This is a genomic window from Halapricum desulfuricans, assembly GCF_017094465.1.
GTDB lineage: Archaea > Halobacteriota > Halobacteria > Halobacteriales > Haloarculaceae > Halapricum.
The window spans coordinates 2,627,137-2,683,127 of sequence record NZ_CP064791.1; the positions used below are offsets into that span (position 1 = coordinate 2,627,137).

Here is a 55,991-nt window from a genome sequence, read left to right on the forward strand (position 1 = left end):
TACTACAACAAGGCCAAACAGGAGGGGTATCGCGCCCGGTCGGCCTACAAGCTCAAGCAACTCGACGAGACTGCGGGGCTGCTCGGCGAGGGCAACACCGTGATCGACCTCGGTGCCGCGCCCGGCGGGTGGCTCCAGGTCGCCGCCGAGCGAGTCGGCCCCGACGGGAGCGTCGTCGGCGTCGACCGCCAGCGGATCGACGAGCTGGACGATCCGGGCGCGGCCGTCGAATACGTCCGCGGGGACATGACCGAAGACGCGACGAACGCCGAAATTCGGGAGCGACTCGGCGCCGACGACGGGACCGGTGGCCCGGCCGATCTGGTCATGTCGGACATGGCCCCGAACGTCACCGGGGAGTACGAACTCGATCACGCCCGGTCGGTCCATCTGGCGCGTCAGGCGTTCGAGGTCGCGCTCGATCTGCTCGATTCCGGCGGGGACTTCGTCGCGAAGGTCTTCGACGGACAGGATCTGGACGACTTCGAAGCCGACGTCGAGCGGGAGTTCGAGTACGCTCGCCGGGTCCGTCCGGACGCCACCCGTGACGAGTCCTCGGAGGTCTATCTCGTCGGCAAAGGACGGCTCACCGCGCCGGTTCGGGAAGGCGACACGCGAGAGGTCGAGATCGTCGACACCGGCCGCGACGGGGACGGCATCGCCAAGGTAGACGGGTTCACGGTCTTCGTCGCCGGCGTCGAGGAGGGCGAGACCGCGACCATCCGGATCGACGACGTGAAACCGCGCTACGCCTTCGCCCAGCCGGTCGAGTAGCTGTCCGCTCCGTGGTCGTTCGCTGTGCCCGAAGCAAAATATCGGTAGTTTCTTCGTGGTAATTCGGGAACGGACTAGATATGCGTTCACGGGGACTCGTGACCCCACTCGGTTTCCTGGCCGTCGTCGGTGCCGTCCCTGTCCTGACGGGCGCGTCGGCGGGCAGCACGGGGGTAACTCCGCTTGCAACCTCGAGTGCGAGCGACCTGACGATCGGCTATCTCGCCGGGCTGGCACTCGCAGACGCGGTCAATCCGTGTGCGCTGGCGGTCCTGCTCGTGTTGTTGACGACGATACTCACGCGCCACCCCGAACAGCGAGACCAGACGCTCTGGGCCGGGCTCGCGTTCGCGGCGGCAGTATTCGCCAGCTACGCCGTGCTGGGCGCGCTGTTGATTGCCGGGCTGAAGTCGACGACCGATGTCGTCAGTGCTCTCCAGTTCGAGCGACTACGGCAGGTGTTCGGACTCTTCGCGATCGTGATGGGGCTGTTGAACTTCAAGGACTGGATCAGCCACGGCGCGGGCGGGTTCGTCCTCGAGGTGCCTCGCTCGTGGCGCCCGTCGATGCAACGCTATCTGACCGACCCGCTCTGGCGGTTCCGCTCGGTCGTCATCGGGTCGTTTCTCGCCGGCGTGAGCGTCACGCTGTTCCTGTTGCCGTGTACGGCCGGCCCGTACCTCGTCGCCGGTGGGCTGCTCGCGCCCTACCCCTGGTCAACGTCACTGCCGCTGCTGGCAGCGTATAACCTCGTGTTCGTCCTGCCGATGGTCGCCATCACGCTCGTCGTCTACGGCGGGTTCGCGACCGTCGATGAAATCGGCGACTGGCGCGAGGAGAACGTCGAACGGCTGCATTTCGTCGCCGGCGTGATCCTCTTCGCCCTCGGCGTCGCGCTCGTGGCCGGGATCGTGTGACCGGAATCGGCAGATTATTCGAATAGTCGGAAATATTTGCCCCTATGGAGCGGTCAGAGGCGATACGACTGGCGATCGCGCTCGGGATGATGGGCGGTATCGTGGCCGGCACGCTCGTGTACGTCCAGAACCCGACAGCGAGCGACGACACGGACTGGGACGTGGATGTCTCAGAGCTATCGACCGAGGACAACACCAGCGTCTGTGTCGTCTTCTTTTACTCGCCGGGCTGTCCGCACTGTGGAAACGTCGAAGAATTCCTCGCTGCCGTCCCCGACGACGTGAATCTCACCGTGCAGAGATACGAGGTCCGGAAGGAACCTGCTCGTTTCGATCGGTATCTCGAAGCCTACGACGTGCCCGAATCCGATCGCGGATCCGTCCCCGCCGTGCTCGTCGGCGAGGAGTACGCCATCGGCGACCGACCCGCAATCGAACTGATCGTCAATGCGATCGAGTCGGGCAAGACTGTCCGCTGTCCAGCGGTCAACGAAACGACGAGCTGAGCAGGACAGCACTGTTGCGTGCGAAATGTTCTTTAGTTGAGAGTGCAAGAAACCGATAGATGGACCGCGCCGTCGCACCGGTCGTCTCGACGATCCTGCTGGTCGCGATCGCCGTCATCCTCGCGGCGACGATCTCGGTGTTCGTCTTCGATTTCGGCGAGGAAGTCGAGGAGACAGCGCCGGTTGTCGGCCAGTCCAGTGGAGAGTTCAGCGCACAGAGTGGGAACGACGGACGGATAGTGACCATCAGCCACGTTGCAGGCGACGATATCCCTGTCAGTGAGATGGAAGTCGCAGTAGCTGCGACGTGCAGTGGTCGAACACAGCGCGGCCGGCTAGTGAACTTGCCGCTCGAAAGCAACAAGATCGAGCAGTCGAACATCAACGGGACCGATATCTTCGATAATCGTTACGATACGGGCTATTCGTGGGATCTCGGTGCGCTAAAATCAGAATCGTTCACTGCAGGTGAGAAAATCGAATTCCGGATCCCCGACGGGGAGTGTGGCCTCACAAGGGGTGACACCGTCACCGTCCGAGTGATCCACGTCCCGACAAACGCGGTCGTGATCGAGCAAGAACTCACAGCCCGGTGATCACAGTTGCTCGGCGATCGCCGGCGCGGCGCTGACCTCGCTGACAGGGCGTTCGAGCGTGTCGGTCCCGTAGATCGCCTCGACGCCGGCGGCTGACAGCTTGAGCACGGCGTTGCGGGCCAACATCGGGTGGACGCAGGTGACGAACACGCGCGCGGCGTCGCGCTCGCCGATCGCGGCCACGGCTTCGGACATCGTCGAGCCGGTGGCGACGATGTCGTCCACGAGCACCACGTCTCGGCCGGCCACGTCGGCGTCGCGGGGTTCGATCTCGACGTCGGTACTGGAGTGGCGAGTCTTCTCGAAGTAGTCGGTCTCGCCGCCGCCGTAGGCGTCCCGGACAGTCCCGGCGAGATCGATCGCCCCCTCGTCGGGCGCGACGAAGACCGGTTCGGCCAGGTCAGCCAGCGGCTCGGCGAGTCGGCCGGCGGCGTCGACTGCGGTCGTGGGCACGTCGAAGAAGTCGGTCACGCCCCGCTCGTGGGGATTGACCGTCAGCACGCGATCGGTCCCCGTCGAGACCGCACGCGCCATCGCCCGCGCGGAGATCGGGTCGCCGGTCTCGAAGACCTTGTCCTGGCGGGCATAGCCCATGTACGGCAGGACGGTAGTGATCTCGGAGACGCCGGCCTCCCGGAGAGCGTCCTGCAGTTGCAGGAGTTCGAGATGGGCGTCGCCGGTTGGCGTCGAGGCGACGACGACCGCCTGATCAGTTGGGGGGTCCGGGACACGGACCTTCAGTTCCCCGTCGGGAAAGCGATCGTACTCGACGGTGGCGAGCGATCGGCCGGTGACGGCGGCGAGTTCGGCCGAGAGGATCTGGGAGTGCGAGCCGCTGACGATCATACGCGGTCGCAAGCGGGCCGGGATAAACCCGTTTTCGGTATTCAGACGTCGGTGACCGGGCTACTGTTCCGGAATCGCGAACCCGGCCGTCTCGTCGAGCCCGAGCGCGCGTGAGCGCCATCCGCTGGCGCCGTCTTTGGCCGCCGCGGGATCGACCAGAAACCGCCCCGCACCGGTGATCGCGACGACGCCGCCGTCGGCGATATAGCCGACATCGACGATGGGTTCGTCCGTCGGCGTCTCGCGTTCGCGCCAGCCCTCGCCCGCAGTTTCGAACAGCCCGTCGGCCGTCACGGCGTGCGCTCGCGAGTCCGCGGCGGCCACGACCGACGTGTCGGCGTCGAGTTCACGCGTCCAGCCCGGTCCGAGTCGATAGAGTCCGTCAGTCGTCCCGGCGTACGGCGTCGGCCCGCCGACCACGTCCCGGGCGTCGTCCAGTCCGACGTGCTCGAGACTCCCGTCGGCCCGGAAAACGCCGTCAGCGGTGGCGACGAGCGGCCAGTCGATCGCTCGCGGCTCCGGGACGGTGCCCAGTTCCGTCCACCCCTCGTCGGTGGCACGGGCGACAGTCCCGTCCGGCGCGGCTGCGAGGGGTGCGTCTCCGCCGCCGACCGCCACAGCCGGGCCGAAGCCCAGCGACTCGACGGTCGGCTCGTCATCGGCTGGATCGATCGCGAGCACGTCCTCGTCGGTCGCGACCAGCAGGTCCGTGCCGTAGGCAGCGATATCGCGGGCCGTACAGCGATGGTGGAGTTTGAACTGTCCGATACGGTCGTTCGAGACCGACACCTCGACGACGCCGAGCCCCGCCGCAACGTAGACGTCGGTCTTGCCGAGCGTGTCGGCGTAGATCCGGTCTTCCTCGAGTTCTCCCATACGCGTGAACGCGCGACAGAGCGTCGAAAACGTGTCGACATCGGCGCGACCGGATCGGTCACTCCGAAAGCGCGGAAACGAGGTGCTCGAACTGTTCGCGGTAGTACGCCTTGGCACGGGCTTCGGCGAGCCCGCCGGCGTCGGCGAAGGCCTGCTCGAACCCGCCCATCCGCCACAACAGCGTCGAGAGTTGATACAGGGGGCGGCGGCGATCGTAGCCGTCCTCGGTGGGGAATTCCCGATGGTCCCGATACCCCTCGTGGAACCGGTCGCGAAGCGACGCCCGCCGGTCGGGATCGCGAACGACCGAATCGACGAACAGCAACTCCGCCTGAGCGACGTTGTACTCGGGGTGACCGGCGAGGGCGTTCTGCCAGTCCAGAACGGCCCTGATCGGCTGGTCGGCATCGGGATCGAACGTCAGATTGGCCGGGCGGAAATCGTCGTGGACGAGCCGCGGCGTCGCGGTGGTCGGGATGGTCTCGATCGAGCGGTCGATCGCGCGTTCCGCAGGGTCGCGCAAGTCGTCGAACGGCGTCGATTCGAGACGATCGAGGTGTCGCCGCGTGAACGATTCGAAGAACTCCCGCCAGTCCCAGGTGAGGTTCTCGACGACGAGACGGTCGTCGTCGAGCCCGAAATAGCCGAACCCCTCGAAGGCGATCGTCGAGTTGAGTTCGCCCAGGATCTCGCCGACCTGTGTCATGATACGATCCTGTAGATCGGCGTCGAGACCGTCGAACTGATCCGAGAGACTCTCGCCTTGCATGCGCTCGGTGACGAAATACGGCGGGACGTCACGGTCCGGGTAGGGTTCGAACACGAGGATGCGCGGCACCGGCAGCGACGTCCGGTCGGCGACGTACTCGTGGAGTCGCGGCTCGAGCGCGAACGTCGCCTCGTCGTTGGGCTGAAACTTCACGACGACCTCGTAGGTCTCGCCCTGATAGCTCAGCGAGACGATGTAGACGGCGCTCTGGCTCCCGCCCGTCGGCTGCTCGTAGGTGAAGTCCTCGTAGTCCGGTCCGGATTCCTCGAGCACAGCCTCGATGTTCGCTGCGGGAGAGGACACGATAGTACGTATGCGGACCCCCTAAGTGAATGTTGCCCATATCGAATTCCATGCGGGGAGGTCACGCGTCACATCTTCAGGGTGCATCGACGGAATCGAAGGAAGCAACCTTTAAACGCGCCGGTACGAAAGGAACAGTCACCATGGCCAGTTTCGACAAAGCTGAGGGACGCATCCTCGACAAACAGATCTGCATGCGCTGTAACGCTCGCAACCCCGAGCGTGCCGACCAGTGTCGCAAGTGCGGCTACAAGAACCTCCGACCGAAGGCCAAAGAGCCGCGAACGGTATAACGCAGCTCGATTGCTTCGACAGGTCGTCACTCGGTCACAACCGATCAGCCAGTACTGGTGATCCCCGCAGTCGCTGGCTCGTGCAGGATACTGCATCACGGCCATCTCTGCCCGTTCTCGCAGTGAATCGACGTGAGCGGTCGGTCCCGGGTCCCAGACAGCTGTGCCGATTTGTTGCTTCGACTGTGGACGGTCGATGTGGAACGGACTGACAGCGGACCGTCTCAGTCTGGATATTTCGGGTCGCGTCGCTCGGCGCGTTCGAGCGCGGTCTCGACGACATCGCGGACGTCGCCGTGAAAGACCGACCCGTGCCCGGCGTACATGTGCTCGACGCTATCGGGCATTCGATCGAGGAGTCGGCGGATGCTGTCGATGAGTCGCTCGCGTGACTGGCCCGGCCGGTCGGTCCGGCCGAAGCTACCGTAGTCGAACGCACCGTCGTCGTGGACGACGACGTCGCCGCTGAACAGCGACGACGGGCCGACGAGCGAGACGTGATCGTCGGCGTGGCCGGGCGTGAAGACGACCTCGCAGGACTCGTCGCCGACGGTGACTGTCTCGCCGTCCGCGACGGCGTGAGTCCGGAGCGGGTGGTCGGCGTAGGCGTACACGTCGGGATCGAATGCCTCGACGACGGCACCCAGCTCGGCGACGTGATCGCCGTGCTGGTGGGTCAGGACGACGGCATCGAGAGCATCCGTGTGAGAGGCGACGACGTCGACAACGCCGTCCATCGCGCCCGCGTCGACCAGCGTCGTCCGGTCGCCGACGGCGAGATACGCGTTCGCGGTGAACGTCTCCGCGTCGGCCGTGACGTTGTACACATCCATAGACGATCCCACGGCCGGGTCGCGTTTCAGGCTGGCGGTCGTCCCCATCTTGATTCAGCGAGGGAATCCCGCCCTTCCCGTGAGTGACGAGTGTTCCGACGCTCAGTCGGAACCGAGGAACGAACAGGGCGGGAGGGAATCGCATAAGCTCCAGGCGACAACCGCCGGGACTGACGCCTGATTGAATACCAGACGTAAGCGTTTACTTACATGGGTACTTACATATATCTGTGCGAACCGACGTAGACATGGAGCGGGGCGGCGACCTACACGAACGAGTCAAGGAGTATGCCCGTGAGAACGGTCTTCGCCACCCGCGAGCATACCGCGAGCTAATCGAGAAGGGATTAGAAGCCACTGATGCCGACTAAGACGCTCGAAGCGACACTCGCGCCGCCGACAGCCCACAAAGAGCGAAAGCTACAGGAACTCCATGACCTGTATCACGAGGGACTACACGAAGCGTTCGAGGCTGGCGCTAATACGCAGTCGGCAGTCAACGACATTGTGACGCCCTACGACCTGCCGTATCAGGTCAAAGACGCACTCAAAAACTACGTGCCGTCGTTAGACGACGCACAGGAATTGAGTGACGACCACCCGACACGGATGGTCAACCGTGCCGCCGGCTTCGACTACTCAGAGGAGCGAACACACAGCTACGTGTGGGAAGTCCCGCAACCCGGACGTGGGACGAATTTCTGGATACCGCTTCGCATCAATCCTGAACAGGAGCAACTGTGGGCCGACCTGCTGGACGGAAATGTGTCGCCCGGTCAACTCCAACTGATACAGAATCGAACATCATGGACGCTACACATCGCTGTCGAGTATGCCGTCGAGGACGCCGACTACGATACCGAGAGCGACGACGTGACGCACATCGGTCTGGACATTGGTGAATCGTCGCTTATCATGGGCTGTGCCCTCACAGACGGTTCACCGACCCGCCCGCTTGTGTGTGACGGGGGCCGTGCCAAGCATCTCCGCAAAGAGATGCACACGACGCTGAAACGACTGCAAGAGCGTGACGCTGCCGAGTGGCGCATAGACGAGCGGTTCGACCACTATCAAAACGCCCTGACAGATATTGTCGAGAAGGCGTCTCGGCAGGCTGTCGAGTACGCCCGGCAATTCGAGAAGCCGGTGCTGGTGATGGAGGACCTGACTTACATCCGCGAATCGCTGGACTGCGGCAAATTCATGAACCGGCGACTCCACGCATGGGCGTTCGCTCGGTTGCAGGGCCGTATCGAGGACAAAGCGCGAGAGGCTGGTATCCCGGTCGAATACGTGAACGCCGCATACACGTCGCAGACGTGCCACGAGTGCGGTCACATCGGCTACCGAGACAGTGGCGGAGTGTTCCACTGTACGAACGACGAGTGCCACATCACGACGTTTGAGGGAGATATAAACGGCGCTATCAATATCGCACAGCGGGCAGACCCGTGGGGAGAGAGCGTGCCGCTGAAACCGGCAGGCAATGACTCGCCTCGGGATGGGAGTGCCTGTGACAGCACCACGACCCACACCGAGCAGAGCCAATCAGAGCAGATGACGCTCGGTGAGTTCGGGTCGAAACCCACTGCCAGTAACTAACTGGTATTCCCACGCAGGGAAGCCGCGCCGTCGTCGGGCTTTGCCCGACTGCCTGAGGGATCTTCGATACCTCTCCGTTCACGGCGCGGAGGATGTCACCTCGGGAGCCGAACGTGCACGACTGCAGGCGTATTGTTCCGACCCGATCACATAGTAATTTTCAGCGACATTTTTTGCAGGCGAACACAGACATCTAGACGAACATGGGGTTCGGGAGCTACGACGAATCCGAACAGGAGAATCAGGAGTACGACACGGACCTCGATGACGACGGCGTTTCTGCGGATGAGAACACCCACGACGGTGACGTCGAGTTCGAGTTTACCGCCTCGAACGACGAGTTGATCGACAAACTTTCCGACATCAAGGAGAACACGTGACCGAGCCGGGTAATATCGTCGCCAGATTGCCATGAAGTCGGGGGTTCGCGCCCTCGGTGTGGCCGAGTCCTACCGGGCGGACACGAGCACGCTCGCCGGTGCAGTCGTGCGTGCCGACCGCGTCGTCGACGGCTTCGTTTTCGGGCAGTGTACGGTCGGCGCCAGCGACGCGACCGCATCGGTGATCGAGATGATCGAGCGAGTGGATCGGCCGGACGTTCGGTACGTCATGCTGGCCGGGATCGCGCCCGCCTGGTACAACGTGCTCGATCTGTGGCGGATCAACGAGGCGGTCGAGCGGCCGGTGCTGTCGGTCTCCTTCGAGGACAGCGACGGGCTGGAGTCGGCTCTGCGTGCGGCCTTCGACGGCGAGGCTCTCGCGGAGCGGCTCGCGACCTATCGCGACCAGCCGGAACGACGAGCCGTCGAACTCGACGGGGAGGCCGTTTACGTCAGAGCCGTCGGCTGTTCGGACGGGGAGGCTGAGCGAGTTATTCGGGCGTTCACGCCGGAAGGCGGGCGTCCCGAACCGCTGCGGGTCGCGAGGGAAGCCGCCAGAGCGGTCGAGACGGTCCGGCGGGAATCGTGAGGGTTCATACGGTGGGGGCACGCAGGTGGTGGTATGGACGAGCAGTTGCGCGTCACCGACTGCGAACGCTGTAGTGAACTCGTCGACTCCCGGAGCCGGATCGTCGACGGCGTCGGTCCGGCGGATGCGGACCTGCTGTTCGTCGGCGAGGGGCCGGGCGCACAGGAAGATCAGGAGGGCAAGCCGTTCGTCGGCCGCAGCGGGGACGTCCTTGACGACGCCCTTCGGGATGGCGGACTCTCGCGGGCGGACGTCCGGATCACCAACTGCGTGCGCTGTCGGCCGCCCGAGAACCGCGATCCGACGAGCGAAGAACTCGAACACTGCCGGGGATACCTCGAGACCGAAATCGACCGCGTCGATCCGGACGTGATCGTCACGCTCGGGAAAGTCCCCAGCGAGCACCTGCTGGAGCGGGACGTGGCCGTCACGAGCGAGGCGGGCGAGGTGTTCGACGCGCAGGTCGCCGGCCAGCCCCGTCGCGTGCTCGTGTCGGTCCACCCGGCGGCGACGCTGTACGACCGCAGTCAGGAGGCGACCTTCGAGGCGACGATCGAGCGCGCCGCCGAGTTCACCGACGGCGGCGACCAGGCGCGGCTCGGCGAGTTCTAGTCGGGCCGGTTCGGTTGCGCGAACGGAAAGGGACTTGACGGCACTCCACTAACGACGTGTATGAGCAGCACGCGCGAGACCACGGCGTCGATCGTGGTGGTCGACTACGGGCTCGGGAACCTCCGAAGCGTCACCCGTGGACTGGAACGTGCCGGGGCGAGCGTCGAGATCAGCGACGACCCTACCGACTTCGAGGCCGCCGACGGGATCGTTCTGCCCGGTGTGGGGGCGTTCTCCGAGGGGATGGACAACGCCGGCCCGTTCCGGGAAACGCTTATCGAGCTCGCAGAGGACGGCAAGCCCTTCTTCGGGATCTGCCTGGGGATGCAGATGCTGCTGACGACCAGCGAGGAAGCCGAACACGCCGGCGAGGGCGGCGCCGAAGGGCTGGACCTGATCCCGGGGTCGAACCGTCGGTTCACCGGCGACCGCAAGATCCCGCATATGGGCTGGAACGAGCTATCTGTCGAGCGCGAGCATCCGCTCGTCGAGGGCGTCGACGGGGAATACGCCTACTTCGTCCACTCCTACTATGCCGACCCCGAGGACCCCGACGCCATCGTGACGACGACCGACTACGGCACCGAGTTCGCCAGCGTCGTCGCCAACGAGGCCGGCAACGTCTTCGGGACGCAGTTCCACCCCGAAAAGAGCGGTGAGACCGGACTGCAGATTCTACGGAACTTCGTCGACTACTGCGCGGAGCAGTGAGCGTACGCGCCGCAGGCGCGTTTCACTCGACCGAACGCAGTGAGGGCGAGGTTGTTTTTCCCCACGTTTTTGCGCGAGGGTGCCCGCAGCGAACGCAGTGAGCGAGGACACCCGACGCGGAAAAAGTGGTCGGGGAGCAGTGAGCGTACGCGCCGCAGGCGTGTTGTACCGGCTGTCGGCTTGTGTGACGAGCGTGTCACTCGGCCGGTTTCTCGGCCTCGATCCGCGCCGAGAGCAGCGATCCGCCGAGATCGTACTCGTCGTGCCACTCGTCGATGACCTCGCGACTGTCGGGATCGAGTTCGACGCTGATATCGACGAATCCAGCTGCTTCGAGCAGGGTCGTGATCGTCTCCGGTGACTCGGCACCGCTGATACAGCCCGCCAGCGATCCGGGGTCGCCCCGGACACCGTCGGGGAGCGAGTCGATCCGGACCGGATCGGTGATCGCCAGCCGGCCGCCCGGTCGGAGGACGCGGTAGGCTTCCTCGAACACCCGATCTTTCGCCGGTGAGAGGTTGACCACACAGTTAGATATGATCACGTCGACGGTCGTATCAGCGACCGGAAGGTGTTCGATTTCGCCCAGGCGAAACGAGACGTTTCCGGCATCGTTCTCTCCGGCGTTCGCGCGGGCTTTCTCGATCATCTCCGGCGTCATATCGACGCCGATGACTCGGCCCTCGGGCCCAACTTCCCGGGCGGCCAGAAAGCAGTCGAAGCCGCCCCCGGAGCCCAGATCGAGGACCGTCTCGCCCGGTTCGAGGTCGGCGATCGCCGTCGGGTTGCCACAGCCCAGTCCGAGGTTGGCCTCGCCCTCGACGGTCTCGAGCGACTCGTCGTCGTAGCCGATCTCACGGGCGATTCTGTCGGCGTCGCCGTCTGTACCACTGGCATCGGAGCCGCTGTCGCCGCCCCCACAGCAGGACGTCTCGGCTCCGCCACAGCAGCCGTCGCTCGCAGCGTCGGCGTAGCGGTCCCGAACCAGCCGTCGAACCGCACGTTCGTCGTTCGTCATCGGCGATCCCCCCGAATCGCGTCCAGCGTCGAGAGCAACTGTTCGGCCTCGTCGGTCAACCCGTAGTATCGCCAGTTGCCGTCCTTCCGCCGTGTCACCAGCCCCGCGGTGTACAGCCGTGAGAGCGCCTGGCTCACGGCACTCTGGCTGACACCGACGGCCGCTTCGAGGTCACAGACACAGGCCTCGCGGTCCGCACCGTCGATCCGCCGGAGCAACTCGTATCGCGTGTCGTTGCCCATCGCCGACAGCAACTCGACGTCCGCCGCCAGCGCCTCGGTGTCGACCGCCCCAACCGGCTCACAGCAGGCCGCTTCCTCGGTCGCCACGTCTACGTCACCACTCATATTAACTATCTCTTATATTGGTGTTCTCTAATATAGATGTTTTGATCGTCGCTCGCTCGTCAGAGGACGGCCGCATCTCATCCAGAGGACAACGGGGGCGATCAGCCGGCGTCCCGGCCGAGGACAGCCCGGACGCCGAGGACAGAGAGACAGCCGAGCACCGCCAGTATCGACAGATGGCCGACCGAGAGCATCCCGCCCTGAGCGAAGACGTTCTCACCCGCTACAGCACCCAGGTACGTCGAGAGGACGGAGGCGCCGAACGCGCCGAGCGCAATCAGGCCGACCGTCGCGACGATCGCCAGACCACCAGTGATAAGCGAGAGTCCGATCGCGATCTGTTCGACGGTGACGATCGTCCGGGCAGTGGCCTCGCTGAGGGGTTCGGTGCGGATCCGATACCAGTATGTGCCAGTGAGCGTCAACGCCGATCCGATCTCGCTGGCCCAACCGACGACGCCCAGAAACAGGACCTGAGGCGTCGCGAAAAACGGGTCGAGCGTCCCGACGTGTTCGGCGACCGCGTCCGGATAGACAGCATATAGCGGTAGAATCGTCGCCAACAGTCCGAGCAACGCGGCCTGATAGGTCAGGACCCGACCGACGGGGACAGTGATAATGCCCTCAGTATAGCGGAGACGCTCGTAGACCGACTCCGAGAGGATCGCGTCGGTGATCGGATCCGCTCCTCTCGGATCGTCCGACATCGGGCCACCGGGCATGTTACGTGGTAACGTTACTAGTAAACTGTACAGAATAACCGTTTCGGCCGATATTTGCAGCAGGAAAGGTCATGACGACAGGTCACACAGACACCGCCGCACCGTAGATCACACTGACGAGAAACACGGTGGCGGCGAGGGCCTTCCCGGTGATGAGCGCCGCCTGCCGGATGTCCTGTGAGTGGGCGTCGCTGTCCTCGACGGCCCCCTCGGCGTCGTCGAAGCCGTAGTGGCCGGCCACCGCGTAGCCGGCACAGAACTGGCGTCGCGCCTGGAGGAGACCGAGAACCCCGCCGTACAGAAAGATGAAACTCCCCAGGATGTACGTCTCGGGGTAGCCAGCAATCAGGACAGCCACGATGTAGACGAACGCGAGCGCGAAACTGGCATAGCCCAGGAGGCGACGCCGTCGCTGCTCGGCACTGCCGATGTTGCACGCACCGGGTTGGTATTCGGAATTAGCCATACCAGGGATACGAGCGGCGTCAGCAAAAGTCTAGGACTGCTGGGTCGCCAGCGCGTGCTGGAGTGCGCCGCCGAAAGCACCAGCAAGAGCGGGCAACAGGAGGTTGCCGAACAGGAGCGCGACGTAGCGCAGCGGGATGGGAGTGTCCGACGCCGGCGTCGACGGAAGCAGATAGACAGTCAGCGCCGCGAGCGTCGCCAGACAGACGCCGACACCGACGGCCGCGCCCGCTTTCGTCGCCGCCCAGCCGTTGCCGAGTTGCTCGGCCCGAACCGGGACGATTGCACCGCCGGCGACGGCGACGAGCAGGCCGACCAGCCCCGGGAGTGCCAGCGACGGCGGGTACGACCCGCCGAACAGCAACAGCAGCGCGAAGACGCTACCGAAGACGTAGAGCATACCGGCAGCGCCGGGAGCCGAAAAGACGTCGAGAAGCTGTGGCGGCCGCACGATGGCGACGAAGACCAGCGAGAAGAGATACCCGGCGACCCAGACCCCGATCCCGACGGCGACGCCGGTCAAAAACGGGGACCGCTTGCGACGGTAGGACATGTCGGTGTCACGAGTTGGCGGGGACAAATAGCTACCGGCAGGAACCGTGGTGTCAGTCGAACGTAGGTATATGACGCTGGCGGGCGATGCTGCGGGTATGGACCGCGAGGACCTCACGGACCGGATACCGACCGATCGAATACCGCTTGGCCGAGTGCCGGGACTCGGCGGCGAGTCCGAGCCCGAACCGACAGACACGTTCGACGGGTCGACAGGGGCGTCGGACGCGACGGGGAGCGAACAAAAGCGAGGCGACGCGGAAACAGAAGCGGTCGGTGACGGCGAAGATGAGCTCACAGACGAAGAGGGGCCGTCCCGGCGCGAACGGGCCAGGAAAGCGCTGCTCGGCGTCTCGATCGGTGGCGCCGTGCTGGCGGTGCTGGCCGCCGTCTTGCGTCGACTGCTCGGTGAGGACGAATCGGAAGGGGCAAGCGAAGAAGACGAGGGGGCCGTCCGCATCGAGCTGGAGGACGAAGGGGCCGAACCGGCACCCGACGCCGAGGCGGTCGCGGCAGTGATCGGGCTGGCCTTCCAGCTGCTGGTGCGTCGGCTGGTCGGCGAGGACGATCCGGACGCGTAGACAGCGATCGGCGCCACAGACTCACAGACAGCAACTCCCAGGTTCGACAGTCTAAAGCGACTAGCCCCGGATCCAACAGGCATGGACTATCACGAGGCGGCGAACTTCTGTCTGGAACTCCGCCGGTTCCCGCCCGGACGCGAGACCGACGCTACCGAGGCGTTGCTGTCGGAGCTGGGCGACCCCCACGAGGCGGTGCGGGCGATCCAGATCGCCGGATCGAACGGCAAGGGCTCGACGGCCAGAATGCTCGAATCCACGCTTCGGGAGGCGGGGCTATCGGTGGGATTGTACACCTCGCCGCATCTGGACGACGTCCGGGAGCGGATCACGGTCGACGGTCGCAAGCTCCCGAAAGCGGCGCTGATCGAGTTCGCCGAGCGGATCCAGCCGTACGTGACCGAGCGGGCAGCCGAAGGGGAGGCGCCGACGTTCTTCGAGACGATGACCGTGCTGGCGCTGTGGCAGTTCGCCCGCGCCGGCGTCGACGTCGCGGTACTTGAGGTCGGGATCGGCGGCCGTTACGACGCCACGAGCGTGGTCGATCCGGTCGCCAGCGCCGTCACCAGCGTCAGCCTCGAACACACGGATCTGCTGGGTGAGACCGTCGAGGAGATTGCCCGGGACAAGGCCCACGTCGCACCTGCGGACGCGCCGATTGTCACCGGTGCGACCGGCTCCGCACGCGAAGCGATCCGCGAGGTCGCCGGCGAGGTCGTGACCGTCGACGAGGACGACGCCGACACGACGGTTTCCTACGGCGGTGTGAGAGACACGGACGGGCAGGTCGAACTCGACGGCGAGGGGTTTCACGTCGAGACGCGGCTGCCGCTGCCGGGCGCTCACCAGGCCCGCAACGCGGGCGTCGCCGCGACGCTGGCCCGACAGGTCGCCGACGTCGACGAGGAGACGCTGGGGAGGGGGCTGCGAAACGCCCACTGGCCCGGCCGGTTCGAAGTGATGGACCGGGAGCCGCTGACCGTCCTCGACGGGGCGCACAACCCCGGCGGCTGCGAGCGGGTCGCCGAGACTCTCGAGGAGTTCGAGTACGACGACCTCCATCTGGTCGTCGGCGCGATGGTCGAGAAGGACCACGAGGGTATCGCCGCCGCCCTGCCCGATCCGGCGCACGTCGTGGCCTGTCAAGCCGACGTCGACCGGGCCGAAGACGAGACAGTCGTGGCCGCCGCCTTCGGGAGTGCGTACCCCGACGCGACGGTCGAGACGCGCTCTGACGTGGCGGGCGCCCTGGAGGAGGCACTCGACGCCGCCGATCCGGACGACGCCGTCCTCGTGTCCGGATCGCTGTACACCGTTCGGGAAGCCCGCACACGCTGGACGCGGGCGGTCATCCCCAAGCGGATCGAGGAGCTAGACGACGCACGCGAGACCCTGTCGGGGGCGCACGTCACCGACGCGGGCGTCTGGCGGATGCGCGGGAAGGGCGTCCACCGCGTCCTCAAGACGCGCGTCCAGCCCCGCCAGGCCCAGTACCTCAAAGAGGAGTTGCTCTCGCTCGGCGGGGAGTGTGCGGTCTCGGGGCTGAACAACCAGGACGAGGAGCCCCTGGACGTCGTGCTGATGGCGACGATGGCGCAGTTCAAGCGGCTGGTCGGGAAACTCGAGGGGCAGCCCTACGGCCTCTCGCCGCTCGCGGATCGGCTGCGTGAGCACCTCGAAATCGGCGTCGAACCCGACCGGCGGGGTTACCCCTGGGAGGACGGCACCGCGATCATGGGGATCCTCAACGTCACGCCGGACTCGTTCCACGACGGCGGCGAGTACGACGCCGTCGAGGACGCCGTCGCCAGGGCCGAGGAGATGGTCGAAAACGGGGTCGACATCGTCGACATCGGAGGGGAGTCGACCCGACCCGGCGCGGATCCGGTCCCGGCCGAAGAAGAGATCGAGCGCGTCGTGCCGGTGATCGAGCGCGTCACCGAGCTGGACGTCGCGATCTCGATCGACACGCGCAAGGCGCCGGTCGCCGAGGCCGCACTGGCAGCGGGCGCGGACATCCTCAACGACGTGTCGGGACTCGAAGATCCCGAGATGCGTCATCTCGCGGCCGACTACGACGTGCCGGTCGTGGTGATGCACAGCATCGACACGCCGGTCGATCCCGATCGAGAGGTCCACTACGACGACGTCGTCGAGGACGCCATCGACCAGTTGAAAGAGCGGGTCCTGCTGGCCGAGAAGGCCGGGCTGGACCGGTCACAGATCCTCGTCGACCCCGGGATCGGGTTCGGGAAGACGCCCGCCGAGGACTTCGAGTTGCTCGGCCGGCTCGAGGAGTTCCGGGCGCTGGGCTGTCCGGTGCTAGTCGGCCACTCACACAAGTCGCTGTTCGGTCATATCGGGCGTGACAGCGACGAGCGATTAGCTCCGACTGTCGCCGGGACGGCGCTGGCGGCCGAACACGGCGCCGACGTGGTCCGCGTGCACGACGTCGCGGAGAACGTCGCCGCCCGGGACGTCGTGGCTGCCGCCGAGGATCCGGACGCCGCCGAATGAAAAGAGCGGCGAGCCGACTCGACGACGAGACCGAGTTTGTAGTGCAGTGATAATACACAACCACCAACACAAAATTGGTTCGGTAATTCACCCACAGCAATAAGTCTCCGTTGACGTGTTCGTGAGAGGTTCTCTTCGACCCCAAATATTTGGGGCACACCATCATAGTCAATATAATACAATACCGGCCTATGGGAGATCCCCCAGAACCCGTCATCGATCTCGGTGATGCGGGCGATCCGGACAGAACGGTCGAGGCACAGCGCGAGATCGACTACGAGATGCCGGCCGACAGGCTCGACGAACAACAGCCCCAGTGTCCGTTCGGCCAGGCCGGGAGCTGCTGTGACATCTGTTATATGGGGCCGTGTCGGGTAAGCGACGACGACCAGTACGGGGACGACCGCGGGGTCTGCGGGGCGACGCCCGGAACGGTCGTCTCGCGCAACCTCTATCGCGAGATCGGCGCCGGCGTGTCCTCTCATTCCCACCACGCCCGCGAATCGGTGGAGTTGCTCGCGGAGATCGCCGAGGAGGAGGCCGGGGACTTCGAGATCAAAGACGAGCAGAAGCTTCGATCGATCGCCGAAGACATCGGACTCGAGGCCGACGGGGACGTCAACGAGGTCGCGAAAGCCGTCGCCGACGCGGCGATGGACGACTTCGGCCCCGGCGGGGAGACGCTCAACTGGCTCGAACGGATGCCGGACAGCCAGCGCGAGGTGCTCGACGAGCAAGGGCTGCTCCCGCTGAGCAGCGTCGATCAGCAGGCCGCCCGGGCGCTCGCACAGACCCACAAGGGCAACGACTCGGACACGGGGCACATCCTGAAGAGCGCACTCGAAGCCGGGGTGGCCGACGGCTACGCCGGGTTGACGATGGCAACCGACCTCCAGGACGTCATCTTCGGGACGCCGTCGCCGACCGACGCGACGGCACACCTCGGCGTGCTCGAGGAGGACCAGGTCAACCTCGCGGTCCACGGCCACTCCCCACAGCTCAGCGAGATGGTCGTGAAAGCCGCCGAGGAACTGGAAGACGAGGCCCGCGAGGTCGGCGCGGACGGGATCAACCTCGTCGGGATCTGCTGTACCGGGAACGAACTGGCCGAACGCCACGGCATCCCGATGGCGGCACACAGCCTCCAGTCGGAGCTAGCGGTCACGACCGGGGCGCTCGACGCGATGGTCGTGGACATCCAGTGCATCTGGCCGGGCATCTCCGACCTCATCGAGTGCCACCACACGCGGCTCATCACCACCGTCGACTACGTCCGCATGGAGGAGGCGACGCACATCCCGTTCGACGAGGAGACGGCGATGGAAGACGCCAAGAAGCTGGTTCGGGAAGCGATCGAGGGCTATCAGGACCGCAAGCGCCGCCAGAAGTACGAGGTGAACATCCCCGACCGCACCCAGGAGGCGATGGTCGGGTTCTCCGACAGCGCGATCCTCGGCGTGCTCGAATCGATCGACCCCGAGAACCCCGCCCAGCCGATCGTCGACGCGATCCAGGCGGGCCAGTTGCGCGGGATCGTCGGGATCGTCGGCTGTCCCAACCCCAAGATGCGGGAGGCCAACATGACCGAGAAGCTCATCGAGAACTTGCTCGCCGCGGACGTGTTGCCGGTCGTGACGGGGTGTATCGGCCACATCATGGCCCAGGGCGGCTACCTGGACCCCGACAGGGTCGACGAACTCGCCGGCGACGGGCTCCAGGAACTGCTGTACACGCTCGGTGACGCGGCCGGGCTCGACGGGCCGCTCCCTCCTGTGTTGCACATGGGTTCCTGCGTGGACAACTCTCGGATCGGCAACGTCATCCGCGCGATCTCGGAGGGGAGCGGGATCCCGGTCCAGGACCTGCCGGTCGCCGCGAGCGCGCCCGAGCTGATCGCCGAAAAGGCAGTCAGCATCGGTACCTGGGCGCTCGCGCTCGGACTGCCGCTGCACACCGCGCCCGCTCTCCGGATCGAAGCCAGCGAGGTCGTCACCGAGACGCTCACCGAAGACCTCAAGGACATCACGGGCGGGTACCTGATCCAGGACGGAACGCCGGACGGAGCAGCGGAGCAACTCATCGACGCGCTCGACGAGCGGCGAGCGCCGCTAGTCGATGCAGACATCGAGGCGGAGGCTGGCACGGCGGACTAACGATACCATGAAAGTCGCAATCACCGGAAAAGGAGGCGTCGGCAAATCGACACTCTCGGCGGCGGTCGCACGGGAGATCGCGGACGAACGGCGGATGATCGCGATCGACGGCGATCCCGACATGAACCTCGCGAGCGCGCTCGGGATCGACCAGCCCGATCCGATCACACAGGAGACGGACCTCATCGAGGATCGAGCCGGTTCGTCCGGCGGACTGATCCAGCTCCGCCCGGAGGTCACGGACGTGCTCGAATCAAAGTCCGTCGCGTTCGGCGAGCGCGGCCGGCTCGTCACTATCGGCCCGCCGGAAGCCGGCGGGACCGGGTGCATGTGCCCGGAGAACAACTTCATCCGCTCGCTCGTCAATCAGGCGCTGGATTACGACGACGTCGTCATGGACATGGAAGCCGGGATCGAGCACCTCGGCCGGGGGACCGCCGACGACGTGGACGCGATGATCGTCGTCGTCGAGCCCTCGCAGGCGTCGATCGAGACGGCCCACCAGATACAGACGCTGGCGGATGACATCGGCATCGACGCCACCTACGCGTTCCTCAACAAGGTCCGCGACGAGAGCGAGGCCGAGCTGATCGAGGACCAACTCGCGCTGCCGATCGTCGAGACGTTCGGCTACGACGACGACATCGCCAGCGCCGGCCTGGAAGGCGTCTCGCCGGTCGAGGCGAGTCCCGCACTGCGGGCGACGGCCCGAGACGTACTCGATTCGGTCGTCGCCGACATCGAGTGAACGGGAAACGCGGGCCGGAGAACAGCGCACGGACAACGGCGGCGGGCACCCACCGCGTTTGCCGCGATCAGGGGGCGATTTACACCAGTCCGTATTCGTCCCGGACGTCCCGATACAGATCCAGATACGAGCTGATGACGGCGTCGTGGTCGTACGCGTCCCAGTCGTCGTCGACAGTCAGGTGCTCGAACTCGCCGGCGTCGGTGATCGCGTCGGCGAGCTGCTGGGGCGTCGTCACCCGGAAGCCCCGACGGTGGTTCTCAACCAGTTCGTGGGCGCTCGATTCGGCCTGGTACTCGACGATGCCGACACAGCCGGCGGCGAGCGCCCACAGGAGTTCGGTGGCGAACTGTTCCCGGTAGGCGGTCTGGACGAAGACGTGCGCGCTCCGATAGACGGCCAGCCGTTCCGAGAGTGGCCGCTCGCCGACGAACTCGACGCGGTCGTCGATGCGCAGGTCTTCGGCTTCGGATTCGTAGGCCCCGCGGGCGGGGCCGTCGCCGATAATCGTCGCCGACCAGTCCCGGTCGCGCAGCTCCGCGAGCCCCAGCAGGAGGCTCTTGACGTTCGCCGTCTCGTCGAGCGGATGGGCGAAAACGACATCGACGTCGTCGGCGGGATCGACCGCCCGGATCCGGTCCATGTCGATGCTCTCGGGCAGGGTCCGCAGACGGTCGTCCGCGACGCCGGACTCGCGAAGCTCGGTGCGGACCATCTCGGAGGGAGCGACGATCCGGGCGGGCGCCGAGAGCGCCCTGCCGGCCCAGCGCGATCCCGACGGGTCGGTGTCGCCGAAGAACTCGACGAGAAGCGGCGCACGCGAAAGCGACCCCCCGACGCTCGCGGCGACGACCTGCGAGGCGGGTGTGGGCAACGCGTGGATCACGTCAGGGTCGAACCGGGCCAGCGCCCAGGGAAGCCCAAGCGCGAACGACGTCGGCGCCGGCGAGTCGGTCACGCCGTGATAGACGACATCGGAATCGGTCACCGTCTCGCGGTCATCCTCCCAAGATCGGGCGCAGAAGACGGTCACGTCGTGGCCGCGTTCGGCAAGCAGGCGGGCGAGCCGTTCGAACCGACGGGTGCCCGGCCTGTCGTCGTGATGGGTCGTCTCCATCGAGACGAACGCGACGCGCATATCTCCGTCGTCGGTACCAACCGACAAAAAGCGGGCGGTTTCCCGTGGCGGCGGCGAGTCACTCGGGTTCGACGCCGCGGATCTCGAACCGTGCGCCGCCCTCGTCGCTCTCGGTGACGGCGATCGACCAGCCGTGGGCGGTGGCGATCTCGCTGACGATCGCCAGCCCGAACCCGGTTCCGTGTGTCGCCGTCGAGTAGCCGCTCTCGAGGACCGCCTCGCGGTCGTCTGCCGGGATTCCCCGCCCGTCGTCCTCGACGTAGAATCCCTCCGAGAGCGGACCGACCCGAACGGTGAGCGACGCGTCCGCGTCGGATCGGCCATGCTCCACGGCGTTGCGAAACAGGTTTTCGAGCAGTTGCTGGAGTCGGTCGGCGTCGGCGGCGAGCAGACGGGTCTCCTCGATTTCGAGGTCCGCATCGGGCGCATCGACCATCATCCAGGCCGACTGGGCGATCGTCGAGAGGTCCACGGTCGTCGGCTCGTCGATGGGCTGACCGTGGCGAGCCAGCGCGAGCACGTCGTCGATGAGACGTTCCATCCGTTCGAGGGCGTCAGCGGTCGTCTCCAGGTTCTCGTCGTCGCGATCGTCGCGAGCCAGTTCGAGCCGGGCCATCGCCACGCTCAGCGGGTTGCGCAGGTCGTGGCTGACCATGCTCGCGAACGACTCCAGCCGGTCGTTCTGGCGTTCGAGCTCCCGGCGATACTGCTCGCGTTCGGTGACGTCTCGCAGGACGACCAGCCGGCCGAGCTGGGGTTGATCGACGGCGAAGTCCCGCTCGGAGACGTGATAGTACTCGACGCCGCCCGGCCGGTCCAGCGCGATCGTTGGCGCGTCCGCAGCGAGCGCGTCGGCTACGTCGGGCAGCGTCGACCACAGCGGTTCGCCGAGTGCCGTACCGGCCCGCAGGCACGGGAACAGCCCCTCCGCGCCGTCGTTGTACTCGCGGATCCGGTCGCGCTGGTCGAGCAGGATCGTCGGCTCGTCGCGGTCGCCGGTCGCCTGGACGGCCTGAAACCGGTAGAAGTAGACGAACAGCAACCCGACGGCGAAAAGCGCCACGCCGATCGGTTCGTACGTGATGTCGATGAGATGTGGCGTGGCGAAGCCAACGACGTCGAGGACGACCGGTAGGATCGTCACGCTGGCGAGCGCGAACAACGGTCGGGTGTCGTAGCTGACCTGCCGGAACCGCTCGTAGAGCATGAAGTATCCGATCATCGACAGGCCGTAGGACAGTCCCATCACCAGCCAGTGAAACAGCTGGTGGCGGACAGCGATATGCGGGAACGGCTGGGCGACGAGGGCCGGTTCGTAGTAGAGGTAATGGTACGGATTGGTCACCTTCACGGCGACGATCACCAGAAAGATCGCGAGCAGTCCGGTGCGGAGCCGCCGGTCGTGATGAAGCGTGCGGCCAGTGTACGCCGACGTGAAGTACAGCCACGGTCCGACTGCGGCCAGCCCGACGATCAGACCGACGGTGTAGAACCCGAGCGAAAGCTCGACCGTCGGCGCGAGCAGGAATCCGACGTGTGCAGTTGCCCACCCGCCGGTCGTGAGCAACAGCGCCGCGAGCCCGCGGCGCGTGTCGGGGTCTTCGATCCGCGATGTCGCGGCGACGCTGGCGAAACTGGCGACCGCGGCAGCCACGAAGACGAGAACGTAGGCGACGAACAGCGGATCGAGCGTCGGCGCGAGTCCGAATACCACACCGACAGTACGCACTGAAGTAGTATATGTGTAGCCATGGCGGCCGCCGTTTTCGGATGCGGGCGGCTCGCCGCGGATCAGCCGAGCGTCTTCTCGGCCCACGTCAGCGCGTAGTCGGGACCGTGCTCGCGGTAGGCGTCGGTGTTCAGCGCGCCGAACGGCGTCGGCAGTTCGAGGTCGTGTTTGATAGCGCTGCAGGCCAGTTCGGCGCCGTCGCCGAAGGCGGTCCGGCCGCTTGCGATGTCCGAATCCAGCGAGGACAGCCGTGGCTGCAGGCGCTGTCCGGCGTCGACCCAGGCGTCGTGCAACTGCGGTCGATCGTCGGCCCAGTCGGCGAACACGGGCCGAGTGTGCAACCCGAGATACCCCTCGTAGAGCGCGGCCGAGAGCTGGTAGGTATCGACGGGATCGAGCCGGTCGGAGACGGCCGCGGCGAACGCCCGGTAGCGGTCCTCGAAGAACCCGAGGAACTGTTCGGGGACGCCGAGCCCGATCTGGACCAGCGCTTCGGCGACAAGGAATCGAACGAACGAATCGGGCGAGCCCGACAGCCGCGGCTTGACGAGCACGACGGGCGGGTCGGTCTGGCGCGTCCAGGCGACGCCGCCGTCCCCGGGTGCGCCGACGGTGAACGTGTCGCTGGCGTATTCGACGAGCAGGTCCGGGGCGTCCGCCGGGAGCCACGACCGGGGATAGCTCGCCGGCTCCAGGGCGTCGGCGACGAGCCCGAGCTGTTCGGCGCTTGCGGGCGGTAACGTCTCGAAGTCCCGTTCGACATCGAGCACGACCGCGTCCGGCGCGTGTACGGCCCGGACCTGCTCGACGGCCTCAGGCAGCGATCGTTCGGTGAACATCAGGCTGCCAGTGCCGTGTTGACGATCAGCGCGACGGCCGCGGCCGCCGACAGGCCGACCGTTGCGAGGACGATCTTCGTCGCTGTACTCATACGCCGTCCTTCCGGGCCGGGTGAGTTAAACGCACCGCAGTTTGTGGCTGTGTTCACCGGAGTCGGTGGTAGGTCTCCCTGAGTGTCGCCGGAGCGACACCGGCAACGTCGGCAGCTTCGCGCTGGGTGAGCGAACAGTCGGCCTCGATTGCCGCGGTGTACAGACAGGCGCCCGCCACGCCGGCCGGATTGCGCCCGGCGGCGATGCCCTCGTCTGTAGCGCGGGCGGCCAACTGGCGCGCCCGGCGTTCGACATCGGCCTCGAGACCGAGTTCGGTCGCGAACCGCGGGAGGTACTCCGCGGGATCGATCGGGCCGGTCTCGAGTTCGAACGCGCGGTTGAGCACCCCATAGCAGTTCTTGAGCCGGCCGCGGTCGACCCGCGAGACGGCAGCGACCTCCGCCAGCGTCCGAGAGATGCCCGCAATGCGACAGATCGCGTACACCGCGGCCGTCGCGATCCCCTCGATCGACCGTCCGCGAAGCAGGTCGTCCTCCTGGGCGCTCGTGAAGAGGACGCACGCCCGGTCCCGGATCGCATCCGGCAGGGAGAGGCGGCCGGTCATCCGCCAGATCTCGCCGAACCCTTCGCGTCGGTTGCGGGCGACTTTCGAGGGTGCGCTCGCCCGGCGGTGCTGGGTGCGCATCCGCGTGAGTCGGCGCCGTTTCCCGGCCGAGACGCCGGCGTCGTGGCCGATCTCGGTCGACAGGCCCATGTCGTGGCGTGCCGGCGTCAGCGGCGCGCCGGTCCGCTCGCGGGTCTCGTCGTCGAAGGCGCGCCACTCCGGCCCGCGGTCGAGTCGATCGGCCTCAACGACGAGGCCACACTCAGTACAGACCGTCTCCTGTTCTCCCGTCCGAAGGGTTCCCCGACACTCCGGGCACGTCCGTCTTCCGCTAGTTTGCATCACCCCACTTCGATCGAAGGGTCGACTTAAATTTCGGGGTCAGAGCCGGTCGGCAATCGACTCGGCTACGTCGTCGAGTTCGGCGTCGGAGGGGTCCGGCCGGGCGTCGAACAGCGCGTGGATCGGGCCGGCGCCGTCGTCCGCCGACCGCGGGACGACGTGGGCGTGGACGTGCGGGACCTCCTGGCCGGCGGCCTCGCCGTTGTTGACCGCGACGGTCGTGGCGGGCACGTCGAGAGCGTCCTCGACCGCGGGGACGACCTCGTGGAGCGCCCCGTAGAAGTCAGTCGCCTCCGCAGCGGGAATGTCGTCGAGACGCTCGTAGTGGTCTTTCGGGACGACCAGCGTGTGACCCATCGTCAGCGGGTTGGCGTCGAGAAACGCCAGCGCGGCGTCGTCCTCGTAGACGGTTCGGCTCGGGATCTCGCCGTCGACGATACGGCAGAAAATGCAATCGTCGCTCATGTGCGTCTCTGCGTCGGCCACCAAAATAACGTCTTGGGCGTCGGCCGAGAACGGCGGTCCCGTCCACGGAACGTCAATCCGGCCCCACCCGCGGGCGTCAATCGTAACTGACGTCCTCGATGACGATCCGGGTCGCCTCGAAGTCCTCGATGACAGCGCCCCAGCCACCGACGGCGATCGGTCCGTCGTCGGTCTCGACGGTGATCGTGGCCTGGCCGCCGAGGTACGAGAACAGGGGATCGCGGCCGACGTTTTCGAGGCTGGGGTAATCGATGTCGACAATGTCTCCTTCGAGGGTGACCTCGGTGCCCGAATCGACGTCGAGACCTTGCACGGTGGCAGCGATCGTCGCTCCGTCCTCGAGCAGCGGTGCGATGTCACGAATGCAGTTGCGGATGTTCACGTACGTCCGGGGCAACGAGTCGTCGTCGTCGGTGAACAACGGCTCCGTCGACTCCCAGAGACCGGCCATGAAGAACCAGTGGAAGACATAGGCGTGCGTCCGATCCTCGACGATGATCCCGTAGCGGTTCGTCGAGAGGTCGTGCGGGGCGAAGCAGGTCGCGGTCCGGTCGATGAGCGCGATCAGCGGCATCGGGATCGACCGGTACCGGGCTTCCGTCGCGACCTCCCGCAGTTCCGATTCCGACGGGAGCGAATGCGGCGAGTCCTCCTCGGCGTACATCGCCAGTCGCACGTGCACACCGCGCTCGCGTGCGTCCTTCAGGGCGTCCCGAAGTCGGACGTACTGACTCTGGCTGACAGCGACCAGGACCTGGTTTTCCGCCGCACGGATCTTCGCTTCCGCCTTGTCGAGGACCGTGTCGATCCGCTTGACGAAACTCACCGTATGCGAGTCCATCGTCGGTGCTTCCCAGCGGTCCTCGATCTCCTCTGCCGCGTCCTCGAATCGATCGGCGCGTTCGCGGAGGTCCTCGAGGACCGATTCGGGGCTGTACGCCCTGGCGTGGAGGCTGTCCTGCTCGTAGGTCTCGACGTAGCCGCGTTGTTCCAGATCCCGGAGTACGTCGTAAATCCGTGGGTCCGGGACGTCGCTCTCCTCGGCGACGTCGGTCGCCGACGCGGACCCCAGCTCCAGTACTGTCACGTACGCCTCCGCCTGATACGGCGAGAGGCCGGCGTCTTCGAGTACTGTTGTAAGCTTCGATTTATTCATTGTTGGTATTGTTATGCCATCAGGGTTGTAAACTGTCCGCTTTGGTATCACTCCGCGCGGTATCGATGCTGGCGGTCGTATCGGGCACGGGACGGCGAATCACCTGTCTTTGCCCTCCTGTGGCCATTGCGGGAACTTCGGTTGGGCGATTCGCTCGACCTCCGCGTCAGTCAGCGAGATGTCGACTGCCGCGACGTTCTCTTCGAGGTGGTCGATCCGCCGCGGCCCGATAATCGGGGCGGTCACCACGTCCTGTGCCAGCAGCCAGGCGAGGCTGATCTGCGCCGGGGTGGCGTCCCGTTCGTCGGCGATCGACCGGATCTCCTCGAGAACGGCCCAGTTCTCGTCGGTGAATCGGTTCGACGTGTACTCGTCGGTCGCAGCCCTGGTGTCCCCGGATGGTTCGTTGTCGCGGTCGTACTTGCCAGTGAGGAACCCGCCCGCGAGCGGCGACCACGGGACGACGCCGATATCCTCCTCGGCGCAGATCGGCAGGAGGTTCGCCTCCTCGTGGCGGTCGACGGCGTTGTACTCCGGTTGCATCGAGACGAACCGCTCGTAGCCCTCGATATCGGCGGTGTACAGCGCCTTCGAGAACTGCCAGCCGGCCATCGTCGAGGCACCGATATAGCGGACCAGCCCCTCGTCGACGAGATGGGTCAGCGCCGACAGCGTCTCCTCGATCGGCGTGTTCTCGTCCCAGCGGTGGATCTGGTAGAGGTCGATGTAGTCGACGCCAAGCCGATCGAGACTGGCATGGGCCTGGTCGATGATGTGTTTGCGAGACAGCCCCTGCCCGTTCGGCCCGTCGTGCATCTCGCCGAAGACCTTGGTGGCGATCACCAGTTCGTCCCGGCGATAGTTGGCGATCGCCTCGCCGACGATCTCCTCGCTCTCGCCGGTGGAGTAGACGTTCGCGGTATCCAGGAAGTTGATCCCGAGATCGAGCGCTCGATGGATGATCTCGCGACTCTTCTCACGGTCGTCGATCATCCACTCGGCCTCGCTCCCGAAGTTCATGCACCCGAGCGCCAGCTCGGACACCTCCAACCCGGTCGATCCGAGTGTTGTATGTGGTACTGTATCACTCGACATACCACTATTTTTAATCCCCGTTGTAAAAAGGCTGGCGTCGAGTGCGATTTGGGTGGGAGGGATCGTCTCGAAAAGCAAGACGCGAGAGCGGCGCGACGCGTCCGGCAGGTCAGCCTGCCGATCGCATCACGGTCGGCGGGTCCAGACGACGGCCTGTCCGTTGTCGAGCGTGAGCGTGTCGAGGTCGGGCGCAGTGCCCGGGGACGCGAGCGCGGGTTCCCAGCCGTCCGCCGGGATCGACGGGTCGAGACCGGTCGGCTCGACGGTCACCTCGGGCCCTTCCATGTTCCCCACGAACAGCACCTGTTCGTCGCCGTCCGGAGACGCCCTGAAGCCGTAGTAGACGACCGTCCCGTCGACGGGATGGACGTAATCGAAGACCTCCGATCCGTCGACGTCAATGTCTTCGAGCAACCACGGCCGGTCCTGACGGAACTCCCGGACGCGCTGGGTGAACTCGGCGCGGTCCGGGTCGAGGGTGTCCAGCCAGTTCGAAAGATTGGCGAACTCGTTGACGTCGGCCATCCAGTGTTCGCTGAATCGTTCGAGATCCTCGGGCGTCACCGTCTCGCCTGCAAGCGGTGATCCCAGTGCCTCGATAGTCGCTGCCATGTCCTCCAGTTCCCAGTCGGTCGCTTCGCCGACATCGTGCAGGACGTGCACGAAGTGATCGAGGTCGTCCCGGTCGTCGATGCCCATCGACTTCAGCCGCCCGAAGAACCGATCGTCGTCGTACAGCTCGGCAGGGACGTGCCAGTCGAGGACGTTGTCCTCCTCGGCGACGACCTTGACGTTCCACTCGTCGTCAGTATCACGCATAAACGACCAGGGCGCGTGGGCGTTGGCGTTGAGGAAGTCCATCGGCACGCCGGGCAGCAGGCAGTGCAACAGCATGTTCGTCGAGGGCTGGTCGTAGGCTTCGTCGATGATCTCCGGCCCGTCGTCGCCCAGGTAGGGGTTGATCGGATCTTCCTCCCAGCCTTTCGGGAGGGGCTGTTGGGTCCCCCTGCGGAGCGTGTCGTGATTCGCGACGCCAGTGATCCAGTTGCTGCCGAAATCGGCGACCTCGAAGACGCGCCACCACTTGCTCGCCCAGAACGTCAGCAGGGCGGGCTTGTTGTGCGCGAAGGTGATCGGCGACCACTGGAAGGAGTGGGGGTGCTGTTTGATGAGCTCGCGATAGGTCGAAGCCAGTTCCCAGTCCCCGCGGGGCCAGGGCCGGCCGTCTTCGTAGATCATCCACGGCCGGTATTCGGTCCCGCCGACTTCCTGTGTTACCTCGTCCATCTCCGCGAGGAACTCGTCGTCGTGGAACAGTTCGTCGGGGCCGGGGTCGTAATACTTGAAGTCCTGTGCGCCGTCGACCCGGATTCCGTCGGCACCGAAGTCCATCTTTCGGCGCTGGAGCTCCAGCACCGTCGCCCGGACGACCGGATGCAGGTAGTCCAGTTCCAGGCCGTACATCCCCGGGCCTTCGATGAACTCCTCGTCGAGCAGTTCGTCGGCCCGTCCCTCGGCGTGGCCCAGCGCGATGTCGAAGACGATCCGGATCGGCTCCGGGAGGTTGTGACAGGCGGCGATGAAATCGACCAGTTCGTGTGGTCGCCCTGTCTCCAGGATTGCGGGATTGGGTGCCGAAAACGCCCGGATGACGATGTCGTAGCCCCAGTTTATCAGGTCGGGTTGCTCGGCGATGAGCTCGGCCGTCTCGCCGCCCTGGGGTGCGACGCGGTCGCCCTCAACCTGCCAGAACTCGTGGTTCTCGCGGTGTTCGGTGATCGGCTCGATCGGCATCAGCTGGATCCCGTCGTAGCCCATATGGATCCGCTCGCCGGCAGTCAGGTCCTCGCCCGTGCGGAGCTTCTCGCTGATCCGATCGTATCGCCGTGCCAGCCCTCCTAGAGACCCGTTCTCGGTTGCCGTCCCCGGATGGATTTCGACCATGCTCGTCGCGGGCTCGATCCGCGGCAGGCCGTCGTCCTCGCTGGTCGGGATCGGCTCCGCGTCGGTACCGAGGTGCTCGAAGTACTCGCGGTCGTCACGCTCGGCGTCGAGCGTGTCGAGATCGATCAGCTCGGCGGGGCCGAACACGCCGAACGGCACCGAGTACGCAAGCGGATCCTGAACCGTGTGCCACTCGCCGTCCTCGCGGTAGACCAGCTGGTAGAGGGAGCCGAACTGCTCACGCGTGCCCGGACGCATACCCTCGACGACCGCCCAGTGGTACTCGCCTTCGCGATGGATCGGAAGCCGATCGCGCCGGACCTCGATCGTCTGCTGATCGACGCCGTCTTCGAAGACCCGAACGTCCTCCGTCGGGGTCAACACTTCGAGATAGACGTCATCGTGCGGGACGCCAGCGTCGACGATCTCGGGCGTCCAGAAGCCGATCTCGGTCACGCCGTCTTCGTAGTGTGCGCCCAGTCGGGTGACGATCTCCTTGGCCGCCTCGAAGTCGTCGTCGTGGCGCTCCCGCTGCGCTCGATGCCACGCACGCAGGTCCTCGGTGGGTTCGTCCAGCAGCCGGACGTTTGCTGTCACAGTAGTACAACTCCTGTAGTAATAATGAACCCCATTCATCTTAAAGACACACCCCGCGTCCGGGCCGGATACGCGATCCCACCCATCTAACCACACCTGTTGTAAAGAATTTTGATGCCGGGGATACAATGGTACACTATGACCGAAAGCGCCCGTATAGCGTGGTACAGGAGGGGACAATGAGCGAGGCCAGCGGTGACCGGAACGAGGCCCCGATAGCGGATTGGCCCCCGGAGGACCCCGTCGAGGCGCTGCGGACGTTTCTGATCGATCGCTACGCGGACCATCCCGAGAGCGATGTGTTGCGCGAGCGGATCGAGGAACACCTGCCGGACCTCTGGCGGGCGTTTACCGAGGTCTACGGGGACGACCGCGAGAGCGTCACCTGGCTGCTCGAAGCGGTCGATGCGGCCGTCGAGACCTTCGATGCCCGACCCGAGCGTCTCCGCTCGCTCGATCGGTCCCGCGAGGGCGTCGAGGACTGGTTCCAGCGACCGGAGGAGGTCGGCTACATGTGTTACGTCGACCTGTTCGCGGGGGACCTCCAGGGCGTCCGCGAGAAGATCCCCTATCTGAAGGAGCTCGGCGTGACCTACCTGCATCTGATGCCGCTGCTGGAGCCACGCGAGGGGCAAAACGACGGCGGGTACGCCGTCACGGACTACCGGGCGGTCGATCCCGACCTGGGGACGATGGACGACCTGCGGGAACTAGCCGCGGACCTCCAGGAGGAGGATATTCACCTCGCGCTCGATTTCGTGATGAACCACACCGCTCGCGAGCACGAGTGGGCCCAGGCCGCGATGGACGGCGACGAGCGCTTCGAGGACTTCTATCTCACCTTCGAGGACCGCGAGCGCCCCGACCAGTACGAGCAGACGCTCCCGGAGGTGTTCCCGGACTTCGCGCCGGGGAACTTCACCTACGTCGAGGAGCTACAGCAGTGGGTCTGGACGAGCTTCTACGACTTCCAGTGGGATCTGGACTACTCGAACCCGGACGTGTTCGTCCAGATGTTCCGGGAGATGGCGTTTCTCGCGAACGTGGGGACCGACGTGCTCCGGCTCGACGCCGTCCCCTTTCTCTGGAAGGAACTGGGGACGGACTGCCGGAATCTGGACGAGGCCCACTGGATCCTGCGGGCCTACCGGGCGCTGATGCGGATCGCCGCGCCAGGCGTACTGTTCAAAGCCGAGGCCATCGTCACGCCCGAGGAGACGATCAGGTACCTCGGCACGGGCGGCCACGAGGGCGAGGAGTGTGACATCGCCTACAACGCGCCGCTGATGGCCCACCTCTGGCACGCGCTGGCCAGCGAGAACACCCAGTTGCTGGAACAGGCCCTCGAATCGCTCCCGGCGACCCCGGAGGGGGCCTCGTGGCTCAACTACGTCCGGTGTCACGACGACATCGGCTGGGGCCTGGACGACGAGGACGTCCGCGCTGTCGGTCAGGACCCGACCAGTACGCGCAAGTTCTGCTCGGACTTCTACGCGGGCGATCACCCCGACAGCTACGCCGAGGGGTATCGCTTCCAGGAGGAGGCGACCGGCGTCGCCCGAACCTCCGGGACCGCCGCGGCACTGACCGGCCTCCAGAAAGCCCGCGTCGAGGGCGACCCCGAGGACGTCGACGCGGCGATCCAGCGGTACCTGCTCATGCACCAGGCCGCCTTCGTCATGCAGGGGATGCCGTTGCTGTACAGCGGCGATGAGCTCGCCCAGCTCAACGACTTCTCGTATCTGAACAACCCGATCAAGGCCGAGGACAACCGCTGGGTCCACCGCTCGCCGATGGACTGGGACGCCGCCGAGCGCCGCACGCTGGAGGGGTCGGTCGAACAGCGCGTCTTCGACGGGATCAAGCGCCTCTCGAACGCGCGAGCGGGGCGCGAGGCGTTGCACCACCGCGGTGAGGAAGTCGTTCACGACGTGTCGGACGATGCGGTGTTCGTCGTCGAGCGCGCCCGCGACGGCGAACGCCTGCTTGCGCTCTCGAACTTCTCCGGGGAGTCGCGAGCGGTCGCCTTCGGCGAGCTTCCCGACGGCTGGGACGCCGGAAGCTACCGCGAGGTCCTCCGGGACGAGTCGGCGTTCTACCCCGACGGTCGGATCCTCCTGGAACCGTACGGCTATCGCTGGCTCGAACCGGCCGACGCGACGCCCGGCGAGGCGGTGACGACCCGCGTCGAGATCGACGTCGAAGCCGAATACGGCGAGGAGGTGTTCCTGACCGGTAACCACGAGGCGCTCGGCAACTGGGACGTCGAGCAAGCGGTAGCGCTGTCGGGCGAGGACTACCCGACCTGGCGGGGCGAGTTCGAGTTGCCAGCGGGGACCTACGTCGAGTTCGAGTGGCTGAAAAAGAGCGAGGGGGAGCCGGTCGAGTGGTCCGGACACCGCTACGTCACGAAAGCCGGCTGGGACACCGCCTGGCTGCTGGAGTGAGCCGGTCCACAGCGACGATTTCGAGTCGTCGGTCGCGGACGTGACTGTTCTCATACTGCCGGCTGTGACTTCGTGGAAGTATTCGCCACCCCAGGTGGCGAAATTCTGCACGTGATCACAGCCGGTAGTATCAGGGCTGTCCGAGCGGGACGCGCTCGCCCTCGCTGTCGCCGCGGACCCAGACGTAGTCGTAGCCGTCCAGATAGAACGTCATCGGGCCGTCTTCCTCGAACTCGTAGTGGCCGGGGCCGAGCAGGTCGGCCGTCGCGCCCCACGGCAGATCGGGGTCGATCGTCACCTCGCGGTACTCCCCAGAGAGGTTGTGCACCGTGATCAACACGGTGTCCTCGTACTCGGCGCGGAAGACCCAGACGTCGTCGGCGTCGACCGGGACCTGCCCGAACTCGCCCTGCCAGAGTTCCGAGCAGACCGATCGCGTGTGTGCGATGGCGGCGATCCGGTTGTACAGCGAGTAGGGTTCGCCGAGCTGGTCGGCGACGTTGATCTCCCGGTAGCTGAACTCGCCCTCGTCGATGACAGGGAGGATGAGATCATCGGAGTCGGCCGTCGAGAAGCCGGCGTTGCGGTCGTCGGACCACTGCATCGGCGTCCGAACCGGGTCACGCTCGTCGAGCGAGAGGTCCTCGCCCATACCGATCTCGTCGCCAGCGAGGATGACCGGCGAGCCCGGCAACGAGAACATAAGGCTATGAGCCATTGCGATCCGCTCGGGGTTGTTCTCGAAGATGCCGGCGGTCCGGCGGGCGTGACCGCGCTCGAAGATCCAGGCGTCCTCGTCGTCGGGATTGAACAGCTCCTTGGCGTGCCAGAACGCGTCGTCGGGCAGTTTCAGCAGGTTCAGCTCGTCGAAGTTCCGCAGGAAGTTCGCCCACTGGCCGTTCTCGAAGACGTCGTAGGGCAGGATATCGAACAGCCGCTCCAGGGGCCAGGTGTCCTCGATGCCCAGCGCGTACACCAGGTGTGCGTTGCCGACGAAGTTGAGCTGGAGGTCGAACTCGTCGCCGTCGCCGAAGTACTCGTCCAGCAGTTCGGGCTGATCGTCGGCCTCCGCCAGCAGGACCGCATCCTCCTTCTTCTCGCGGACGGTCCGGTTGAGCCGTCGGAAGAGAGCGTGGGGATCATCGAGTTCGTGGCCGTCCTCGCCCTTCCGGAAGGTCATCGGCGCGACGGCATCGACCCGGAAGCCGTCGACCCCCTGGTCGAGCCAGAACTCCAGGACGTCCTCGACCTCGGATTGAAGTTGTGGGTTGGCGATGTCGAGATCGGGCTGATAGTGATAGAACTGGTGGAAGTAGTGGGCGTCGGCGACCTCGTCGTAACTCCAGACGCCGTCCTCGTGCTCGGGGAAGATGTTGACCGTCGAGTAGGCCGACTCGGGGTCGTCGGTCCAGCAGTAGAACTCCCGGTACTTCGAATCGGGGTCCTCGCGGGCGCGCTGGAACCACTCGTGCTGGTCGGAGGTGTGGTTAAATATCATGTCGATCAGCACGCGGATGTCCCGGTCGTGGGCCGCCTCGACGACAGCCCGGAAGTCCTCTAAGGTCCCCAGGCGGTCGTCGACGTCGTAGTGATCGGCCACGTCGTACCCGTTGTCCCGCATCGGACTCGGGTAGAAGGGCAGCAGCCAGATCGCGTCGACGCCGAGGCGATCGAGATAGTCCAGCCGCTGGCGGAGCCCCTCGAAGTCGCCCCAGCCGTCGCCGTCGCTGTCATAGAAGCGCTTGACGTCGAGCTCGTACAGTACGGCGTCCCGGAACCACTCTGGCTGTTCGATCATGGTTATCCTAGTTCCCTATTTACTATGGCTGTTGTTAAATCATTCGGGCCGATGAGTACTGAGGCGTGAAACGGAGCTAGAGACCGTAGACGCGTGCCTCGTACGGCCGAAGCGTCGCCTCCCCGAAGCCGGACGCGTCGTCGTAGTTCGAGAGCAGGAGCGTCGCGTCGTCGGTCGACAGCGACGCCGACGGCGCGAACGACTCGTCCTCGTCGCTCCAGTTCAACACGACCAGCACGCGCTCCTCGCCGAGGGTCCGGGTGAACACGTACAGCGGATCCGGCGTCTCGAGGAGGTCGTACTCGCCGTAGACGAGCACGTCCGAGCTCGAGCGCAACTCGATCAACTCGCGGTAGTAATGCCAGACGGACGACTCCGCCGAGCGGGCGGCCGCGACGTTGATCTCGGGATACCGCGCGTTGACTTTGATCCAGGGCTCGCCGTCGGTGAACCCGGCGTTTTCCTCGTCCGACCACTGCATCGGCGTTCTGGCGTGATCGCGCGAGCGGTAGTTCACGGCCTCGCGGATCTCCTCGTAGCTGTCTATCTCCCCGTTTTCGAGCAGCAACTCGACCGGCTGGCGCGTGTCGACGTCTCTGACCTCCGAGAGGGACGCGAAGTCGGCGTTGGTCATACCGATCTCCTGGCCCTGGTAGACGTACGGCGTCCCCTTGAGGGTGAACAGGAGCGTCCCGAGCATCGTCGCGGACTCGTAGCGGTAGGTCTCGTCGTCGCCAAAGCGGGAGACAACCCGCGGCTGGTCGTGATTCTCCCAGTAGAGGCCGTCCCAGCTGGTCTCATCGAGGCCGGTCTGCCACTCGCCGAAGATCTCCTTGAACTCCGAGACCGACCACTCGCCGATGTCCCACCGACCCTCCGGGCCGAAGTCCAGGAACATATGATCGAAGTGAAACGCCATGTTCAACCCGTCGCCATCCGCGCCGAGGTACGCGTTGGCCTCTTCGACGTCGAGATCAACCATCTCGGCGACGGTCATCACGTCGTAGTTCGCGAACGTCTCCTCGTACAGTTCCCGCAGGTACTCGTGGATCCGCGGCCCGTTGACGAAGTGTTCGCCCCCGGTCGGATAGGTATCGACCTCGCCGTCGGGATACCCCTCGGGCTTGGAGGGGAGGTTGATCACGTCCAGCCGGAAGCCGTCGATGCCGCGATCGAGCCACCAGTTGACAGTCTCGTAGAGGGACTCGCGGACCTCGGGGTTGCGCCAGTTGAGGTCGGGCTGTTTCTCGTCGAACAGGTGGAGATACCACGCCTCCCGGACCTCGTCGTAGCTCCAGGCCGACCCGCCGAAAAACGACCCCCAGTTGTTCGGCGGGTCATCGGGTTCGCCCTCGACCCAGTGGTAGTAGTCCTCGTACCCGCCTTCCTCGCGGCGCGAGCGCTGGAACCACTCGTGTTCGTCGGAGGTGTGGTTCAACACCATGTCCATGACGAGCTTGATATCGCGCTCGTGGAGGGCGTCCCGCAGTCGCTCCCAGTCGTCCATCGTCCCCATCTCGTCCATGATCGAGCGGTACTCCCGGATGTCGTAGCCGTTGTCGGCGTTGGGCGAGTCGTAGACCGGACAGAGCCAGACCACGTCGATCCCCAGCTCGTCGAGATAATCGACCTTCTCGACGATCCCGGGGATGTCGCCGACGCCGTCGCCGTCGCTGTCGTTGAAACTACGCGGGTAGATCTGGTAGACGACCGCTTCTTTCCACCAGGAACGATCGATCTCGTCGCTAGCAATCATAGCGGAACGTAGAGATTTACAATACTTGTAGTTTACTCCGTGGATGATAGATGGGGCTATCGGTCGAGACGGGAACGCCGACATCGAGAGCGTGCCCCTTAGCAGTGAGAGGGTCCGGAGCTATTCGCCGCAAAGACAGGACTGCGCCGGCGTTTCGCAGACGGCACGCCCAGCCATGAGTTGAGAATACAACTCATGTTGTATATCACTGCGATTTATGTAGGAGGGCACAATAGTTAGCCTAACAATGGGTTCCACGACGGGCTGGCACGAGGATGCGGTCATCTATTCGCTGGACGTGAAGACGTTCAACGACAGCGACGGCGACGGCTGGGGCGATTTCCAGGGGCTGATCGACCGGCTGGGCTATCTCGACGAGCTCGGGGTCGACTGTCTGTGGGTGCGGCCGTTCTTCCCGAGTCCGCTCCGGGACAACGGCTACGACGTCGCTGACTACTACGGCGTGGACTCACGGCTCGGATCGCTCGGGGACGTCCGGGAGTTCGTCGAGCGCGCCCACGACCGCGGGATCCGCGTACTGACGGACATGGTGTTCAACCACACCTCCACCGACCACGAGTGGTTCCAGCGCGCCCGCCGGGACCCCAACTCAAAGTACCACGATTACTATCTCTGGACGGAACACCCCGAGGAGGCGTATTCACACCCTAACATCTTCCCCGACCACGAGGACGGGGTCTGGACCTACGACGAAGTCGCCGGGAAGTACTACTACCACCAGTTCTACGGCCACCAGCCAGATCTCAACATCGCCAACCCCGCCGTCCGCGAGGAGATCCACGATGTCCTGCGATTCTGGCTCGATATCGGCGTCGACGGCTTCCGGATCGACGCCGCGCATCCGATGATGCATCCGAAGGGGCACAACGCCATCTCCGTCGCGGAGGGGATGGGTATCTTCGAGGAGATGAAGCGGGTCGTCCGTGAACAGAAAGAGGACGCGATCCTGCTGGCGGAGGCCGACGACCAGCCCGACCAGCTCGACGAGTACTTCGCCGGCGGCGAGGGGTTCGACATGCTCTTCGATTTCGTGACCAACCAGCACCTCGTGTACGCCGTCGCGGTCAAGGACATGTGGCCGCTGTACCGTGCGAACGAACTGCTGCCGGACGTTTCGGGCGTCGGCCAGTGGGCGAACTTCCTGCGCAACCACGACGAGTTCAACCTCCTGAAGCTCCCCCACGAGGCGTTCGAACACGCCCGCGAGTTCTTCGGCGACGACGAGGGCGACTCCTGGATCTTCGGGCGGGGCCACCGGCTGCGGCTGGCTGATCTGTACGCGGGCGACCACGACCGCATCGCGATGGCTCACAGCCTCATGTTCTCGATCCGCGGGTCGCCGGTCATCCTGGCCGGCGACGAGATCGGTATGGGATCGGACCTCTCACTCGACGAGCGCGAGTCAGTCAGAACGCCGATGCAGTGGTCGGACGGGACGAACGCCGGCTTCTCGACGGCTGACCCCGAGGCCTGTTACAACCCGGTCATCGACGAGGGTGCGTTCAGCTACCGGGAGATTAACGTCGCAGATCAGTTGAACGATCCCGACTCGCTGCTCGAACGGATCAAACGCCTAATCGACGCCCGGACGATGTGTACCGAGATCGGCCACGGCGACTACCACATCGTCGACGTCGAGCCCAAGGAGGTGTTCGTCCACCGGATGGACCACCGCAACACCGTGCTGATGGCCGCCCACAACAGCGCCACGGAACCACGGACGGTTACCGCGAGCTTCGAAGTACCGCCGGCGGCCGCGACGGACATCGTCGGCCCCGGCGAGTACGAAATGGCGGACGGGGAGATCACCTTCGAACTCGACGCCTGTGACTACGTGTGGGTCCGTGGCGACAAACGCGGCGAGCGCGTCCCGCTGGGCGAGCCGTGATCCCACTGTTTTTACCGTGAGCATGCGAACGCGTCGCGCATGTCGGGGGACAATGCAGTACCACTCGAATCGATCGCCAGCCTCCCGGAGTTCTACAGGCGGAGCAGGCCGAGTGCCTCGGGGTCGTACGGAAATCGAAGATTTCCGTGATGGGCGTGGGACGAAGTCCCACGAACCTGCGAACGGCGCAAGCGCCGTGAGCAGATGACGAGAATCGGAGATTCTCGAACCACTTGACCCCGGAGCAGTTCACCATCAGACCATCTCGCCGGACGGCTCACAGGTCGCGTTCTACTACGACGAGAACGGCCGTAACGAACTGTATCTGCTCGATCGAACAGGCCCGGCTGTTCCGTGACGCGACGTGGTGGATCGGGGCTGGGTCGACGGCGAGGAGTACGAGTACGTGGAACTCGGCGAGGAAGGACACGGCTCGACGGACATCCAGCAGAAGATCCGCGCGTTCGAACACCTGAGCGACTACCTGCGTCGGCGGCTGTAGGCGTCTCCGACAGCGCCGGCAGAAAACGCGGTGACCGAGAGTTCGCACCGGACGACTGATCAGGCGATTTTGTGCGTGATAGCTTGCCCTCTGTCCGTATCGAAGAGGTGGATGTTCTGCTGATCGAAGACGACCTCGATGTCTTCGCCCTCATGGATATCGGTCTGTGGATCCAGATTGAGGAGCAACTGTCCCTCCCCGCGGCCTTCGACGTTGGCTTCGACGTCCTCATCGAGGAGTAGATAGGCGAAGACCTCGTCGCCCATCGGTTCGAGGACGTCGACTGTCGCGCCGATCGTGCGGGTCGGCTCGTTGGCCTCCTCGCGGTCCCGGGCGAGATAGACATCCTCGGGCCGGACGCCCAGCGTCAGGTTCTGTCCGGGCGTGATGTCGTTGGCGGCGGGATCGAACGAGATATCGATGAACTCCGAGTCGAAGCCGCTCTCGACGGCCTCCCCTTCGAAGAAGTTCATCGCGGGCGAGCCGATGAAGCTGGCGACGAACAGCTTGTCCGGTTCGTTGTAGCAGGTCAGCGGCGGATCGACCTGCTGGAGGTGGCCGTTGTCGATGACCGCGATGCGGTCGGACATGGTCATCGCCTGGGCCTGATCGTGGGTGACGTAGATGATCGTCGTGTCGAGCTCGCGGTGCAGTCGCTGGAGCTGTGTCCGCATGTGGATACGCAACTCGGCGTCCAGGTTCGCCAGCGGTTCGTCCATCAGGAACACGTCGGGTTCCCGGACGATCGCGCGTGCGATGGCGACGCGCTGGCGCTGCCCGCCGGACATCTCCGCCGGCATCCGGTCCATCATCCCTTCGAGCTGGACGACTTCGGCCGCCTGTTCGACGCGCTCTTCGATCTCGTCCTGGTCGTACTTCCGGAGGCGAAGCCCGAAGGAGATGTTGTCGTAGACGTCCATGTGCGGGAACAGCGCGATGTTCTGGAACACCATCGCGACCCCGCGGTCCTTCGGTGGGAGGTCCGTGACATCCCGACCACCGATGTACACCGACCCCTCGGTCGGCTGGGTGAGGCCGGCGATCGTCTCCATCGTCGTCGACTTGCCACAGCCCGACGGCCCGACGAGTGTGAGGAACTCGCCGTCCCTGATCTCCAGGTTCATGTCTTCGACTGCGATCTCGTTCCCGTACGCCTTCGTGACGTTTTCTAGTGTAACTGAAGCCATAGCATCACTCCTTGAGTCCGCCTTGTGTGAGTCCGCTGACGATCTTGTCCTGTGCGACGATAACCAGTATTGCGACCGGTAACACCGCGATGATGCTCGCTGCACCCATCACGTTGAACAACACCTCGTACTGACCCCGGAACGCGAGGATCCCTTCGAGCATCGGTCCCCAGTCTTCTGCCGCCCCGCTGGTCATCAGCGACGAGAAGAAGTACTCGTTGTAGACCGTGATGAACGTCAACACACCGGCGGTCGCGACGCCGGGGGCCGACAGTGGGGCGATCACCCGGAAGAGCGCGCCGACCCGGGTCGTCCCTTCGACGCGAGCGGCGTCCTCGAGGCCGTCCGGGATCTGCGAGTAGAACGTCATCAGGATGAAGATCGACAGTGGCAGATACAGCGCCGAGACGGGAATGATGATCGCGTACGGCGTGTTGTACAGCGACCCGTCAGCCATCAGCGGCCGAAGCACGTCGAAGTTCGTGTTGAACAGCCGGTTCAGCGGGACGAAAAACGCCGCTGGCGGGAAAAAGGACACCACCAGCACGGCCAGCAGCATCACGTTCTTCCCGCGGAACTGGAGGCGGCCGAACACGTAGCCGGCGAGGCTCGCGACGAACAACACCAGCACTGTCGAGACGACCGCGATCAGGAAGCTGTTGAACAGGAACCGCTGGAATGGGACGCCGTATTCGAGGAACACGTCGACGAACACTCCCGGATTGAACCCGCCGGGCGTGAGGACGCCGACCTGGTTGAGGTCGTTGCTCGGGGTGAGCGCCACCATGAGCAACCAGTAGAACGGGAACAGCGTCGTGACGAGGAAGAATATCGTCGCGACGTAGAACGCGCTCTTGTAGGCTCGGTCGGGATTGGATATCATCCTGGCGGCCCAGGCCTCGACGACGCCCCGATCGAGCTCGGGCTCTTCGTCCATCTGTTCCTGTGCTGCCAGATCCGGGTGTTCCGAGTCGCTCATGTCAGACCACTCTCCGAGTCACGCAGGCCGAGGAGATACAGGAGGACGAGGACGCTGATCACGACGGCCGTCAGGAACGCGACCGCCGACGCCGACGCCCATCGTCTGGTCTCGTTGAACGCGGTGACGACCAGACAGCTCATCGACGGCACCGTCTGACACCCGGCCGTCGCGTCGATCAGCCCGTAGATGCGCATCGCGTCCATCGTGCGGAACAACATCGCGACGAGCAGCGGCCCCGAGATCAGCGGCAGCGTGATGTACTTGAAGCGCTGCCAAGGTGACGCACCGGTCACCTTCGCGACGTCGTAGAGCTGCCGGTCGATACTCTGCAATCCGGCGAGGATGAGCAGCGCCATGAACGCCGATGTCTTCCAGACGTCGGCGACGAGTACGATCAGGAACGAATCGGTGGTCGTCGATAGCGGGTTCGACCCGAAGACGCCGATCGACTGCATGAACTCCGTCGCGAAGCCGACTCGCGTGCTGAACATCAGGTAGAAGATCATCGCCTGGATGACGATCGGGATCGCGTAGGGGATGATGATCGCCACGCGGACCCACCGGCGCCCGCGGAAGTCCTGGTCGAGGATCAGCGCCTGTCCGAACCCGATCGCCGTCTCGAGCAGCACACTGAGGATCGCAAAGGCAAGCGTTGCGAACAGCGCCTGTTGCAGGATCGGCGTCTGGAAGGACGGGTCAAGGAACTGCTGTGGGAGCAAGGTCTCCCCGGTCAACAGCTCGACGTAGTGTTCGAACCCAATGAACTCCCCGAACGGGTCCGCCGACAGGATCGCGTCCGCGCGCAGCGAGAACCGGAAGGTCTGGATCAGCGGGAAGAACGCGACGACCGCGAGCAGGAGAAACGCTGGGCCCAGCAGCAGGTACGCGAACACCGCGTCGCTCCGGGTTTCCAGCCAGTTCAACGGACGCGCGAGGAGTCGCGCGTTCGTCCGGTCGGTATCTGTGCTCACGTGTCAGACACCTTGATTAGACGCTCTGCTCGATGTCTTCGAGTTGACCCTCGAGGTCGGACATCGCCTGCTGGGGCGACTTCTCCCCGAGGTAGGCGTTGTGGATCTCCTCGGCGACGACCGGCGACTGGTCGGGCCAGACGGCCGTCACGGGGCGCGGCACGGTGTTGCGCGCGGCGACGGCCATCGTGTCCAGGAAGTTCCCGATCGGACCGACGTTGTCCGGGTTGGCGTTCTCGAGGACTTCCGGAACCGGCGGCGGGTTGCCGACCTCCTCGAAGATCGTGTTCATCACGCTCTCGTTGGCGAACGACTCGAGGACCTGGACGGCGTCGTCCGTCCGGTCGCTGTTCGGATTAATCGTGAGGTGCCAGCCGCCCAGGGCGTGGCTCGATCCGCCAGTCCCTTCGTAGCTGCCCTCGCCCTCTTCGACGGCGTAGGGGATCGGCATCACACCGTAGTCCGCGTCGTCGAATTCGCCGTCGTTGAAGTTGATCGGGATGGCGTAGGGCCAGTTGCGGTGGAAGACCGCGTTGCCGTTGGTAAAGGGTGCACGCGCGTCCTCTTCGGTCCACTCGAGGATGTCCGTGTTCGTGATCTGGGGGTAGTCCGGATGCGCGTTGTTAGCGTCGGGGCCGTTCATGAACGACCGCATCATCCGAATCGTGTCGTGGACCGGCTGTTCGTTGACCGTGATCGGCCGGTCGCCGATCGGTCCGAACAGGTTCTCGTGGTCGCCGAAGTACGCCCCGCCCCAAGAGGTCATCGTCTCGTTGAACGTACAGCAGGACAGTCCGACGTAGCTGTCGGCCTGGGTCGTGAAGCCGTACTCGACGCCGCTTTGCTCCCAGGTGTCCGCGGCGATCTCCGAAAAGCGCTGCCAGGTCATCGGCTCGGTCGCCCAGTTCTCGCCTTCGGGGTCGTAGCCGGCGTCCTCGACGAGGTCCTTCCGGTAGTGCATCACCGGGTAGTCCGGGAACAGCGGCAGTCCGTACAGGTCACCCGATTGCGGGTGGCTCGCCGTCTGGACGGCCGCGTCCAGGTAATCGTTTTGGACGTAATCCAGCGTCTCCTGGGACAGCTCCTCGCTCAGGTTGACGAGCTGATCACGGACGATGAACGGAATCGTCCACCCCGAGTCCATCATGAAGATGTCGGGATCGGATCGGCCCGCGTCGAGACCGGAAATGAACTGCTCCCGGCGCGACCCGCTTTCGAAGTCGCCGGCGTTGATCGTGACGTCGATATCCTCGCTGAGGCCGGCGTCGTACAGCGCATCGACAACTGCGTCCTCGGCGTCCTTGTATTGCTGATCCGCCGTGAGCGTGATCGAACCGTCACCGCCACCGCCACCACAACCCGCAAGGGTCAACGCGACGCCCGCTGCGCCCGCTGTCTTGACGAACCGTCGGCGCGATACTCCGGACACTGACTCGCTGCTCACCTGATAGCGATTCATTACAGGTGTTGTTATTGATAGACACCCATATAATTGTTTTGATAACTATAATTCACCATATATAACTATACTTTCATTGACTCGGTCGCAGATAGGTGGTTGCGGGACAGGGGCTCCGGAGGAGTCGGTCTGCCGACAGCCTGCAAAAGTTAAACCACTCGAGCGGGAACGGTAGGATATCCGTGTCACGAGCAATCGACGGGCGTCACCGATCACGAGGAGTGTAACTATGGGCCTACGCGCATGGTTAGAGAAGGTGTTTTTCGGCGGTGCGGAGCTGTCGGTCCTCTCGACGCCGGGCTTCGCGGTCGTCGTGTTCGCACAGGTACTGTATCCGACTGCCACTCCGCTCGCGGGTAGCGCCGCGATCGTCGCCGGCAGCGTCGCACTCGCGGCGTTCCGGGCCGATTCACCCGACGTGGGGGACTGGCCGCGGCGCTCGGAGCTGACGACAATGCCGCTGCGAATGACCTACTTCAGCGTGCTGTTCTTCCTCGCGTCGATCGGCGTCAGCTACGTCGCGGTCACGCTGGACGCGCTCTGGCTCACCCCGCTGGGTGCGGTCGTACAGGTCGCCGGGCTCGCGGCGTTCCCGGCCGCCTACCACGCGGTCCACGGCGAACCCGTCCAGAAGCCGGTCCAGCGGGTGTGACCGCGGACACGGCAGTCGAGTAGTCGAGTGGCCCATACAGAAGTCGGTACCCGAGCCGACAGTCGTACCGTCCCGCCCGCGGAGAACGAAGGCGACACGACAGTCAGCGACCGCAGCGCGCGATTGTCACGGCGAGGAAAGATATAGGCACCCTCCAGTCAAACAGAGGGGGTATGGCGCCGGATTACTCCGATCCTGACTGGCTCCGGGACCGAATGACGGACGTGCTGTCGTTTTACTATCCGGGCTGTATGGACGACGAAAACGGCGGGTATATCGCACAACTCGACGAGGAGACCGGCCGGGTGTACGACGGGCAGTCGAAGCACCTCGTCGCGACCGCCAGGTTCGTCGTTAACTTCTGTCTCGGGGACCGCTACGACGGGGCCGACTGGTGCCGTCCGGCGGCCGAACACGGCGTCTCGTTTCTGCGGGAGCACCACCGCGACTCCGGGACAGGGGGGCACGACTGGCTGCTGAAGGGGACGGAGACGATCGACGACACGCGGGTTTGTTACGGACACGCGTTCGCGCTGTTGGCGTACGCTCGGGCGTACGAGGCCGGCATCAGCGACGACGCCCCCCTCGAAGAAGCCTACGACGTGCTGCTGGAGCGGTTCTGGGAGCCCGAACACGACCTCTGCAAGAGCGAGTTCTCGGGCGATTTCTCCGAGAGCGAGGACTACCGCGGACAGAACGCCAACATGCACACCTGTGAGGCGATGCTGGCCGCCTACGAGGCGACCGGCGAACAGCGGTACCTCGACCGGGCGCGGGAGATCGCCCACGCGCTGACAGTCCGGCTCGCCGAAGAGACCGACGGCCTCCTCTGGGAACACTACACCGAAGACTGGGAGCACGATTTCGCGTACAACCGCGACGAGCCGCGCCACCAGTTCCGACCGTGGGGGTATCAGCCGGGCCACCACATCGAGTGGGCCAAGCTGCTGGCCGTCCTCGATCGCTATACGGACACCGAGTGGGCGCTCGATCGAGCAGTCGAGTTGTTCGACGACGCCGTCGATCACGGCTGGGACGACGAATACGGCGGGTTCTACTACACGTTCGATCGGGAAGGCGAGCCGATCGTCGAGGACAAGTACGGCTGGCCAGTCGCCGAAGGGATCGGTGCGGCCGCCGCGCTGGCGGAGCGAACCGGGGACGATCGATACCTCGACTGGTACGAACGGCTGTGGGACTACGCGGAAGCGAACCTGACGGCACCCGGTGGCAACTGGTACGAAAAGCTGTCGCGAACGAACGAGCCCTACGAGACGTCGGACGGCCCCGCGGTCGAGCCGGGCTATCATCCGATCGGGGCGTGTTTCGAGGGGCTGCGATCGCTCACGGAGTAGTCGCAGCCTCACTCGCCCGACGACATCGCGCGGTCTCCGTCTCGTTCGCCGGCAGCGATGGAGGTGACACCGCGCGACCAGAACGCGACGACGACCACTTCGGCGTAGAACGCGAGGAAGAACCCGACAGCGATCCGCTGCAGCGCTCCGGCCGCCGAAAGCAACACCGATCCGACGACGAGACCGACCACGACGTTGTAGAAGTAGGCCGCATCGGCGGCCGACGAGCGCAGTACCGAGGGGTCGAAAGCAGCCCTGACGCGCCCGCGAACGCCGTAATTCGTCAGCGCGGCCGGCAGGAGATAGATGAACGACATCGCGAGCAGAATCGACGCCGTCGAGCCGGCGACGAACCCGAGCGACGTCCCGAGCGTGATCGATCCGGGGTCGACCGACTGTTCGGTGAGCCCGAAGACCGTCACGAGTAGCGTCACGAACGCCGGCGACAGGTAGAGGCCGACGACGAACGTGGCCCCGAGCCCGCGACGGACGATTTCGCCGAGATCGTCGAACCCTGGCAGCGAGTCGAAGCGGGTCGTCCAGTCCCGGCTCGCGATCGTGGACAGTGTCGTCACGAGATAGCCGGCGACCACGATCAACGGGAGGACGGGAATATAGACGCTCAGCAGATGGAGACCGCCGCCGATCAACAGCACGTCGACGGCGCGCTGGCCGCGAAACGGGAACGTCAGTGGTTCCGGGAGCATCGACACTCCGGACGAGACGTCCCTGAATCAAGTGCGTTCCGGGATCGCAACAGCTAGAACTCGAACTCCGACTGTTCGGCCGTCGACATCGAGCGGTTGTGGAGCGCGTCGCCGGTACGGGCGTCGAAGAGATGGATCGCCTCGGACGGGATCTCGGCATCGACCCGATCGCCCGCAGCGACTCGCCGCATCCCGCCGACCGTCGCCACGAACGTCTCGGGCTCTTCGTCGTCGGGGTCGAACGTCAGGTGGACGTTGTTCTCGTCGCCCTTCGGCTCGACAACATCGATTGTCACCGCGTAGGTGTGCGTGTCGTCGTCGGTATTGTCGACGACGATATCTTCCGGGCGGATCCCGAGGACGACGCGTTCGGTCCCGTCGATCGCTTCCCGATGTTCGTCGGTCAGTTCGTAATCGAAGTTCTCACCGACAAGCCGACCGTCTTCGAGTTCCATCTCGAAGAAGTTCATCGACGGTTCGCCGATGAAGCCGGCGACGAACTGGTTTGCGGGTTCGTGATAACACTCCAGCGGCGTGCCGACCTGCTGGAGGACGCCGTCGTTGAGGATCGCGATGCGGTCACCCATCGTCATCGCTTCGGTCTGATCGTGAGTGACGTAGATTGTCGTCACACCGAGATCTTCCTGGAGACGCTGGAGTTCGGTCCGCATCTGGGCCCGCAGTTTCGCGTCCAGATTCGCAAGCGGCTCGTCCATCAGGAACGCCGCCGGCTCGCGGACGATCGCCCGCCCGAGCGCGACCCGCTGTTGCTGGCCGCCCGACAGCTCCCCGGGCTTGCGATCGAGGAGCTCCTCGATGCCCATCATTTCGGCAGTGTCGGTGACGCGCTGGTCGATCTCGTCGTCCGACATATCCGTCGACTCCTCCAGACCGAACGCCATGTTCCCACGGACGGTCATGTGGGGATACAGCGCATAGCTCTGGAACACCATCGCGGTGTCCCTGTTCTGGGGCCGCTTGTCGTTTATCAGTTCGTCGCCGAGCCGGATCGTTCCGGAGGTGACCGACTCCAGCCCGGCGATCATCCGGAGCGTCGTCGACTTCCCGCAGCCGGACGGCCCGACGAGAACGAGAAACTCCTCGTCGTCGATGTCCAGCGATACGTCGTCGACGGCGACGATTTCACCCTCGTCGTCCTCGAATACCTTCGTGACGTTGTCGAGTTGTAGTTCTGCCATTGTTAAGCACCTCCGCCTGCGACACCTTCAGCGAACTGTTCACCGAAGATGATGTACACCAGCAGCGTCGGCAGGGCCGTGATGAACGCCCCCGCCATCTGCAGGTTGTACTGACCAACCATCGATCCCTGCAGTGCACTGAGTTCCATCGTTACCACGTCGTTGGCAGGATTGCCGACCAGAACGAGCGCGAACAGTAGATCGTTCCAGATATTCGTGAACTGGTAGATGAGCGTCACGACGAACATCGGGATCGACAGCGGGAGGATGATCCGCCAGTAGATCTTCGCGATACCCGCGCCGTCGAGGCGGGCCGCCTCGAGCATCGACGTGTCGATGGACTTGTAGTGCGATCGGAACAGCAGCGTACAGATCGGGATCCCGTATGCCGAGTGAGTGACCATCAACGCGATCAGTCCGGATCGGTTGGCCAGCGGATCGGAGAACGCGAGGATCTCCGCCGGATTGACTATCGTCGCCCAGAACTGCGACAGCGGTACCAGCACGGACTGGTAGGGGATAAAGATCCCCGCGATGAACAGCATGAGGACGAACGTCTGTCCCTTCCAATCGGTGTTAGTCAGTCCGTAGGCCGCGAGGCTCCCGAACAGCGCCGACAGGACCGTCGCCGGGATCGTGAACAGGAGGCTGTTGACCAGTCCGCTGCGGAGTCGATCGAACGCGTTGAACCACGGATCGACCGTGAACTCTCCGAGCGCGGGAGCAAACGGTGACGTCTCGAAGAATCCCTGCTGGGTTTTGAAGGCCGTGACGATACCGGACTCAAGCGGCGAGAGGTATACCACGACCATGAGCAGGAGAGCGACGTACAGGGCGATGCGATTCAGACCGGGACCTCGTCTCGTAGTTGATTCTGCCATCAGAGTTCACCTCGTCTGTATTCGTAGTAGAGGTACGGTGTGACGATACTGAGCGCCAGCGCGAACAGGATCATAGCGATCGTCGAACCGTACGCCCAGTTGGTCACACCGAACGATTCGCGATACATCATCATCGCGAGGATGTCCGCCGACTGGCCCGGCCTGGTCCCGAACATGACGTAGAGGAAGTCGAAGGCCTTCAGCGCGAACACCATCAACACGACGGCGGCACTGACCGTCGATGCACGCAACTGCGGGACGATGACCCGCCAGTACATCTTCAGGAGGTTCGCGCCGTCGACCTTCGCGGCCTCGTACTGATCGGTCGGTATGGCCCGCAGACCGGCGAGGTACACGACCATGCAGTAGCCGCTGAACTGCCAGATCAACGCGAATATGACGGCGAACAACTTCGTCTGGGGATCGCTGATCCACTGCATCGTCAGCCCCCCCAGTCCGACCGTCCGGAGGACCTCGTTTATCATCCCCGAGGAGGGGTTGTACATCCACGACCAGAACAGAGCCGTCACGACGAACGAGAGGCTCATCGGGAGCAAGTAGATCGTCCGGAACGTGTTCTCGAAGCGGATGTTCCGGTCGACGAGGATCGCCAGCAGGAGGCCGACGATCAGCGCCACGACGGTGAAGAGGATCAGCAGGACAATCGTGTTCCGCAGCGCCCAGTACTCCTGGGGGCCGTTGACCGGGATCGGGACGAACCCGAACAGCCAGTCGCCGCTCCAGGCCTCAATGAAGAACTCCCCGTAGTTACCCAGATCGAGCGACCCGTAGTTCGGGTCCCCGAGTCCGCTCCAGTCAGTCAGCGAGATGAGGAAGTTCCAGCCGATCGCACCGTACACGAACAGCGCCGTGAGCAGTCCGGCCGGAACCCAGAACGGCATCGACCGGACGAACTCGCTATCGGAGATTCTGGAACGGGCCGATTCCACTGGGCTGTCCTCCGATCCGGACTCGGCAACGGTGCCGCCATCTGTGCGTACTGACGCCTCGTCGGCCGAGCTACCGGCACCGCTATCGCCTCGGAGTAGCGAGATAGGAGAGCGCATTCTATCCTACACGTCGAATGCGTCCGTCAGGCCGTTGTAGGCCGGTCCGATGTTCCAGTCCCCGTTGAACGTCGAGAAGACGCCCTCGACGTTGCTCTTGACCTCCGGGGTGACGCCAGTCCCGTGAGCGATAGACGGCGGCTGGGCCGTGGAGTTGTTGAAGTCCTCGCGCTGGGCAGTGAGGAACGGCCCGAACTCGTCGTCCGGCACGTCTGTCCGCGGCGGGATCGATCCCTTGATCGGGTTGAACGCCTCCTGACCGGCGACGGATCCACAGTAGCTGAGCCACTGCTCGGTCGCGTCGGGAGAGGGGTTCGGTTCCGGCATCACGAACGAGTCGGTGACGACGTGATAGACCTCCGCCGTTCCGGGGAACGGCACGTAGTTCCAGTCCGACTCGAACTCGAAGTCCTCGGCGGACTTGTACTGGCCGGCCGCCCAGTCGCCCTGGTGGAGGAACGCGGCGTTGCCCTGGATGACGGCGGTGTTAGCCTGGTCCCAGGCGACGGACCCCGCGTCCTCGTTGAAGTACTCGCTGTAGTCGGCGACCATCTGAAGAGCGTCTCGTACGGCCGTCTCGTTGGCCGAAACGTTCCCGTCAAGCACGTCCAGGTACGTGTCGACGCCCTCCATACCGATCAAGACGTTCTCCCAGAGCTGGATGGTCGACCACGGGGCCTGCGTCTGGTGAGCCATCGGCGTCGCGTCGGTGTCGGACGCGATCGTCTCCATCGCGTCAAGGACATCCGTCGGTGACGATAGCCCGGACGGGTCGATATCGGCCGACTCGAGGACCTCGACGTTGTAAAAGAGGTTGTTCAGGCGGTGGATGTTCAGCGGGACCGCGACGTAGTTACCGTCGTCGTCCTTGGACAGTTCTTTGACGCCGTCGAGATAGGCGTCTTCCATCTCGGAGTCCCAGACGCTGTCACCGATGTCCGCGAGGACGTCCGATTCGGTGTACGTGTCCATGGCCTTGCCCGGCCAGATCTGGAACGTGCTCGGCGGATTCTCGTTGAGGACGCGGCTCTGAATCTCCGTGTCCAGCGCGCTGCCGGCACCGCCCGGCGCCGGGTTGTTCGACACGGGAACGTCGGGGTGCTCCTCTTTGAACCCCTCGATCAACGCGTCGATCGCGTCCTTTTCTCCGCCCGCAGTCCACCAGTGGACGATCTCGAGTTCGTCCTCGCCGTCGCCATCACCATCACCGCCGTTACAGCCCGCAAGCATACCGACTGTGGCCGCCCCTGTGGCTCGAAGTACGTTCCGTCTCGAAAGGATAGTTGTGTTGTCTGACATTGTTAGTCCCGAATTGGCAGCAGTGCGTCCACCTAATACATCCTCAAGGCCGTAACTTAGTTCTTGCCTCAAAGTCCATTATCAATTGTATTTTTTCATATGGATAGGCGATGAGTTCGACCACTTGTCTTTTTATCAGGTTCGCATCGGTCCGATGCGTGACGAAGAACGGGTATCATCGAACGATACAGTGGATGCCTGTCACTCTATCTCGACGGGGCCTCGGTTCGCTGCGCTCTCGTAGACAGCGTCGATGACTGCCATATTTGCGACCGTCTCGTCGGCGTCGATGCGCGGCGTCCGACCGCGTTCGACGGCGTCGGCGAAGTGCTCGACCTCCAGCGTGTACTGATCGACGGGGTCGAACGTCTCGACGGCGGTTCGCCCGTCGACGGCGTACTCGATCGTCGCGGGTTCGTCGGGCCCGATATCGAAGGCCGTCTCGACTTCGAGCCAGCCGTTCTCGGCCTCGACGCGGTAGGTCTGGGTCGCCGGCGTATCGAAGCCCGAAGCCACGCGCGCCAACGCACCGTCGTCGTACTCCAAGAGAGCCGCCATATCGGTATCGAGGCCCGCGTCCCTGCTGTCCCGCGTCCGCGCGACGACCGCGTCCGGTTCACCGAGGAACAGCCGCGCCGCGCTGATCGCGTAGCAGCCGACGTCCATGACGCTCCCGCCGGCCAGTTCGGGGTCCAGCCGAATGTCATCCGGCCGGCCCCGTAGCGCGAACTTGAACGACGCGTCGACGGCGTGGACCCCCTCCAGTTCCTCGCGAGCGATCTCGGCGGCCCGCTCGGTCCGGGGGTGAAAGCGATACATGAACGCCTCCATCAGCGTGACGCCGCGTTCCGCACAGTAGTCGTGTAGCTCCGCGGCCGCCTCGGCATCGGTAGTCAGTGGCTTCTCACAGAGGACGTGCTTGCCCGCGTCTGCGGCCGCCCGTGTCCATTCGGCGTGCAACGCGTTCGGCAGCGGGTTGTACACCGCGTCGATCTCGTCGTCGTCGAGCAACGCCTCGTAACTCCCGTAACTCCGGGGAATCCCGAGATCGTCGGCGACGGCCGCCGCCCGATCGCTGTCCCGTGAGGCGATCGCGAGGGCCTCGTGGTCGCTCTTCTTGATACCAGGGATCACGTCTTCGCGCGCGATCTTGGCCGTGCTGAGAATCCCAAATCGCATACCGGCCGTTCGCCCGCCTCCGCCAAGTATTTGATCGCGTCCCAGTACAGATCGGATCCAGACAACAACAACACCTATTGTTCACGTGTTCGAAGACGCATATATGGATGAGCCACAGGTACTCGTCGCGGGCGAAGCATTGATCGACCTGTTTCCGGCGACGTCGGGTCCGATCGCCGAGGCCGAAACCCTCCGGCGGCGGGCGGGCGGCGCGCCGGCGAACGTCGCGGTCGCGCTGTCCCGACTCGGACATCCCCCATTGTTGTGGACGCGTCTGGGAGACGATCCCTTCGGCGAGCACCTCGCGAGCGTGCTGGCCGAAGACGGCGTCCGCGAGGCGTTGATCGAGACGGATCCCGATCGGAAGACGGCACACACGCTGGTCGGGCAGGACGCCGACGGCGACCAGTCGTTCACGTTCTTCGCTGAGAAGACGGCGACGTTCGCGATGGAGCCCGGTGCCGTCGCCGACGAGACGCTCGAAACGGTCGAGTGGGTCCACGTCGGCGGCGTGACCCTGCACACGGAGCCGTCGCGGTCGGCGACGCTGGAACTGATGGAACGGGCGAACGAGTACGGCTGTACCGTCTCGTTCGATCCGAACACGCGGGCGGACCTCTGGCCAGAGGAGTCGGTGCTGGTCGAGACGCTCGACCGGGCGATCGGCCTCGCGGACGTCGTCAAGACCGACCAGGAAGACCTGGCGATGCTGTTCGAGGAATCCGACGAGGACGCCCTCGCGGCGGCCGTACTCGAACGCGGGCCACACACTGTCATGCTCACGCGCGGCGGCGACGGCGCGATGGCCCGTGCGTCCGAGGGCGCCCCGTGGGGACCGGCGACGGCGGAGTTCGGTGGCTACGACGTCGACGTCGTCGAGACGACCGGCGCGGGCGACGCCTTCGTCGCCGGATCGATCGCGGGGTTCACCGGCGAGTGTGACTCGCTGTCCGAGACGGTCCGGTACGCGAGCGCGGTCGGCGCGCTCGCGACGACCGAGACCGGCGCGATGGACGGGCTCCCGACCGCGAACGAGGTCGGGAAGCTGTTCGAGGACAGCGCCTGATCGAGGTGATGAGCGGTCGACTCCGCCAGTCACTCAGTCAGCGGTAGCGCGATACCGAACACGATCGGAGCGAACAGTCCGACGACGATACCGAGCATTTCGAGATCGAGGAACAGCGTGTGTCCCCACGCCGGAAGCGAGCCGAGGACGGCGGGGCCGAGGGCCTCGCCGAGCAGCCCGGCGACGAGCAGCCCGACGCCGAGGAGGAAGCCGTTTCGAGTCAGTTTCGGATAATCGAGATCGCCGTATCGTCCCATATCGACTGGGCGTCGGGAGAGCGAAAAAAGCGTTTCTACTTCGACGGCGCGGAAACGAAAAGAGTCATAGTGTCCCATCGGAGAGAACAGGACATGATCGAAAGCGCAGGCGAAATACTCCCGGAGTTGTTCTACACGGCCCTCGCGAGCGGGCTGGCCGGTATCGGACTGCTCGCCGAAGCCACGAGTTGGCAGACGATTTCGGGCGGCGAGACGGTCGTCGGCATGTGGATGGCCGCTGTCGGCCTCGTCGCGCTGTACGCCGGGTTCAAGCTCGTCAGCGAGAAGGGGCTTCCGACGCTGCAGTGACGGCACCGTCCCGAAACACGATCGTTCTCGCGCGGTAACGTCCGACTTCTCGACGCGTTTGGCCGAACAGCCAACAGCGGTCAGTACTCGGCTCGACGCCAGCGCCACAGCGCCAGTCCGAGTTCGTACGCCGCGAGGACGGCGAGGACACCGGCGGCGACCGTCGGGGCCGGCAGGGCGATCGAGTCGGCCGCCTGGACCAGCGGCGGACGGGGGTTCGCGAAGTAGCCGATGGCAACTGCGGTGATCCAGAGGGGGATCCGGGCGCGGCGGAGGCGGAGCAGCGTCTGATAGCTCCGTCGGGTCGCCCGCCCTTTGAGCGTCAGGAGCGTCCCCTCGAAGATGGCGATGATGACGAGCGCGACGAGCGCCGGGAGATACCCGAGCAGTCCGACGCCGTCGATCACGTCGACGACGACCGTCGGGATCGCGTCGTAGTAGCTGCCGGGCATCGGGAGCGAGCTGAGCACGTAGCCGACCAGCCCGGTCGTCGCCCAGACGTACGGTCGCGCGGCCGTCGCGTTCTCCAGGGTCGGCTCGAGCGAGCCGTCACCGGTCCAGTACAGCAGGGCGAGCGTCCCCTCGAACAGGACGATCATCGTCGCCGTGACGATGAACGGCGCCATACCGGTCGGATCGGGATTGAAGATGAACGCGACCGTCGCGAACCCGGCCCAGAAGTACAGACGACGATCGGCGAGCCAGCGTCGGGACGTGACGCCCATCATGATCGCGAGCATGATGAACAGCGGGATCTGGAAGATGAAGGCGAAAAAGCCGAGCATCAACACCATCAACTCGAAGGTCTGACCGAGACTGAACGCGATCTCGGCGGCTCCCTCCGAATAGAACAGGAAGTACGTGAAAATCGCGGGGAGCACGAGGATGTGCGCAAAGAGTAGCCCGACAACGGCGAGCACGAGGCTCGTCGGGACGGAAGCCAGGTAATACCGGCGCTCGTGGGAGTACAGCCCGGGGCGCATGAACAGGTAACTCTCGTAGACCAGCACCGGCAGGGCGACGACGAAGCCGGCGAGCGTCGCGACCTTCAGGCGGGCCAGAATGAGCCCGAGCGGGTGATAGACGCGTGGGCAGGCGCTGCTTCTCGCGGCAGAAACGCCCTGTGCGCAGGCCTCCGCGGAGGCCGGCTGGAGATACGAGTACCACAGGAAGTTGATGATCTGTTCGGCGAACGGGAACACGACGCCGCTGACGACCGCCATCACGAGGAGCACCCGTAACAGCCGACTGAACATCTCCTCGATGTGTTCAGTCAGCGGGAGTTCCTCGTCGTCGGGCGCGCCTTCGAGTCCACCCTCCGGGCCGGGCTCGGGATCGTAGGGTTCAGCCGGCGGTGTCGGCTCGTCGCCGGGTACGTCGGCACCGCCGGTTTCACCCTCGGCCATAGTGGACGGCGGTTTGGCCCCACCTATTGTAAGCCTTCTTTTCTCTCCGGCAGGAGCGACAGTCACCACCGGCCCCTCGGCACGAGATCGAGCCGTCGGAAACCCGTCTCGGCCGTCGATGAATAAATTGATAACACCGAGTCGGCAAATGCCCCCGAAGAGCTATGTCCGGCGCACTCGATGATGACACCCGTCGTGCTATCGCTGGAGGACGCGCTGCGCTCGGACAGACGCTGAAGACGATACAGAAGCACTTACAGGTCGTCTTCGTCGTCTTCATTCTCGCGCTGGTCGGAACGATCGTGCTGTTGCGAAACTACATCTGGGACGCCCTCAAGCAGGACCTCCTGACAGAGCAAGCGGAGGTCGTCACGATCACGCCGTTCGAAGTGATCCTCCTGCAGGTCAAGATCGGTCTCATCGTGGGAATCATCGTCTCGATTCCGGTGCTGTTGTATCTCTCTCGGGACGAGCTCAGGCGTCGCGGCTGGCTCCCGGAGACCCCGATCGCACGCTGGAAGATCGCGCTGCTTGCCGGGGGAATCGTCACGCTGTTCATACTCGGGATCGCCTACGCGTATTTCCTCTTCTTCCCGATCATGTTCGAGTTCCTCATCAAAACGGCGGTGAACTCCGGGTTCAACCCGACGTACTCGATCACAAAGTGGATGGAGTTCATCGTGTTCCTGTCGCTGTCGTTCGGGATCGCGGCCCAGCTCCCGCTCGTGATGAGCTCGCTCTCCTATGCCGAGATCGTCCCCTACGAGACGTTCCGCGATCGCTGGAAGGTCGCGGTCTTCGGCCTGTATGCGGGCGGCGCGTTTTTCACCCCCCCGGACCCGCTCACGCAGATCATGTGGGCGACACCGCTGGTCGTGCTGTACGCGGGCAGCCTGAAGTTCACGAATATCATCGTGACGATCAAGCGAAGCAGCGAACAGTTCTCCTTCGGCGAGATCGCGCGGTCGAACTGGAACACCGTCGCCGGGTTCGCGCTGCTGGCGTTCATCGCCGTCTACGCGTTCTTTACGACGGGCGGATTGGCGACGCTGAACGAACTGTTCGGATCGGTGTCGGTATGGCCGACGCTGACGCCGCTGCCGGAATCGACGGGGCTGTCACAGACCACGATCGGGATCCTGTTCGGTCTCGGAGCTGCGGTGTTCGTGGCAATCTCGGTCTTCTATCGGCTCGTCTCCCGGGAGCTAGACACGCTGGATCCGCTGGCGGCCGCGAGGTTCGGTGATCCCACGGAGTTGGACGTGAGCAAGCTCGACGTCTCGGGCGTCCGCGCAGCACCGCTGGAGCCATTCGAGGAGATGAGCGAAGACGAGCTGATGGGGATCGCCTCCGACGCGATCGACGCTGACGAACCGGAGCGGGCCGAAGCGCTGCTGGACAAGTTCGACGAGGCCCAGCAGCGCCTAGACGAGGACGGAGATACCCCGGACGAGGACGCTCCCGAAGACGCCGAGGGCAGCGGGGACGCCCCGGACGACGACTCGGACGTCGTCACCGAGACGACGGCGGGCATGGTCGACGCGTTCACCGACGAGGAGACGACCGAGGACGACATCGGTGGCTACTACCACGACATCACGTTCATCCTGGAGTCGCTGACCTCCAAGGCGTTCCGGATCGTCGGGCTGTTCATGGCAGTGCTGGCCGGGCTGTTCATCTACCTCTACCGACGCGGTATCAGGGACATCAACGCGGACTTCCTCTCGCGGCTGCCGGCCGGAATGAACGCCGGCCAGGTCGAGCCCGTCGCGTTACACCCCGTCGAGCACCTGATCTTCGAGATCAAGTTCAGCGCGCTGGTCGCCGCGCTCGTGACGCTCCCGCTGATGCTGTATTACGCCTGGCCGGCGTTGCGCGAGCGTGGGCTCGTCACGGGGGACAAGCGCGT

General features: G+C 64.8%; 55 protein-coding genes (2 of these 55 only partly in view). 23 read left to right on the top strand and 32 right to left on the bottom strand.

Annotated elements, in window-relative coordinates; translation table 11 throughout:
- From HSEST_RS13400 to HSEST_RS13415, 4 genes are all read left to right on the top strand, one after another.
- Positions 1-774, top strand: the 3' portion of a protein-coding gene (locus HSEST_RS13400; protein WP_229121463.1) for a 23S rRNA (uridine(2552)-2'-O)-methyltransferase. The gene continues 18 nt to the left of window position 1, outside the view; 774 of the gene's 792 nt are visible here — the last part of the coding sequence; the start codon falls outside the window, past its left edge; it ends in the stop codon at positions 772-774.
- An 80-nt stretch (positions 775-854) separates the two neighbouring features.
- Positions 855-1,691: a GAP family protein gene (locus HSEST_RS13405; RefSeq protein ID WP_229121464.1), complete on the top strand. Its 837-nt coding sequence runs from the start codon at positions 855-857 to the stop codon at positions 1,689-1,691.
- 44 nt (positions 1,692-1,735) lie between these two features.
- Positions 1,736-2,197: a glutaredoxin family protein gene (locus tag HSEST_RS13410; protein WP_229121465.1), complete on the top strand. Its 462-nt coding sequence runs from the start codon at positions 1,736-1,738 to the stop codon at positions 2,195-2,197.
- A gap of 59 nt (positions 2,198-2,256) precedes the next feature.
- A complete protein-coding gene (locus HSEST_RS13415) occupies positions 2,257-2,793 on the top strand; it encodes a type IV pilin (protein ID WP_229121466.1) in 537 nt (178 codons plus the stop codon).
- On the opposite strand, the gene HSEST_RS13420 is transcribed toward HSEST_RS13415, so the two are convergent.
- Genes HSEST_RS13420 through HSEST_RS13430 form a run of 3 tightly spaced genes read right to left on the bottom strand, consistent with a single transcriptional unit; the run spans position 2,794 to position 5,587 of the window.
- A complete protein-coding gene (locus tag HSEST_RS13420) occupies positions 2,794-3,639 on the bottom strand; it encodes a ribose-phosphate diphosphokinase (RefSeq protein WP_229121467.1) in 846 nt (281 codons plus the stop codon).
- A 60-nt stretch (positions 3,640-3,699) separates the two neighbouring features.
- Complete coding sequence (locus HSEST_RS13425; protein ID WP_229121468.1) at positions 3,700-4,515, bottom strand: HVO_0234 family beta-propeller protein; 816 nt, start codon at positions 4,513-4,515, stop codon at positions 3,700-3,702.
- Between the two features lie 58 nt (positions 4,516-4,573).
- On the bottom strand, positions 4,574-5,587 hold the full coding sequence (locus tag HSEST_RS13430; protein ID WP_229121469.1) for a phosphotransferase family protein: 1,014 nt from the start codon (positions 5,585-5,587) through the stop codon (positions 4,574-4,576).
- 143 nt (positions 5,588-5,730) lie between these two features.
- On the opposite strand from HSEST_RS13430, the gene HSEST_RS13435 reads away from it, so the two are divergent.
- Positions 5,731-5,880, top strand: a complete 150-nt coding sequence (locus tag HSEST_RS13435; RefSeq protein WP_229121470.1) for a 50S ribosomal protein L40e — start codon at positions 5,731-5,733, stop codon at positions 5,878-5,880.
- Between the two features lie 224 nt (positions 5,881-6,104).
- Here the strand turns inward: HSEST_RS13435 and HSEST_RS13440 are convergent, their stop codons facing one another.
- Complete coding sequence (locus HSEST_RS13440) at positions 6,105-6,713, bottom strand: MBL fold metallo-hydrolase (RefSeq protein ID WP_229121471.1); 609 nt, start codon at positions 6,711-6,713, stop codon at positions 6,105-6,107.
- A 230-nt stretch (positions 6,714-6,943) separates the two neighbouring features.
- On the opposite strand from HSEST_RS13440, the gene HSEST_RS13445 reads away from it, so the two are divergent.
- From HSEST_RS13445 to hisH, 6 genes are all read left to right on the top strand, one after another.
- Complete coding sequence (locus HSEST_RS13445; protein ID WP_229121472.1) at positions 6,944-7,084, top strand: hypothetical protein; 141 nt, start codon at positions 6,944-6,946, stop codon at positions 7,082-7,084.
- Positions 7,074-8,315 carry a transposase gene (locus HSEST_RS13450; RefSeq protein ID WP_229121473.1) on the top strand — a complete coding sequence of 414 codons (1,242 nt, stop codon included), beginning with the start codon at positions 7,074-7,076 and terminating at the stop codon, positions 8,313-8,315. The genes HSEST_RS13445 and HSEST_RS13450 overlap by 11 nt, the downstream gene beginning before the upstream one ends.
- 203 nt (positions 8,316-8,518) lie before the next feature.
- On the top strand, positions 8,519-8,695 hold the full coding sequence (locus HSEST_RS13455; protein ID WP_229121474.1) for a DUF5786 family protein: 177 nt from the start codon (positions 8,519-8,521) through the stop codon (positions 8,693-8,695).
- A 31-nt stretch (positions 8,696-8,726) separates the two neighbouring features.
- The gene (locus HSEST_RS13460; protein ID WP_229121475.1) at positions 8,727-9,284 is read left to right on the top strand and encodes a DUF99 family protein; all 558 of its coding nucleotides are present in this window, start codon (positions 8,727-8,729) and stop codon (positions 9,282-9,284) included.
- A gap of 33 nt (positions 9,285-9,317) precedes the next feature.
- Positions 9,318-9,896: a uracil-DNA glycosylase gene (locus HSEST_RS13465; protein ID WP_229121476.1), complete on the top strand. Its 579-nt coding sequence runs from the start codon at positions 9,318-9,320 to the stop codon at positions 9,894-9,896.
- A 60-nt stretch (positions 9,897-9,956) separates the two neighbouring features.
- Positions 9,957-10,607, top strand: coding sequence for an imidazole glycerol phosphate synthase subunit HisH (gene hisH / locus HSEST_RS13470; protein ID WP_229121477.1), 651 nt, complete (start codon positions 9,957-9,959; stop codon positions 10,605-10,607).
- A gap of 196 nt (positions 10,608-10,803) precedes the next feature.
- Here the strand turns inward: hisH and arsM are convergent, their stop codons facing one another.
- The 5 genes from arsM to HSEST_RS13495 form a co-directional block, all read right to left on the bottom strand.
- Positions 10,804-11,625: an arsenite methyltransferase gene (gene arsM, locus HSEST_RS13475; RefSeq protein WP_229121478.1), complete on the bottom strand. Its 822-nt coding sequence runs from the start codon at positions 11,623-11,625 to the stop codon at positions 10,804-10,806.
- Positions 11,622-11,972: an ArsR/SmtB family transcription factor gene (locus tag HSEST_RS13480; protein ID WP_229121479.1), complete on the bottom strand. Its 351-nt coding sequence runs from the start codon at positions 11,970-11,972 to the stop codon at positions 11,622-11,624. Before HSEST_RS13480 ends, arsM begins: the two co-directional genes overlap by 4 nt.
- Before the next feature lie 101 nt (positions 11,973-12,073).
- Positions 12,074-12,679, bottom strand: a complete 606-nt coding sequence (locus HSEST_RS13485) for a hypothetical protein (protein WP_229121480.1) — start codon at positions 12,677-12,679, stop codon at positions 12,074-12,076.
- A 97-nt stretch (positions 12,680-12,776) separates the two neighbouring features.
- Positions 12,777-13,160 (bottom strand): hypothetical protein, encoded by a 384-nt coding sequence (locus HSEST_RS13490; RefSeq protein WP_229121481.1) that lies wholly within the window; start codon positions 13,158-13,160, stop codon positions 12,777-12,779.
- Between the two features lie 30 nt (positions 13,161-13,190).
- Positions 13,191-13,712 carry a hypothetical protein gene (locus HSEST_RS13495; protein ID WP_229121482.1) on the bottom strand — a complete coding sequence of 174 codons (522 nt, stop codon included), beginning with the start codon at positions 13,710-13,712 and terminating at the stop codon, positions 13,191-13,193.
- A gap of 97 nt (positions 13,713-13,809) precedes the next feature.
- On the opposite strand from HSEST_RS13495, the gene HSEST_RS13500 reads away from it, so the two are divergent.
- From HSEST_RS13500 to HSEST_RS13515, 4 genes are all read left to right on the top strand, one after another.
- Positions 13,810-14,292, top strand: coding sequence for a hypothetical protein (locus HSEST_RS13500; RefSeq protein WP_229121483.1), 483 nt, complete (start codon positions 13,810-13,812; stop codon positions 14,290-14,292).
- 81 nt (positions 14,293-14,373) lie between these two features.
- The gene (folP, locus tag HSEST_RS13505) at positions 14,374-16,809 is read left to right on the top strand and encodes a dihydropteroate synthase (protein ID WP_229121484.1); all 2,436 of its coding nucleotides are present in this window, start codon (positions 14,374-14,376) and stop codon (positions 16,807-16,809) included.
- A 191-nt stretch (positions 16,810-17,000) separates the two neighbouring features.
- Positions 17,001-18,962, top strand: coding sequence for an anaerobic carbon-monoxide dehydrogenase catalytic subunit (gene cooS, locus HSEST_RS13510; protein ID WP_229121485.1), 1,962 nt, complete (start codon positions 17,001-17,003; stop codon positions 18,960-18,962).
- A 7-nt stretch (positions 18,963-18,969) separates the two neighbouring features.
- Positions 18,970-19,710 (top strand): AAA family ATPase, encoded by a 741-nt coding sequence (locus tag HSEST_RS13515; RefSeq protein ID WP_229121486.1) that lies wholly within the window; start codon positions 18,970-18,972, stop codon positions 19,708-19,710.
- A 79-nt stretch (positions 19,711-19,789) separates the two neighbouring features.
- On the opposite strand, the gene HSEST_RS13520 is transcribed toward HSEST_RS13515, so the two are convergent.
- From HSEST_RS13520 to gghA, 9 genes are all read right to left on the bottom strand, one after another.
- Positions 19,790-20,848 (bottom strand): glycosyltransferase family 4 protein, encoded by a 1,059-nt coding sequence (locus tag HSEST_RS13520; RefSeq protein WP_229121487.1) that lies wholly within the window; start codon positions 20,846-20,848, stop codon positions 19,790-19,792.
- A 58-nt stretch (positions 20,849-20,906) separates the two neighbouring features.
- Entirely contained in the window at positions 20,907-22,562 is a 1,656-nt protein-coding gene (locus HSEST_RS13525; RefSeq protein WP_229121488.1) for an ATP-binding protein, read from the bottom strand.
- Between the two features lie 77 nt (positions 22,563-22,639).
- Positions 22,640-23,416 (bottom strand): DUF7089 family protein, encoded by a 777-nt coding sequence (locus HSEST_RS13530; protein WP_229121489.1) that lies wholly within the window; start codon positions 23,414-23,416, stop codon positions 22,640-22,642.
- Positions 23,416-23,508 carry a hypothetical protein gene (locus HSEST_RS14700; protein ID WP_418886518.1) on the bottom strand — a complete coding sequence of 31 codons (93 nt, stop codon included), beginning with the start codon at positions 23,506-23,508 and terminating at the stop codon, positions 23,416-23,418. Before HSEST_RS14700 ends, HSEST_RS13530 begins: the two co-directional genes overlap by 1 nt.
- A 53-nt stretch (positions 23,509-23,561) precedes the next feature.
- Positions 23,562-24,416, bottom strand: coding sequence for a transcription initiation factor IIB (locus tag HSEST_RS13535; RefSeq protein ID WP_229121490.1), 855 nt, complete (start codon positions 24,414-24,416; stop codon positions 23,562-23,564).
- A 39-nt stretch (positions 24,417-24,455) separates the two neighbouring features.
- Entirely contained in the window at positions 24,456-24,881 is a 426-nt protein-coding gene (locus tag HSEST_RS13540) for an HIT family protein (RefSeq protein ID WP_229121491.1), read from the bottom strand.
- Positions 24,882-24,978: 97 nt separating this feature from the next.
- Entirely contained in the window at positions 24,979-26,058 is a 1,080-nt protein-coding gene (locus tag HSEST_RS13545) for a TrmB family transcriptional regulator (protein ID WP_229121492.1), read from the bottom strand.
- Between the two features lie 99 nt (positions 26,059-26,157).
- The gene (locus tag HSEST_RS13550) at positions 26,158-27,153 is read right to left on the bottom strand and encodes an aldo/keto reductase (RefSeq protein WP_229121493.1); all 996 of its coding nucleotides are present in this window, start codon (positions 27,151-27,153) and stop codon (positions 26,158-26,160) included.
- Between the two features lie 126 nt (positions 27,154-27,279).
- Positions 27,280-29,733, bottom strand: coding sequence for a glucosylglycerol hydrolase (gghA, locus tag HSEST_RS13555; protein ID WP_418886519.1), 2,454 nt, complete (start codon positions 29,731-29,733; stop codon positions 27,280-27,282).
- Positions 29,734-29,873: 140 nt separating this feature from the next.
- Here gghA and HSEST_RS13560 point away from each other — a divergent pair, with 140 nt between their 5' ends.
- Positions 29,874-32,141: an alpha-amylase family glycosyl hydrolase gene (locus HSEST_RS13560; protein ID WP_229121495.1), complete on the top strand. Its 2,268-nt coding sequence runs from the start codon at positions 29,874-29,876 to the stop codon at positions 32,139-32,141.
- Between the two features lie 130 nt (positions 32,142-32,271).
- Here HSEST_RS13560 and HSEST_RS13565 read toward each other — a convergent pair whose 3' ends face one another.
- A complete protein-coding gene (locus tag HSEST_RS13565; protein ID WP_229121496.1) occupies positions 32,272-33,939 on the bottom strand; it encodes an alpha-amylase family protein in 1,668 nt (555 codons plus the stop codon).
- A gap of 76 nt (positions 33,940-34,015) precedes the next feature.
- The gene (locus tag HSEST_RS13570) at positions 34,016-35,695 is read right to left on the bottom strand and encodes a glycoside hydrolase family 13 protein (RefSeq protein ID WP_324254837.1); all 1,680 of its coding nucleotides are present in this window, start codon (positions 35,693-35,695) and stop codon (positions 34,016-34,018) included.
- Positions 35,696-35,942: 247 nt separating this feature from the next.
- Between HSEST_RS13570 and HSEST_RS13575 the strand changes: the two genes are divergently transcribed.
- Positions 35,943-37,604: an alpha-amylase family protein gene (locus tag HSEST_RS13575; protein ID WP_229121497.1), complete on the top strand. Its 1,662-nt coding sequence runs from the start codon at positions 35,943-35,945 to the stop codon at positions 37,602-37,604.
- A 367-nt stretch (positions 37,605-37,971) separates the two neighbouring features.
- Positions 37,972-38,106, top strand: coding sequence for a hypothetical protein (locus tag HSEST_RS14560; protein ID WP_267491896.1), 135 nt, complete (start codon positions 37,972-37,974; stop codon positions 38,104-38,106).
- 59 nt (positions 38,107-38,165) lie between these two features.
- Here HSEST_RS14560 and HSEST_RS13580 read toward each other — a convergent pair whose 3' ends face one another.
- Genes HSEST_RS13580 through HSEST_RS13595 form a run of 4 tightly spaced genes read right to left on the bottom strand, consistent with a single transcriptional unit; the run spans position 38,166 to position 42,705 of the window.
- The gene (locus tag HSEST_RS13580; RefSeq protein WP_229121498.1) at positions 38,166-39,293 is read right to left on the bottom strand and encodes an ABC transporter ATP-binding protein; all 1,128 of its coding nucleotides are present in this window, start codon (positions 39,291-39,293) and stop codon (positions 38,166-38,168) included.
- 4 nt (positions 39,294-39,297) lie between these two features.
- On the bottom strand, positions 39,298-40,272 hold the full coding sequence (locus HSEST_RS13585) for a carbohydrate ABC transporter permease (RefSeq protein WP_418886520.1): 975 nt from the start codon (positions 40,270-40,272) through the stop codon (positions 39,298-39,300).
- Positions 40,269-41,246: a carbohydrate ABC transporter permease gene (locus HSEST_RS13590; protein ID WP_229121499.1), complete on the bottom strand. Its 978-nt coding sequence runs from the start codon at positions 41,244-41,246 to the stop codon at positions 40,269-40,271. The genes HSEST_RS13585 and HSEST_RS13590 overlap by 4 nt, the downstream gene beginning before the upstream one ends.
- A 16-nt stretch (positions 41,247-41,262) precedes the next feature.
- Positions 41,263-42,705 carry an extracellular solute-binding protein gene (locus HSEST_RS13595; protein ID WP_229121500.1) on the bottom strand — a complete coding sequence of 481 codons (1,443 nt, stop codon included), beginning with the start codon at positions 42,703-42,705 and terminating at the stop codon, positions 41,263-41,265.
- Positions 42,706-42,934: 229 nt separating this feature from the next.
- On the opposite strand from HSEST_RS13595, the gene HSEST_RS13600 reads away from it, so the two are divergent.
- Complete coding sequence (locus HSEST_RS13600) at positions 42,935-43,357, top strand: hypothetical protein (protein WP_229121501.1); 423 nt, start codon at positions 42,935-42,937, stop codon at positions 43,355-43,357.
- Positions 43,358-43,530: 173 nt separating this feature from the next.
- The gene (locus tag HSEST_RS13605; RefSeq protein WP_229121502.1) at positions 43,531-44,712 is read left to right on the top strand and encodes an AGE family epimerase/isomerase; all 1,182 of its coding nucleotides are present in this window, start codon (positions 43,531-43,533) and stop codon (positions 44,710-44,712) included.
- Between the two features lie 8 nt (positions 44,713-44,720).
- Here HSEST_RS13605 and HSEST_RS13610 read toward each other — a convergent pair whose 3' ends face one another.
- From HSEST_RS13610 to HSEST_RS13635, 6 genes are all read right to left on the bottom strand, one after another.
- Positions 44,721-45,419, bottom strand: a complete 699-nt coding sequence (locus HSEST_RS13610; protein ID WP_229121503.1) for a DUF4013 domain-containing protein — start codon at positions 45,417-45,419, stop codon at positions 44,721-44,723.
- Positions 45,420-45,472: 53 nt separating this feature from the next.
- Entirely contained in the window at positions 45,473-46,618 is a 1,146-nt protein-coding gene (locus tag HSEST_RS13615; protein ID WP_229121504.1) for an ABC transporter ATP-binding protein, read from the bottom strand.
- Positions 46,619-46,620: 2 nt separating this feature from the next.
- Positions 46,621-47,499, bottom strand: a complete 879-nt coding sequence (locus tag HSEST_RS13620; RefSeq protein WP_229121505.1) for a carbohydrate ABC transporter permease — start codon at positions 47,497-47,499, stop codon at positions 46,621-46,623.
- Entirely contained in the window at positions 47,499-48,566 is a 1,068-nt protein-coding gene (locus HSEST_RS13625) for a carbohydrate ABC transporter permease (protein WP_418886521.1), read from the bottom strand. The genes HSEST_RS13620 and HSEST_RS13625 overlap by 1 nt, the downstream gene beginning before the upstream one ends.
- 6 nt (positions 48,567-48,572) lie before the next feature.
- Positions 48,573-49,865 (bottom strand): ABC transporter substrate-binding protein, encoded by a 1,293-nt coding sequence (locus tag HSEST_RS13630; protein ID WP_229121506.1) that lies wholly within the window; start codon positions 49,863-49,865, stop codon positions 48,573-48,575.
- Between the two features lie 201 nt (positions 49,866-50,066).
- Positions 50,067-51,044 (bottom strand): Gfo/Idh/MocA family protein, encoded by a 978-nt coding sequence (locus HSEST_RS13635; RefSeq protein ID WP_229121507.1) that lies wholly within the window; start codon positions 51,042-51,044, stop codon positions 50,067-50,069.
- 103 nt (positions 51,045-51,147) lie between these two features.
- Between HSEST_RS13635 and HSEST_RS13640 the strand changes: the two genes are divergently transcribed.
- Complete coding sequence (locus tag HSEST_RS13640; RefSeq protein ID WP_229121508.1) at positions 51,148-52,110, top strand: carbohydrate kinase family protein; 963 nt, start codon at positions 51,148-51,150, stop codon at positions 52,108-52,110.
- A 29-nt stretch (positions 52,111-52,139) separates the two neighbouring features.
- On the opposite strand, the gene HSEST_RS13645 is transcribed toward HSEST_RS13640, so the two are convergent.
- Positions 52,140-52,367: a hypothetical protein gene (locus tag HSEST_RS13645; RefSeq protein WP_229121509.1), complete on the bottom strand. Its 228-nt coding sequence runs from the start codon at positions 52,365-52,367 to the stop codon at positions 52,140-52,142.
- A gap of 93 nt (positions 52,368-52,460) precedes the next feature.
- Between HSEST_RS13645 and HSEST_RS13650 the strand changes: the two genes are divergently transcribed.
- On the top strand, positions 52,461-52,676 hold the full coding sequence (locus tag HSEST_RS13650; RefSeq protein ID WP_229121510.1) for a hypothetical protein: 216 nt from the start codon (positions 52,461-52,463) through the stop codon (positions 52,674-52,676).
- A gap of 80 nt (positions 52,677-52,756) precedes the next feature.
- Here HSEST_RS13650 and tatC read toward each other — a convergent pair whose 3' ends face one another.
- On the bottom strand, positions 52,757-54,082 hold the full coding sequence (gene tatC, locus HSEST_RS14595; protein WP_324254838.1) for a twin-arginine translocase subunit TatC: 1,326 nt from the start codon (positions 54,080-54,082) through the stop codon (positions 52,757-52,759).
- Between the two features lie 164 nt (positions 54,083-54,246).
- Between tatC and HSEST_RS13660 the strand changes: the two genes are divergently transcribed.
- A protein-coding gene (locus HSEST_RS13660; RefSeq protein WP_229121511.1) for a twin-arginine translocase subunit TatC crosses the window boundary here: on the top strand, positions 54,247-55,991 show its 5' portion. It continues 448 nt past the right edge of the window; 1,745 of the gene's 2,193 nt are visible here — the first part of the coding sequence; the start codon lies at positions 54,247-54,249; its stop codon lies off the right edge, out of view.

What these genes read in the sequence shown, in the direction of transcription:
- HSEST_RS13405 (WP_229121464.1), top strand. Translation starts at nt 855, where the DNA reads ATGCGTTCACGGGGACTCGTGACCCCACTCGGTTTCCTGGCCGTCGTC.
- HSEST_RS13410 (WP_229121465.1), top strand. Translation starts at nt 1,736, where the DNA reads ATGGAGCGGTCAGAGGCGATACGACTGGCGATCGCGCTCGGGATGATG.
- HSEST_RS13415 (WP_229121466.1), top strand. Translation starts at nt 2,257, where the DNA reads ATGGACCGCGCCGTCGCACCGGTCGTCTCGACGATCCTGCTGGTCGCG.
- HSEST_RS13420 (WP_229121467.1), bottom strand. Translation starts at nt 3,639, where the DNA reads ATGATCGTCAGCGGCTCGCACTCCCAGATCCTCTCGGCCGAACTCGCC.
- HSEST_RS13425 (WP_229121468.1), bottom strand. Translation starts at nt 4,515, where the DNA reads ATGGGAGAACTCGAGGAAGACCGGATCTACGCCGACACGCTCGGCAAG.
- HSEST_RS13435 (WP_229121470.1), top strand. Translation starts at nt 5,731, where the DNA reads ATGGCCAGTTTCGACAAAGCTGAGGGACGCATCCTCGACAAACAGATC.
- HSEST_RS13440 (WP_229121471.1), bottom strand. Translation starts at nt 6,713, where the DNA reads ATGGATGTGTACAACGTCACGGCCGACGCGGAGACGTTCACCGCGAAC.
- HSEST_RS13450 (WP_229121473.1), top strand. Translation starts at nt 7,074, where the DNA reads ATGCCGACTAAGACGCTCGAAGCGACACTCGCGCCGCCGACAGCCCAC.
- HSEST_RS13455 (WP_229121474.1), top strand. Translation starts at nt 8,519, where the DNA reads ATGGGGTTCGGGAGCTACGACGAATCCGAACAGGAGAATCAGGAGTAC.
- HSEST_RS13460 (WP_229121475.1), top strand. Translation starts at nt 8,727, where the DNA reads ATGAAGTCGGGGGTTCGCGCCCTCGGTGTGGCCGAGTCCTACCGGGCG.
- HSEST_RS13465 (WP_229121476.1), top strand. Translation starts at nt 9,318, where the DNA reads ATGGACGAGCAGTTGCGCGTCACCGACTGCGAACGCTGTAGTGAACTC.
- hisH (WP_229121477.1), top strand. Translation starts at nt 9,957, where the DNA reads ATGAGCAGCACGCGCGAGACCACGGCGTCGATCGTGGTGGTCGACTAC.
- arsM (WP_229121478.1), bottom strand. Translation starts at nt 11,625, where the DNA reads ATGACGAACGACGAACGTGCGGTTCGACGGCTGGTTCGGGACCGCTAC.
- HSEST_RS13480 (WP_229121479.1), bottom strand. Translation starts at nt 11,972, where the DNA reads ATGAGTGGTGACGTAGACGTGGCGACCGAGGAAGCGGCCTGCTGTGAG.
- HSEST_RS13485 (WP_229121480.1), bottom strand. Translation starts at nt 12,679, where the DNA reads ATGTCGGACGATCCGAGAGGAGCGGATCCGATCACCGACGCGATCCTC.
- HSEST_RS13490 (WP_229121481.1), bottom strand. Translation starts at nt 13,160, where the DNA reads ATGGCTAATTCCGAATACCAACCCGGTGCGTGCAACATCGGCAGTGCC.
- HSEST_RS13495 (WP_229121482.1), bottom strand. Translation starts at nt 13,712, where the DNA reads ATGTCCTACCGTCGCAAGCGGTCCCCGTTTTTGACCGGCGTCGCCGTC.
- HSEST_RS13500 (WP_229121483.1), top strand. Translation starts at nt 13,810, where the DNA reads ATGGACCGCGAGGACCTCACGGACCGGATACCGACCGATCGAATACCG.
- folP (WP_229121484.1), top strand. Translation starts at nt 14,374, where the DNA reads ATGGACTATCACGAGGCGGCGAACTTCTGTCTGGAACTCCGCCGGTTC.
- cooS (WP_229121485.1), top strand. Translation starts at nt 17,001, where the DNA reads ATGGGAGATCCCCCAGAACCCGTCATCGATCTCGGTGATGCGGGCGAT.
- HSEST_RS13515 (WP_229121486.1), top strand. Translation starts at nt 18,970, where the DNA reads ATGAAAGTCGCAATCACCGGAAAAGGAGGCGTCGGCAAATCGACACTC.
- HSEST_RS13520 (WP_229121487.1), bottom strand. Translation starts at nt 20,848, where the DNA reads ATGCGCGTCGCGTTCGTCTCGATGGAGACGACCCATCACGACGACAGG.
- HSEST_RS13530 (WP_229121489.1), bottom strand. Translation starts at nt 23,416, where the DNA reads ATGTTCACCGAACGATCGCTGCCTGAGGCCGTCGAGCAGGTCCGGGCC.
- HSEST_RS14700 (WP_418886518.1), bottom strand. Translation starts at nt 23,508, where the DNA reads ATGAGTACAGCGACGAAGATCGTCCTCGCAACGGTCGGCCTGTCGGCG.
- HSEST_RS13535 (WP_229121490.1), bottom strand. Translation starts at nt 24,416, where the DNA reads ATGCAAACTAGCGGAAGACGGACGTGCCCGGAGTGTCGGGGAACCCTT.
- HSEST_RS13540 (WP_229121491.1), bottom strand. Translation starts at nt 24,881, where the DNA reads ATGAGCGACGATTGCATTTTCTGCCGTATCGTCGACGGCGAGATCCCG.
- HSEST_RS13545 (WP_229121492.1), bottom strand. Translation starts at nt 26,058, where the DNA reads ATGAATAAATCGAAGCTTACAACAGTACTCGAAGACGCCGGCCTCTCG.
- HSEST_RS13550 (WP_229121493.1), bottom strand. Translation starts at nt 27,153, where the DNA reads ATGTCGAGTGATACAGTACCACATACAACACTCGGATCGACCGGGTTG.
- gghA (WP_418886519.1), bottom strand. Translation starts at nt 29,733, where the DNA reads ATGAATGGGGTTCATTATTACTACAGGAGTTGTACTACTGTGACAGCA.
- HSEST_RS13560 (WP_229121495.1), top strand. Translation starts at nt 29,874, where the DNA reads ATGAGCGAGGCCAGCGGTGACCGGAACGAGGCCCCGATAGCGGATTGG.
- HSEST_RS13565 (WP_229121496.1), bottom strand. Translation starts at nt 33,939, where the DNA reads ATGATCGAACAGCCAGAGTGGTTCCGGGACGCCGTACTGTACGAGCTC.
- HSEST_RS13570 (WP_324254837.1), bottom strand. Translation starts at nt 35,695, where the DNA reads ATGATTGCTAGCGACGAGATCGATCGTTCCTGGTGGAAAGAAGCGGTC.
- HSEST_RS13575 (WP_229121497.1), top strand. Translation starts at nt 35,943, where the DNA reads ATGGGTTCCACGACGGGCTGGCACGAGGATGCGGTCATCTATTCGCTG.
- HSEST_RS13580 (WP_229121498.1), bottom strand. Translation starts at nt 39,293, where the DNA reads ATGGCTTCAGTTACACTAGAAAACGTCACGAAGGCGTACGGGAACGAG.
- HSEST_RS13585 (WP_418886520.1), bottom strand. Translation starts at nt 40,272, where the DNA reads ATGAGCGACTCGGAACACCCGGATCTGGCAGCACAGGAACAGATGGAC.
- HSEST_RS13595 (WP_229121500.1), bottom strand. Translation starts at nt 42,705, where the DNA reads ATGAATCGCTATCAGGTGAGCAGCGAGTCAGTGTCCGGAGTATCGCGC.
- HSEST_RS13600 (WP_229121501.1), top strand. Translation starts at nt 42,935, where the DNA reads ATGGGCCTACGCGCATGGTTAGAGAAGGTGTTTTTCGGCGGTGCGGAG.
- HSEST_RS13605 (WP_229121502.1), top strand. Translation starts at nt 43,531, where the DNA reads ATGGCGCCGGATTACTCCGATCCTGACTGGCTCCGGGACCGAATGACG.
- HSEST_RS13610 (WP_229121503.1), bottom strand. Translation starts at nt 45,419, where the DNA reads ATGCTCCCGGAACCACTGACGTTCCCGTTTCGCGGCCAGCGCGCCGTC.
- HSEST_RS13615 (WP_229121504.1), bottom strand. Translation starts at nt 46,618, where the DNA reads ATGGCAGAACTACAACTCGACAACGTCACGAAGGTATTCGAGGACGAC.
- HSEST_RS13620 (WP_229121505.1), bottom strand. Translation starts at nt 47,499, where the DNA reads ATGGCAGAATCAACTACGAGACGAGGTCCCGGTCTGAATCGCATCGCC.
- HSEST_RS13625 (WP_418886521.1), bottom strand. Translation starts at nt 48,566, where the DNA reads ATGCGCTCTCCTATCTCGCTACTCCGAGGCGATAGCGGTGCCGGTAGC.
- HSEST_RS13630 (WP_229121506.1), bottom strand. Translation starts at nt 49,865, where the DNA reads ATGTCAGACAACACAACTATCCTTTCGAGACGGAACGTACTTCGAGCC.
- HSEST_RS13635 (WP_229121507.1), bottom strand. Translation starts at nt 51,044, where the DNA reads ATGCGATTTGGGATTCTCAGCACGGCCAAGATCGCGCGCGAAGACGTG.
- HSEST_RS13640 (WP_229121508.1), top strand. Translation starts at nt 51,148, where the DNA reads ATGGATGAGCCACAGGTACTCGTCGCGGGCGAAGCATTGATCGACCTG.
- HSEST_RS13645 (WP_229121509.1), bottom strand. Translation starts at nt 52,367, where the DNA reads ATGGGACGATACGGCGATCTCGATTATCCGAAACTGACTCGAAACGGC.
- HSEST_RS13650 (WP_229121510.1), top strand. Translation starts at nt 52,461, where the DNA reads ATGATCGAAAGCGCAGGCGAAATACTCCCGGAGTTGTTCTACACGGCC.
- tatC (WP_324254838.1), bottom strand. Translation starts at nt 54,082, where the DNA reads ATGGCCGAGGGTGAAACCGGCGGTGCCGACGTACCCGGCGACGAGCCG.